The 57671-nt window shown below is 37.1% G+C and carries 56 protein-coding genes and 1 other annotated feature (1 of these 57 running past the window's edge); of the genes, 9 read left to right on the top strand and 47 right to left on the bottom strand.

Annotated elements, in window-relative coordinates; translation table 11 throughout:
• The first annotated feature begins 279 nt into the window (after positions 1-279).
• On the top strand, positions 280-456 hold the full coding sequence (locus CKK03_RS23980; protein ID WP_245864076.1) for a hypothetical protein: 177 nt from the start codon (positions 280-282) through the stop codon (positions 454-456).
• A 102-nt stretch (positions 457-558) separates the two neighbouring features.
• Here CKK03_RS23980 and pepF read toward each other — a convergent pair whose 3' ends face one another.
• The 5 genes from pepF to CKK03_RS09160 all read right to left on the bottom strand — a co-directional run bounded on the left by pepF (position 559) and on the right by CKK03_RS09160 (position 6074).
• The gene (pepF, locus tag CKK03_RS09140; protein ID WP_099362291.1) at positions 559-2382 is read right to left on the bottom strand and encodes an oligoendopeptidase F; all 1824 of its coding nucleotides are present in this window, start codon (positions 2380-2382) and stop codon (positions 559-561) included.
• Positions 2383-2446: 64 nt separating this feature from the next.
• Positions 2447-3712 (bottom strand): competence protein CoiA, encoded by a 1266-nt coding sequence (locus CKK03_RS09145; protein WP_099362292.1) that lies wholly within the window; start codon positions 3710-3712, stop codon positions 2447-2449.
• Between the two features lie 130 nt (positions 3713-3842).
• The gene (mecA, locus tag CKK03_RS09150) at positions 3843-4511 is read right to left on the bottom strand and encodes an adaptor protein MecA (protein ID WP_099362293.1); all 669 of its coding nucleotides are present in this window, start codon (positions 4509-4511) and stop codon (positions 3843-3845) included.
• 356 nt (positions 4512-4867) lie between these two features.
• Complete coding sequence (gene spxA / locus CKK03_RS09155; RefSeq protein ID WP_099362294.1) at positions 4868-5263, bottom strand: transcriptional regulator SpxA; 396 nt, start codon at positions 5261-5263, stop codon at positions 4868-4870.
• Between the two features lie 235 nt (positions 5264-5498).
• Entirely contained in the window at positions 5499-6074 is a 576-nt protein-coding gene (locus tag CKK03_RS09160; protein WP_099362295.1) for a GNAT family N-acetyltransferase, read from the bottom strand.
• 146 nt (positions 6075-6220) lie between these two features.
• On the opposite strand from CKK03_RS09160, the gene CKK03_RS09165 reads away from it, so the two are divergent.
• The gene (locus tag CKK03_RS09165) at positions 6221-6406 is read left to right on the top strand and encodes a hypothetical protein (RefSeq protein WP_099362296.1); all 186 of its coding nucleotides are present in this window, start codon (positions 6221-6223) and stop codon (positions 6404-6406) included.
• A 37-nt stretch (positions 6407-6443) separates the two neighbouring features.
• Here the strand turns inward: CKK03_RS09165 and CKK03_RS09170 are convergent, their stop codons facing one another.
• The 6 genes from CKK03_RS09170 to CKK03_RS09195 form a co-directional block, all read right to left on the bottom strand.
• Positions 6444-7649, bottom strand: a complete 1206-nt coding sequence (locus CKK03_RS09170; protein WP_099362297.1) for a putative glycoside hydrolase — start codon at positions 7647-7649, stop codon at positions 6444-6446.
• A gap of 204 nt (positions 7650-7853) precedes the next feature.
• Positions 7854-8792 (bottom strand): ABC transporter ATP-binding protein, encoded by a 939-nt coding sequence (locus CKK03_RS09175; protein ID WP_099362605.1) that lies wholly within the window; start codon positions 8790-8792, stop codon positions 7854-7856.
• Between the two features lie 8 nt (positions 8793-8800).
• Positions 8801-9850 (bottom strand): ABC transporter ATP-binding protein, encoded by a 1050-nt coding sequence (locus CKK03_RS09180; RefSeq protein ID WP_099362298.1) that lies wholly within the window; start codon positions 9848-9850, stop codon positions 8801-8803.
• Between the two features lie 12 nt (positions 9851-9862).
• Positions 9863-10780 (bottom strand): ABC transporter permease, encoded by a 918-nt coding sequence (locus tag CKK03_RS09185; RefSeq protein WP_099354202.1) that lies wholly within the window; start codon positions 10778-10780, stop codon positions 9863-9865.
• A gap of 3 nt (positions 10781-10783) precedes the next feature.
• On the bottom strand, positions 10784-11719 hold the full coding sequence (locus CKK03_RS09190) for an ABC transporter permease (RefSeq protein ID WP_099362299.1): 936 nt from the start codon (positions 11717-11719) through the stop codon (positions 10784-10786).
• 107 nt (positions 11720-11826) lie between these two features.
• On the bottom strand, positions 11827-13464 hold the full coding sequence (locus CKK03_RS09195; RefSeq protein ID WP_180271208.1) for a peptide ABC transporter substrate-binding protein: 1638 nt from the start codon (positions 13462-13464) through the stop codon (positions 11827-11829).
• A 161-nt stretch (positions 13465-13625) separates the two neighbouring features.
• Positions 13626-13864 (top strand) — a binding site (T-box leader).
• 84 nt (positions 13865-13948) lie between these two features.
• Between CKK03_RS09195 and trpS the strand changes: the two genes are divergently transcribed.
• Entirely contained in the window at positions 13949-14938 is a 990-nt protein-coding gene (gene trpS / locus CKK03_RS09200) for a tryptophan--tRNA ligase (protein WP_099362300.1), read from the top strand.
• 183 nt (positions 14939-15121) lie between these two features.
• Here the strand turns inward: trpS and CKK03_RS09205 are convergent, their stop codons facing one another.
• The 12 genes from CKK03_RS09205 to CKK03_RS09260 all read right to left on the bottom strand — a co-directional run bounded on the left by CKK03_RS09205 (position 15122) and on the right by CKK03_RS09260 (position 28418).
• Entirely contained in the window at positions 15122-15871 is a 750-nt protein-coding gene (locus CKK03_RS09205; protein WP_099362301.1) for a YjbA family protein, read from the bottom strand.
• A 100-nt stretch (positions 15872-15971) separates the two neighbouring features.
• A complete protein-coding gene (locus tag CKK03_RS09210) occupies positions 15972-16187 on the bottom strand; it encodes a YuzI family membrane protein (RefSeq protein WP_099362302.1) in 216 nt (71 codons plus the stop codon).
• A gap of 167 nt (positions 16188-16354) precedes the next feature.
• Complete coding sequence (gene opp4C, locus CKK03_RS09215; RefSeq protein WP_099362303.1) at positions 16355-17263, bottom strand: oligopeptide ABC transporter permease; 909 nt, start codon at positions 17261-17263, stop codon at positions 16355-16357.
• A gap of 15 nt (positions 17264-17278) precedes the next feature.
• Positions 17279-18229, bottom strand: a complete 951-nt coding sequence (locus tag CKK03_RS09220) for an ABC transporter permease (protein WP_099362304.1) — start codon at positions 18227-18229, stop codon at positions 17279-17281.
• A gap of 138 nt (positions 18230-18367) precedes the next feature.
• Positions 18368-20041, bottom strand: a complete 1674-nt coding sequence (locus tag CKK03_RS09225; protein WP_099362305.1) for a peptide-binding protein — start codon at positions 20039-20041, stop codon at positions 18368-18370.
• Positions 20042-20155: 114 nt separating this feature from the next.
• Positions 20156-21178: an ABC transporter ATP-binding protein gene (locus CKK03_RS09230; protein WP_099362306.1), complete on the bottom strand. Its 1023-nt coding sequence runs from the start codon at positions 21176-21178 to the stop codon at positions 20156-20158.
• Positions 21175-22158, bottom strand: a complete 984-nt coding sequence (locus CKK03_RS09235) for an ABC transporter ATP-binding protein (protein WP_099362307.1) — start codon at positions 22156-22158, stop codon at positions 21175-21177. The genes CKK03_RS09230 and CKK03_RS09235 overlap by 4 nt, the downstream gene beginning before the upstream one ends.
• 494 nt (positions 22159-22652) lie before the next feature.
• On the bottom strand, positions 22653-23561 hold the full coding sequence (gene opp4C, locus CKK03_RS09240) for an oligopeptide ABC transporter permease (RefSeq protein ID WP_099362308.1): 909 nt from the start codon (positions 23559-23561) through the stop codon (positions 22653-22655).
• A 13-nt stretch (positions 23562-23574) separates the two neighbouring features.
• Positions 23575-24540, bottom strand: coding sequence for an oligopeptide ABC transporter permease (opp4B, locus tag CKK03_RS09245; protein WP_099362309.1), 966 nt, complete (start codon positions 24538-24540; stop codon positions 23575-23577).
• Positions 24541-24617: 77 nt separating this feature from the next.
• Complete coding sequence (opp4A, locus tag CKK03_RS09250; protein ID WP_099362310.1) at positions 24618-26339, bottom strand: oligopeptide ABC transporter substrate-binding protein; 1722 nt, start codon at positions 26337-26339, stop codon at positions 24618-24620.
• Between the two features lie 66 nt (positions 26340-26405).
• Positions 26406-27401: an ABC transporter ATP-binding protein gene (locus CKK03_RS09255; RefSeq protein WP_099362311.1), complete on the bottom strand. Its 996-nt coding sequence runs from the start codon at positions 27399-27401 to the stop codon at positions 26406-26408.
• Positions 27402-27404: 3 nt separating this feature from the next.
• Entirely contained in the window at positions 27405-28418 is a 1014-nt protein-coding gene (locus tag CKK03_RS09260; protein ID WP_099362312.1) for an ABC transporter ATP-binding protein, read from the bottom strand.
• Between the two features lie 429 nt (positions 28419-28847).
• On the opposite strand from CKK03_RS09260, the gene CKK03_RS09265 reads away from it, so the two are divergent.
• Complete coding sequence (locus CKK03_RS09265) at positions 28848-29642, top strand: NERD domain-containing protein (RefSeq protein WP_099362313.1); 795 nt, start codon at positions 28848-28850, stop codon at positions 29640-29642.
• A gap of 389 nt (positions 29643-30031) precedes the next feature.
• Here the strand turns inward: CKK03_RS09265 and CKK03_RS09270 are convergent, their stop codons facing one another.
• The 3 genes from CKK03_RS09270 to CKK03_RS09280 form a co-directional block, all read right to left on the bottom strand.
• Positions 30032-30796: a DUF2268 domain-containing putative Zn-dependent protease gene (locus CKK03_RS09270; RefSeq protein ID WP_180271227.1), complete on the bottom strand. Its 765-nt coding sequence runs from the start codon at positions 30794-30796 to the stop codon at positions 30032-30034.
• Between the two features lie 98 nt (positions 30797-30894).
• Positions 30895-32133, bottom strand: a complete 1239-nt coding sequence (fabF, locus tag CKK03_RS09275; RefSeq protein ID WP_099362315.1) for a beta-ketoacyl-ACP synthase II — start codon at positions 32131-32133, stop codon at positions 30895-30897.
• 77 nt (positions 32134-32210) lie between these two features.
• Positions 32211-33143: a beta-ketoacyl-ACP synthase III gene (locus CKK03_RS09280; protein ID WP_099362316.1), complete on the bottom strand. Its 933-nt coding sequence runs from the start codon at positions 33141-33143 to the stop codon at positions 32211-32213.
• Positions 33144-33411: 268 nt separating this feature from the next.
• Here CKK03_RS09280 and CKK03_RS09285 point away from each other — a divergent pair, with 268 nt between their 5' ends.
• Positions 33412-33684: a hypothetical protein gene (locus CKK03_RS09285; protein WP_099362317.1), complete on the top strand. Its 273-nt coding sequence runs from the start codon at positions 33412-33414 to the stop codon at positions 33682-33684.
• Between the two features lie 29 nt (positions 33685-33713).
• Here CKK03_RS09285 and CKK03_RS09290 read toward each other — a convergent pair whose 3' ends face one another.
• The 3 genes from CKK03_RS09290 to CKK03_RS09300 all read right to left on the bottom strand — a co-directional run bounded on the left by CKK03_RS09290 (position 33714) and on the right by CKK03_RS09300 (position 36145).
• Entirely contained in the window at positions 33714-34670 is a 957-nt protein-coding gene (locus tag CKK03_RS09290) for a BMP family ABC transporter substrate-binding protein (protein ID WP_099362318.1), read from the bottom strand.
• 89 nt (positions 34671-34759) lie between these two features.
• Entirely contained in the window at positions 34760-35326 is a 567-nt protein-coding gene (locus CKK03_RS09295) for a Rossmann-fold NAD(P)-binding domain-containing protein (RefSeq protein ID WP_099362319.1), read from the bottom strand.
• A gap of 87 nt (positions 35327-35413) precedes the next feature.
• The gene (locus CKK03_RS09300) at positions 35414-36145 is read right to left on the bottom strand and encodes an alpha/beta hydrolase (protein WP_099362320.1); all 732 of its coding nucleotides are present in this window, start codon (positions 36143-36145) and stop codon (positions 35414-35416) included.
• A gap of 337 nt (positions 36146-36482) precedes the next feature.
• On the opposite strand from CKK03_RS09300, the gene CKK03_RS09305 reads away from it, so the two are divergent.
• The gene (locus tag CKK03_RS09305; RefSeq protein WP_099354226.1) at positions 36483-36671 is read left to right on the top strand and encodes a YjzD family protein; all 189 of its coding nucleotides are present in this window, start codon (positions 36483-36485) and stop codon (positions 36669-36671) included.
• Between the two features lie 161 nt (positions 36672-36832).
• On the opposite strand, the gene CKK03_RS09310 is transcribed toward CKK03_RS09305, so the two are convergent.
• The 12 genes from CKK03_RS09310 to CKK03_RS09365 all read right to left on the bottom strand — a co-directional run bounded on the left by CKK03_RS09310 (position 36833) and on the right by CKK03_RS09365 (position 49239).
• Entirely contained in the window at positions 36833-37012 is a 180-nt protein-coding gene (locus CKK03_RS09310) for a YjzC family protein (protein ID WP_077617287.1), read from the bottom strand.
• 110 nt (positions 37013-37122) lie between these two features.
• A complete protein-coding gene (argF, locus tag CKK03_RS09315; protein ID WP_099362321.1) occupies positions 37123-38082 on the bottom strand; it encodes an ornithine carbamoyltransferase in 960 nt (319 codons plus the stop codon).
• Entirely contained in the window at positions 38079-41204 is a 3126-nt protein-coding gene (gene carB, locus CKK03_RS09320) for a carbamoyl-phosphate synthase (glutamine-hydrolyzing) large subunit (RefSeq protein ID WP_099362322.1), read from the bottom strand. Before carB ends, argF begins: the two co-directional genes overlap by 4 nt.
• A complete protein-coding gene (locus tag CKK03_RS09325) occupies positions 41197-42273 on the bottom strand; it encodes a carbamoyl phosphate synthase small subunit (protein WP_099362323.1) in 1077 nt (358 codons plus the stop codon). Before CKK03_RS09325 ends, carB begins: the two co-directional genes overlap by 8 nt.
• Positions 42274-42385: 112 nt before the next feature.
• On the bottom strand, positions 42386-43537 hold the full coding sequence (argD, locus tag CKK03_RS09330) for an acetylornithine transaminase (RefSeq protein WP_099362324.1): 1152 nt from the start codon (positions 43535-43537) through the stop codon (positions 42386-42388).
• Positions 43537-44313 (bottom strand): acetylglutamate kinase, encoded by a 777-nt coding sequence (gene argB, locus CKK03_RS09335; RefSeq protein WP_099362325.1) that lies wholly within the window; start codon positions 44311-44313, stop codon positions 43537-43539. The genes argD and argB overlap by 1 nt, the downstream gene beginning before the upstream one ends.
• A gap of 11 nt (positions 44314-44324) precedes the next feature.
• Positions 44325-45554, bottom strand: a complete 1230-nt coding sequence (gene argJ, locus CKK03_RS09340; protein ID WP_099362326.1) for a bifunctional ornithine acetyltransferase/N-acetylglutamate synthase — start codon at positions 45552-45554, stop codon at positions 44325-44327.
• A 38-nt stretch (positions 45555-45592) separates the two neighbouring features.
• Entirely contained in the window at positions 45593-46633 is a 1041-nt protein-coding gene (gene argC, locus CKK03_RS09345) for an N-acetyl-gamma-glutamyl-phosphate reductase (RefSeq protein WP_099362327.1), read from the bottom strand.
• A gap of 146 nt (positions 46634-46779) precedes the next feature.
• Entirely contained in the window at positions 46780-47013 is a 234-nt protein-coding gene (gene moaD / locus CKK03_RS09350; protein ID WP_099362328.1) for a molybdopterin converting factor subunit 1, read from the bottom strand.
• Positions 47010-47480 carry a molybdenum cofactor biosynthesis protein MoaE gene (locus tag CKK03_RS09355; protein WP_099362329.1) on the bottom strand — a complete coding sequence of 157 codons (471 nt, stop codon included), beginning with the start codon at positions 47478-47480 and terminating at the stop codon, positions 47010-47012. Before CKK03_RS09355 ends, moaD begins: the two co-directional genes overlap by 4 nt.
• Positions 47477-47986: a molybdopterin-guanine dinucleotide biosynthesis protein B gene (mobB, locus tag CKK03_RS09360; protein WP_099362330.1), complete on the bottom strand. Its 510-nt coding sequence runs from the start codon at positions 47984-47986 to the stop codon at positions 47477-47479. The genes CKK03_RS09355 and mobB overlap by 4 nt, the downstream gene beginning before the upstream one ends.
• Positions 47971-49239 (bottom strand): molybdopterin molybdotransferase MoeA, encoded by a 1269-nt coding sequence (locus tag CKK03_RS09365; RefSeq protein ID WP_099362331.1) that lies wholly within the window; start codon positions 49237-49239, stop codon positions 47971-47973. The genes mobB and CKK03_RS09365 overlap by 16 nt, the downstream gene beginning before the upstream one ends.
• A 196-nt stretch (positions 49240-49435) precedes the next feature.
• Here CKK03_RS09365 and ric point away from each other — a divergent pair, with 196 nt between their 5' ends.
• Both ric and CKK03_RS09375 read left to right on the top strand, forming a co-directional pair.
• The gene (gene ric / locus CKK03_RS09370; RefSeq protein WP_099362332.1) at positions 49436-50143 is read left to right on the top strand and encodes an iron-sulfur cluster repair di-iron protein; all 708 of its coding nucleotides are present in this window, start codon (positions 49436-49438) and stop codon (positions 50141-50143) included.
• A 372-nt stretch (positions 50144-50515) separates the two neighbouring features.
• Positions 50516-51514, top strand: a complete 999-nt coding sequence (locus CKK03_RS09375) for a DUF2268 domain-containing putative Zn-dependent protease (protein WP_142354015.1) — start codon at positions 50516-50518, stop codon at positions 51512-51514.
• 434 nt (positions 51515-51948) lie between these two features.
• Here the strand turns inward: CKK03_RS09375 and CKK03_RS09380 are convergent, their stop codons facing one another.
• The 5 genes from CKK03_RS09380 to modB all read right to left on the bottom strand — a co-directional run bounded on the left by CKK03_RS09380 (position 51949) and on the right by modB (position 56015).
• Positions 51949-52590, bottom strand: coding sequence for a hypothetical protein (locus tag CKK03_RS09380; protein WP_099362334.1), 642 nt, complete (start codon positions 52588-52590; stop codon positions 51949-51951).
• A gap of 10 nt (positions 52591-52600) precedes the next feature.
• Positions 52601-53209, bottom strand: a complete 609-nt coding sequence (locus CKK03_RS09385) for an SCO family protein (protein WP_099362335.1) — start codon at positions 53207-53209, stop codon at positions 52601-52603.
• The gene (locus CKK03_RS09390; protein ID WP_099362336.1) at positions 53199-54686 is read right to left on the bottom strand and encodes a cbb3-type cytochrome c oxidase subunit I; all 1488 of its coding nucleotides are present in this window, start codon (positions 54684-54686) and stop codon (positions 53199-53201) included. The genes CKK03_RS09385 and CKK03_RS09390 overlap by 11 nt, the downstream gene beginning before the upstream one ends.
• 14 nt (positions 54687-54700) lie before the next feature.
• Positions 54701-55225, bottom strand: coding sequence for a cupredoxin domain-containing protein (locus CKK03_RS09395; RefSeq protein WP_099362337.1), 525 nt, complete (start codon positions 55223-55225; stop codon positions 54701-54703).
• A gap of 136 nt (positions 55226-55361) precedes the next feature.
• Complete coding sequence (gene modB, locus CKK03_RS09400; RefSeq protein WP_099362338.1) at positions 55362-56015, bottom strand: molybdate ABC transporter permease subunit; 654 nt, start codon at positions 56013-56015, stop codon at positions 55362-55364.
• Between the two features lie 172 nt (positions 56016-56187).
• On the opposite strand from modB, the gene CKK03_RS09405 reads away from it, so the two are divergent.
• Positions 56188-56892 carry a Crp/Fnr family transcriptional regulator gene (locus tag CKK03_RS09405; RefSeq protein ID WP_099362339.1) on the top strand — a complete coding sequence of 235 codons (705 nt, stop codon included), beginning with the start codon at positions 56188-56190 and terminating at the stop codon, positions 56890-56892.
• A gap of 42 nt (positions 56893-56934) precedes the next feature.
• Here CKK03_RS09405 and CKK03_RS09410 read toward each other — a convergent pair whose 3' ends face one another.
• Positions 56935-57671, bottom strand: the 3' portion of a protein-coding gene (locus tag CKK03_RS09410; RefSeq protein WP_099362340.1) for a TIGR04053 family radical SAM/SPASM domain-containing protein. It continues 388 nt past the right edge of the window; only the last 737 of its 1125 coding nucleotides appear in the window; its start codon lies off the right edge, out of view — the gene reads right to left on this strand; its stop codon occupies positions 56935-56937.

The following is a 57671-nucleotide window of genomic DNA, read 5'->3' on the forward strand; positions in this document are numbered from 1 at the left end:
TATAGACTGCACCCATGCCGGGCGCACACAAAAAAGACTTGGATCATTTGTCCAAGTCTTTTTTCTATTTCAATAAAGGGGATGGGAGAAATCTCACTTCAAACAAAGGGGTGTTGTTTGTGTGATTACTTCTTGAATACATAATAGCAAGATTGATAACCATTTTCAACTATTTGTACATTTTTTCACAAAGTTGTCAAATTCCCTATTCTTAAAACGCAAGCTTGGACATAGATATTAAAATAGATACTTACATTCACTTGTAAGGAGGACGTAATTATGAGGAAAATTGGACTGATAATCGGGGTGGTTATGATCATTCTCACCTTTGGACTAAACATATTAGGATTGATGAAATTAATTCCCCTTTACATTACGACCCCTCTTTTATTTCTTTCATTACTCGTGACACTTGTTATTTATAATCACCGAAATCGATTTAGGGGTTTTCACTAATAAGAGGGCATCCAAATAGATGCCCTCCTCTTTTTATTGTTCTAGGTCCAGGCTCCACCGGCTCTCTGGTCTAAGCCGTTAAGTGTGCACCTTGCGCATTTCTTATTGCTTCTCTAATAATTTTTCCATTTCAGTTAGTGTTGCTTCGAATACTTTACATGCTTCTTTAATCGGCTCTGCTGAATTCATGTCCACGCCTGCACTTTTAAGTACTTCGATTGGATAATTAGAGCTTCCCGCTTTAAGGAAGTTGTTAATATATCGTTCAACAGCAGGGTTGCCCTCTTCTAAAATTTGCTTACTTAAAGCAGTTGCAGCACTATAGCCTGTTGCATACTGGTATACGTAATAATTATAGTAGAAATGCGGAATTCGAGACCACTCTAAGCCGATTTCCTCATCTACCACAATATTTGTACCAAAGTATTTCTTATTTAACTCATAGTACATTTCAGTGAACAGATCTGGTGTTAATGCTACTCCCTCCTGGGCTTTCATATGAATCATATGTTCAAATTCTGCAAACATCGTCTGACGGAATACAGTTCCTCTAAAGCCTTCAAGCTGATGATTTAAAAGATATAATCGCTTTTGGTCATCATCAATCGTTTTTAATAAGTAATCTCCTAACAGTGCCTCATTACAAGTAGACGCAACCTCTGCTACAAAGATCGAATAATTTCCATATGTGTATGGTTGATTGTTTCTTGTGTAGTAACTGTGTACAGAGTGACCAAATTCATGAGCTAGCGTAAACAGATTGTTCACATTGTCTTGCCAGTTCATCAGGATATATGGATTTGTACCATATGCACCAGATGAATACGCTCCGCTTCGCTTGCCTTTGTTTTCTTGAACATCAACCCATCGATTATCAAAGCCTTCTTTTAGAACATTAATATAATCCTCACCAAGTGGAGCAAGCCCCTTAAGGATATAATCCTTTGCTTCCGCATAAGAAACTTCCATTTTCACGTCTTTCACTAATGGAGTGTAGAGGTCATACATATGCAACTCATCTACACCTAATGCTTTTTTACGTAAGTCCACGTAACGATGTAAAAGAGGCAGATTTTCATTAATTGTATTTACAAGATTATCATATACCGTTTCTGGAATATTATTGCTGCTTAGAGCTGCCTCGCGAGCTGATTTATAATTACGAATACGAGCATTAAAATTATCTTTCTTTACAGTACCACTTAATGTGCTACCAAAGGTATTTTTGAACTTTCCGTACGTGTCATAAACCGCTTTAAAAGCTTCTTCTCTTACACGTGGATCAGAGCTTTCAAGGAATCGAATATAACGACCATGTGTAATCTCTACCTCTTCACCGTTCTCATCTTTAATAGTCGGGAACGTTAGGTCAGCATTATTTAGCATTCCAAATGTGTTGCTTGAAGAGTCCATTACTTCATAAGCTTGTGCAAGCAAGGCTTCTTCTTTTGCGGATAAAACATGTGGTCGTTCACGATTAATATCGTTCAATGCATGCTCGTATACCTTCAACTCTTCTTTTTCAGCTAAAAAGGATTTAATTTTATCTTCGTCGACTGATAGAATTTCCGGCACGATAAAAGCGAGCGCACTTCCAACCTGTGTATACAAATTAGTTGCACGATCATATAAACCCTGATAAAACGAATTAGATGTATCTTGGTCATTACGCATATGTGCATATGTATAGAGTTTTCCTATTCGTAAGGAAATTGCATCTTGATAAGTTAACGCTTCATATAGCTGATCCGCAGATTCGCCGAGTTTTCCTTGGAATGCTTCAATTCCAGGGATCATCTCTTTTATTTCTTGAAATTCTTTTTCCCAATCTACATCTGATGCAAAAATATCTTCTAATCTCCAAGTATCCTGCTCAGCAATCTCATTACGATTCGGGAGCTTCTTTACAGTTGATTGTTCAGCCATTTTATAAACCTCCTATTTCCTATTCTTTAAAAAGTATTCGATATCCTATTGACTATCTCCTTTTTTAGAAGAAAAAGTTCAAGTTTTTTGAATTCAGTCCTCCACCAATATTAGGTTTTACCATTCCAACTTCTTCATTCTTTCCAACACTTTCCAAACTTTTCGAAAGGGCTTCATCCATGTTATAAGCATCCTCCAAATTAACCGGTATTTGAAATTCCCTTGTTTTTTGATACTTAGTCTGTGTAAGTTTTTTTAGTTTCCCAGCTTTCACGAGCAAATGCAGGTATTCCTCAACCGCAAGCGAATATTGGGTATGAAAAATCAACGGCAGATGTCTGACTGTTATATGTTTTGAAGCAATTCGCTTAGATATCACCTCCATGACCTTTGAAAAAAAGAAAGTATCCCCTACACGTAGTGGAAGCAATAAATCTAATACCATCCACATTTGCCAAATCATCGGTGGTGTATGGAACCAATAGGCTGAGCGGACAGGCAAACCAGCTTCAGCTGGCAAATGAGCTGGAGGTATTCGGTTTTGATAGAGGAAAGATAAAAATGATGCGATATGATTAGATGAGTATATGGAATAACTTGCTCTCCATTTATGTTTTTTTCTTACCCACAAACTTTGTAAGGTAATCGTAGTGTGGTTAGGTACGAGTAGCTTTGGAAAGGAATGCACATTTTCTTTATGGAATTGAATGGTACAAAAGGTTTCACTTGTTGTAAAAGGTTGAAGGTTGGATAGTTTTATAAATGTAGAGGTATCTGGGCAGTAGTAGAGAATGCTAGGCTGGAATGGTTGATTAAAAGAGGTTGCAAAAAGCCATTGAAAGGGTGAAAGTCGAACTGAGTAGGTGGACTGTCGTTTAAACCATTTTGCACCTAAAATCCAAATAGGTACGATACCTTTGTTCTTATAAGAGTCTGATCTTTTCTTAAACAAGGGGTAATCAATTTGGGAACATTGGTACTCGATTGCATACCGTTTGTCTTCTGTGGTCACTAATAGGTCAGGGCGTTGGGAAATTTCCGGTAAAAATGGTTCTAGCTGGACTTTATAGCCTTGTGCTTGAAACCAGCGATAGAGCTGCCGCTTGCCTTCTAGATGGTACTCAGACTCTGGCTCCGTTTTAACACTGCATTCTACTCCTTTTAAATGGGCGAAATGATGTGTTTTCTTCATCCCCGCTTTTAACTGAACTTTACTATGACATGCTGGACAAAGAAAGTTCTCATTGCTACGAAGTTTAAGTAAATCAGAGCGCTTCCAATTTTCTGCTAATGAAATATATTCTCCATTTTCACGTAATGCAACAAACACTCATGTCATCTCCTTACTTCTAATTTACTGCTCCTTAAAAATAGCATAGATACCCGTGCATGTACAATTACAAAATTTCGAATTTTTTACATAAAAAAAGCCGATTCCAAAAAATGAAATCGACTTTTACTTATAGTGAGAAGTATTTGACCATCTCAGTTAATGCATTCTCATTGATTATCTTTTTACCATACTCTTCAATTCTATGAATAGACAGTGCTGACTCATTCCCATACTCTAAGACTATGCTGAGCATATTCTCCAGTTCATCCTCAGTGTAGAGCTCCTCGTTAAATTCAATAAATAAGTAGTACTTATTTTCAAACGAGTACAAGGAATTGTTCAATCCATCTAGTTGAATCCGGTGTGCAAGAGAAATAACATCTTCAAAATCATTAAAGCGAATTAGAAATTGGAAGTTTTCTTCCTCAAATTCCTCAACAAAATCATTTTCTTCATACTTAGAATGAAATTGCTGATCCAGTAAAGATTCAATCTTTTCATCTACTGGAATCTTATCGTCACCAACAGGAAGTTCATATTTATTCCCATCTTTTGATAGCTGTGCGCGTGTTACAAGTACCTCTAACCCTTTTTCTAACGCCTGGACTTGGATCCATAGTGGACCATCAATCGTGAATTCTTCTTCTTGATGAATTTCATCCATCATTTCCCAGAAGAGCTCTTCGCTTCGTTCCCGGTTATACCATATTTCTTCACGTTCAAATCCGCGTTGCTCTATGTCATTATATGAAATATAGAATTTTACTGTATGTTCGTTGATTCTTTCGATTTCCATTACAGAACCTCTCCCTTCTTTGCTCAGATTTTGAAGGGACGTTATACCCCCGAGCCAGATGCTCTTTTATTCACTTTTCCCATATTGGTTGCAGAATAACCTATCCTAAAGAAAAAAGTCTATATCTTGTACTTCATTTTATGTTAAAAGATATGAGAATGGAAATAAAAAAGAGTAATTCGTAAAAAACAGTGATATTGCCCGGTTTTTATTGAAATTTATCATGAATGCGGTTAAGTTTTTTCGGGAAGTTACTGTTTTACGTATCATTATAATACGAAACACAAAAGAAAACGAGAAATATGTCCTAATAAATAAAAAAACTTCTACAGATGAACAGTAGAAGTTTCTTGTTGTTAGTTTACTAAGCGTTGTGCTTCTTTCAATTGGAAGGTACGAACTCTTCTTGGTAAAAACCTACGAATTTCGTCCTCATTGTATCCAACCTGAAGTCTCTTCTCATCGATGATAATTGGTCGGCGAAGAAGACCAGGGTTTTCTTGAATTAATTTGTATAAATCTTGAAGAGGCATTGTCTCAAGATTCACATTTAGTTTTTGGAATACTTTAGAACGAGTTGAGATGATCTCGTCTGTTCCATCTTCCGTCATACGTAAAATTTCTTTAATCTCTTCGATTGAAAGAGAATCAGAAATAATATTTCTTTCTTGATATGGAATTTGATTTTCCTCTAACCATGACTTCGCTTTACGGCATGAAGTACAGCTTGGAGAAGTATAAAGAGTAACCATTAACTTATCACTCCCTTAAAAAGTAGATTATTACTTAACAATCAGCATGATTGGTCATGGAAGTTTATGCTAAATTAAAATTAATTTAATTAAGTAATTTCTTTAATTATTATACCTTAAATTTTCTGAGAAAGATAGACAATTTTGAAGAAAACTTTAGATTGATTAACATGTTGATTCTCGTGCGGTTCTAAAAGAAAAGCAATAGGAAATACAGCTGCTATTGCTATTAAATTTACACATCTCTTAGGATATCACGATTATCATTCTTACTGTTAAATGATAATACTTCATTGACATCTTGGTAGGAATCCCCATAAAATTCTTTATCTTTGTACTTGTGAATCTCATCGTACGTTTTTCTCATCGCTTTGTAAATAAGTTCTTCGGACCCGTTCGTTGGAGACCAATATAGAATTTCCATTTGATTAAGCTCATTTGTTGCTAACGATTTACGTTCATAACCGATAGAAGTTGCGTGTTCAAAACCTTCTCTCTTATAGAACTTTAACCTTTTTTCAGTATCCGAGTCTTCATAATTGACGGGTTCCACTTCAAGAATAATCGGCTTTCCTTTTTTCTTTAATTTTTCAAGAAGTTTGTGGCCAAGCCCTTGCCCACGGGATTCTTTTGAAACGAAGAGATAGTCGATAAAAATAAAATGGTCAAGTTCAACATACATAAGGACATGATAGGGTCCTTCGTCTTTATGATAAATATCTCCTTTTTCTTTCAAGAGGGTTTCCATATGCTCTTTTGATTTCATTTCTTCAATTGGAAAATACTGATTTAGTTTCTCATACCAGTTCATACATCTGCTCCTTGTACTTTGATAGGACATCCTTAGTGTATGCAATGTTTTGGTTTTGTTTCTAAATTTAGATATTCCCTCTTTCTTTAAAACTAAACTTGGAATAGAATAGAAGTAAAGAAGCGTTTTCATTAAGGGGGATATTCATGGCAAGCTACATAATGGATTTAGGTCTAATTGCTATTTTAGTCATCGGTATTACTGCTTTGATGGGTGTTATCGCGAATGGCGTTGGGGAAAAAGTTTTTGGAGGTAAATCCGGTTCTGATATTGTAACCCGAGATTTAAATGTAAAAGCTGGTTGGAAAAACGTTGGTGGACGGAAAAAATAAATAAGATAAGCTGGCACAGTGAGTTGTGCCAGCTTTTTTATGGTGTATAGTCTACACCTTTTGTGTAGCTATTCCCAGCGTTCCAAAGTAGGAATTCATGAATGCCTTGGTCTTGCAATCCTTTTATTTGGGCTTCAATTTCATTTTTTCCATAAACCGTATAATTGCCTTTTCCAAGCCAGCTTGCTGTGAAGTCTTGAAGCCAAGGTCTTGAAACAGGTCTATTTTCAATTTGGTTTAGCTTATGATTTTCAACCTTTGCATATTCAGATACCAATCGATACGGTTCTAAGTCTGGACGGGGAATTCCAAAATAAGATGTCCAGTGACTCGGGTAAATCATAGATGAAATGACGTCAACATGCTCTGATATCTTCGTAAAATTTTGACCAATACCTGGTGCTTCAGGTAATGTTGCGGTATATCCGAAAATATCAACAGAAACCTTTACGTTATATGGCTCTAATTTTTCTTTTGCATATGCCACAAAATCCGTAACAGCGGCGACTCTCTTTTGGACGTTGTCAAGATCCACTTTTTCATACTCACCCATACTATAGGTTAATGAACTATCTCGTCTTTCAAACCCCTCTGGAAAGCGGACATAATCAAATTGAATCTCTTGGAACCCAAGTTTTGCTGCTTCAATTGCGATTCCTACATTATGGTCCCAAACTTCTTTTAAAAACGGATTAACAAAAGCTTCTCCACGCCCATTCTTCCATACTTTATCCCCATCTTTAAACGATAATTCTGGGCGTTGCTGCGCTAATACGGAATCCTTAAATACAACAACTCTCGCGATTGGATAAATCTGCTTTTCTTCAAGTTTTTTAAGCATTGCTGTTGGGTCTTTGATATAATCCTTACTAATTTTCTGATGGTTTGAGCCTTGTGGGGGTACGTAGGTTAGATATCCAAAGTCGTCCTTAACATCAATAACCATGGCATTAAGGTCCGTATTATCGATTAATTGGACAAGTTGTGAAAAACGGTCACCACCTGCTGAATGGGCAGTTACGTATACCCCTCTTATGGCATCAGGATATTCAAATTGAAAGCCAGAATTAAATTCGAAACGCGAAACCAACTCAGGTAATTCCTTTTTAGGCATAACCAATTTACTCGTTGGATGTGACTCCATTGCAAAATTTTCATTTTCTGCAGAGCTTGTTTGAGTAACAAAGAAAGTACCGAATACAACTATAATCATTACCCCAAATAAAGATATAAGCTTTTTCATAGCGTCCTCCTTCCTTTCCAATCTCTATAGTCATTTTAAATGAATCATCCAGAAAATAATACAAATATAGACAAAATTCTTAATAAATAAGGTATTTATTCAATTGTATGAGCAGTTTTGTCTATATATTTTAGTGTTCTTATAAACCTTACCGATATTAGTGGTAAATCTACTCAAAAAAAAAATGGCCCTTTAATAGGCCATTTAACTGTATTGCGATTTATATTCTTGATATTCTTTTTCCGAGCAAGCGACGAGATGTCCGGGTCGAATCTCACGTAGTTTGACTTCTTCGTTATCTGAATATCCATGTTCTTTCGGGTCATATTTGATTCTTTTTCGATTTCGTTCATAGTTTGGATCTGGCAATGGAATAGCAGACAACAAAGATTTTGTGTAGGGATGTATTGGGTTTGCATATAGATCACTGGCATCGGCAAGTTCAACAATTTTTCCGAAATACATTACACCAATTCTGTCACTAATATATTTTACCATCGACAAATCATGCGCAATAAATAAGTAAGTCAAGCCTTTATCTTCTTGGAGCTTTTTCATTAGGTTTACAACTTGAGCTTGAATGGAAACATCTAATGCAGAAATAGGTTCATCAGCAATAATAAAATCTGGTTTTACCGCAAGGGCACGCGCAATACCAATCCGTTGACGTTGTCCTCCAGAGAATTCATGTGGATACCGATTCGCATGCTCACGGTTAAGCCCTACTGTTTCAAGTAATGAATAAACCTGTTCCATACGCTCCGCATTATTTTTTGCGAGCCCGTGAATATCGATTCCTTCTGCGATTATATCAGCTACGGTCATTCTTGGGTTTAGTGAAGCATATGGATCTTGAAAAATCATTTGCATTTTCCGGTTAAACTTTTTCAATTCCTTACGCGATTTTCTTCCATGAACATTCTCTCCATTGAAAAAAACCTCTCCACCTGTGGCATTGTATAATCGTATAATGGTCCTTCCAGTGGTTGATTTACCACAACCAGACTCTCCAACCAGACCAAGTGTCTCACCTTTGTAAATATCAAAGGTAATTCCATCGACAGCTTTGACCATATTTGGTTTTCCAACATTAAAATATTGCTTTAAATTTTTAATTTCTACTAATTTTTGTTTTTCAGCCATTTCATTCATCATCCTTTCCTAAGCTTATCGGATGAGAAATTTTTCATACGTCGCTTTACAGCTTCAGGTGGTTCCACTTTAGGAGCATCAGGGTGAAGAAGCCAAGTCGCAGCATAATGTGTCTCAGAAACTTTAAACATGGGTGGTTCCTTTTCAAAGTCAATTTTCATTGCATACCGGTTTCTCGGCGCAAAAGCATCCCCTTTTGGAGGATTTGTCAGATCGGGTGGTGAACCGGGAATTGCCATAAGCTCTGTTTTTTCATCACTATCTAAACTTGGCATTGACGATAATAATCCCCAAGTATAAGGATGCTTAGGATTATAGAAAATTTCATCCACTGTACCCGTCTCAACGATTTTCCCAGCATACATGACCGCTACTCGATCTGCCACATTGGCAACCACACCTAAATCATGGGTGATAAAAATAATGGAGGTTTCCATTTTTTTTTGGAGGTCCTTCATTAATTCTAAAATTTGCGCTTGTATTGTAACATCCAATGCTGTGGTAGGTTCGTCTGCAATCAATAATTTCGGGTTAGAGGCTAACGCAATGGCAATCATCGCACGTTGTCTCATCCCCCCACTAAATTCATGTGGATATTGATTGACTCTCTTCTCTGGGCTAGGGATTCCAACAAGGCGAAGAAGCTCAATTGCACGGTCCTTTGCATTTCCCTTAGACATATTTTGATGCTTAATCAAAACCTCCATAATCTGCATACCAACCTTCATCGTTGGGTTGAGGGAGGTCATTGGGTCCTGAAAGATCATTCCGATATCCTTCCCACGAATCTTTTCCATTTCCTTATTGGTTTTTGGAACAAGATCTTCACCATCAAAAAGAATTTGACCATTGCTAATTTTTCCAGGTGGCATTGGAATAAGCTTCATGATTGTTTGTGAGGTTACACTTTTCCCTGACCCTGATTCGCCAACAATCGCAAGTGTTTCACCTTTATACAAATCAAAATTCACACCGCGAACTGCTTTGACTTCACCAGCATAGGTTTGAAAAGAGACTTCAAGGTCTTTAACTTCCAATAACTTTTCCATTTACTCACTCCCTTACTTGCGCAGCCTTGGGTCTAGTGCGTCACGCATTCCATCTCCAATTACGTTAAAAGCAAAAATTGTGATACAGATTAAGGTAGCAGGGAAAAACAAGCGCCATGGATAATATTCAAATGCAGGTAGTCCCTCAGAGGCCATTGTTCCCCAGCTGGCAAGTGGAACTTGAACACCTAATCCAAGATAACTTAGAAAAGATTCAGTGAAGATTGCATTCGGGATTGTTAACGTCATAGTTACCAAAATGGGTCCCATTGAATTAGGTATCAAATGTTTGAACATAATTCTTTTAACATCAGCTCCAAGGGTTTGTGCGGCAAGTACATATTCCTGATATTTTAATTGAAGAACTTGTCCCCTTACAATTCTTGCCATGTTGATCCATCCAGTAATCGTCATTGCAAGAATCATTGTCCCTAACCCTTGTTCGAGAATAACCATAAGTAAAATGACCAAAAGCAAATATGGGACGCCATATAAAATGTCAGCGACTCTCATCATGAATTCATCAACTCTACCGCCCATATAACCTGATATGCCACCCCATAATACACCAATCACAAGGTCAATAATTGCAGCTGCTAGTCCTATAAATAAAGAGATTCTCGCACCTTCCCACGTCCTTGTGAAAACATCTCTACCCAATTCATCTGTTCCAAACCAATGCACACTAGATGGTGCCTCATTCGCATGGGCAAGGTCTGTTGTCCGATAATCAAATTCCGTCATCATTGGTCCAAAAATCGCCATGAATAATAGGAGAACTAAAAGAACAATACCTACTATTGCCAGTTTATTTTTTTTAAATCTAGAGGTGACATCCTTCCAAAATGATAAACTAGGTTTGGAAATCTTTTCAGCTTCATTCTCGTTAATTGTTGCTGGTGCAAACATTTCCTTTGGAATATTCTGCATAAGTTACTCTCCTTTCTTCGCACCAGTTAGCTTAATGCGAGGATCAATAAATCCGTACAAAATATCAACAAGGAGAACAGAAATTAAGAGTAAGATACTATAAAAGACAGTAACTCCCATAATCACGGTGTAATCGCGATTGGTGATACTCGTTACAAATTCGTCCCCTAATCCAGGTATTCCAAAGATTTTTTCGATAACAAAACTACCTGTTAAGATCCCAGCCGTTAAAGGCCCCATATATGAAACAACAGGTAGCATTGCATTTCGAATCGTATGCTTCATGGTGATTGTACCTTTCGTTAATCCTTTTGCTCGAGCAGTTTTTATGTAATCGTTACTTAGTACCTCAAGCATACTTGAACGTGTTAATCGCGCTATAAAGGCCATTGGTGAGGATGATAATGCAATTGCAGGTAATATGGTATGCATAAATGATTCCCACCTCGCAACTGGAAATAGGTCAAGCTTAATGGCGAATATATATTGTAAAACCGTAGCTAAAATAAAGCTTGGAACAGATATACCAAAAACAGCAATAATCATAGCTGAATAGTCTTGCCATTTGTTATGATAAAGAGCAGCAATCACACCTAAAACAACACCAAAAGCAATCGCAATTAGAATAGCCTCAATCCCTAAAAAGAGAGAAATCGGAAATCCATTATTGATGATTTCATTAACGGTCATTGCTTTATATTTAAAGGATGGGCCAAAATCCCATCTTGCCACATCATATAAATAATCAAAATACTGCTTATACAATGGCTGATCTAAGCCGTAATGGGCATTTAGAGCTGCTTCAATCTCTGGAGGGACATCCTTCTCCTTTGTAAAGGGACCTCCCGGAGCTGCTTGCATTAAGAAAAATGTGGCGGTAACAATCAAGATAAGCGAAACGATCATATAGATTAATCTCTTAATTATATATTTTGCCACTTCGTACACCTCCCATTGCAATCACACATGGTTTTCAAAAAGCAAGGTATATAGGCCAACTATATACCTTACTTTTTTGTTCTTATTGGTGATTTCCTAGTTTGCGATTACTCAAAATAAGCCCACTTGTATTGAACATCTCCTAATGGAGAAATAACGACTCCTTTTAAGTTGTCATTTTGAACCCAGTTGTTTGTATAAAAATAGATTGGTGCAATTGGCATTTCATCGAGTACCAATTTTTCGGCATCTTTTAAAAGACCGAGTCGCTTTTCTTTATCAGTTTCTTTTGCGGCTTGTGCCAAAAGATTATTAAATGTTTCATTTGTCCAGCCTGTATCGTTATTTCCTTGTGGTACTGTAAAGATTTCAAGGAAGTTTACAGGATCGTTGAAATCAGCCAACCAGCCTGCACGACCAATTTGGAAATTTCCTTGGTCAATATTATCTAGATACACATTCCACTCAGCATTATTAAGAGTTACTTCAATCCCTAAAGCCTTTCTCCACATATCTTGAATGGCTTGGGCAACCTTTTGATGGCCTTCTGAGGTATTATAGGATAAAGCAATCTCTGGAAGTTCAGAAACGTCTGATAAGCCAAGTTCATCTAAAGCCTTTTGTAAATGTTCCTTTGCAGCATCCACATCATTATCCTTGAAATAGCCTTTCTCATTTTCCTTCAGGATGGCAGACGGAACGAGAGCCATCGCTGGAATTTGTCCACCCTGGGTAACATTTTCAACAATTGCTTTACGATTGATTGAATAACTTAGAGCTTTTCGAAGATTTTCATTTTGAAACGGCTCTTTATTAATATTAAATTTAAACCAATACGTACCCGCAATCGGGCTCTTTTGTAAAGTGCCTTCTTTTTCTAAAGTTGGAATAACATCTGTTGGCAATGATGATGTTGGTGCACCAGCCCAATCAAGTTCACCCTTTTTGAAGCTTTGGTATTCAGTATTCGGATCGTTAATCATGTCCATTGTAATTTTTTCGAGTTTCACTGAATCTGCATCCCAATAGTCTTTGTTCTTTTCAAGAGTAATGGTCGATGATTTATCCGCAATGACAAAAGGTCCATTTGAGACATATGATTCATCTACCCGATTCGCCCAGTCAGGATTATCCTTCGCAATTTTACTATTAACAGGGTAATAGGTATAAAAAGCTGTTAATTCTAAGAAATAAGCTGTCGGATTCGTTAGTTTTACTTCGAGAGTTTTATCATCAATCGCTTTTATTCCCACATTCTCCATTTTCTCAATCGAGATATCTGGGGTATCGTACGCGTCCTTTGCGCCTTCAATATAATTGTATATTTGTGACGCATAGTCTGATTGATTTGCAGGAACCAATACCCACTTCCAAGCATATTCAAAATCGTGAGCCGTAACAGGATCACCATTCGACCATTTGGCATCACGGATTGTAAAAGTATAGGTTTTTCCATCCTCTGAAACATCAATCTTTTCCGCCATAGCCTCTTCAGCTTCTCCATTTTTATTAATGCGAGTTAAACCTTCAAAAGCATGGTTGAGAACTACACCTGAAGTGGAGTCAGTTGCCAGACCAGGGTGTAAAGTTGGTGGTTCAGAACTTATATTGATTCGTAGTTCTTGCTTTGGACCTTTCCCCTCTGCTCCTCCTCCTTCCTCATTTCCATTATCAAATGTCCCACAGGCTGATAGAACAAGAATACTTGCAAAAAGTATGCTTAATAGCCTCGATATTTTTTTCAAATAGATGACCTCCCAATATGTAATTTCCTTTTTTTGTTTCAAAAGATATACGCTACTTATGTTGTTTCAAAACGTACTATCTTATGCGCATATGGGCCTTAAGATTTTAGCGAGAATACTTGCATTTCATGAGGAAAAGATTATAATAAAAATAATATTAATAACGGGCTATGAAGAAGAGTAGTACATATGTGGACATTAATTAAGAGGTCGTTACCTCTTTCAGAGAGTCTGTGGTTGGTGTGAACAGATAGTGGAGCATATGGAATGGACTCCTGAGCATCTTTGCTGAAAAATGAAGTAGGCTAAGACGCATTCCTTACGTTACAAGGAAACGAGAGATTTTACCTATATGGGTAAAATAACTAGGGTGGCAACGCGGAAACCATTCGTCCCTAACATTAATTTGTTAGGGATGGATGGTTTTTTATTTTGCCTTATACTACTCATACTTTATACCGGTTATTTAAAGGAGAGAAATAACATGCAAACTATTTTTTCAGGTATTCAACCAAGTGGTTCAGTAACATTAGGTAACTACATTGGGGCAATGAAACAATTTATTGAATTGCAAAATGAATATAATTGCTTCTATTGTATTGTTGACCAACATGCGATTACTGTTCCACAAGACGCTCAAGAATTACGAAAGAACATCAAGAGCTTAGCAGCACTTTATCTTGCAATTGGACTTGATCCGGAAAAAGCAACATTATTCATACAGTCAGAGGTTCCAGCACATGCTCAAGCAGGTTGGATGTTACAATGTGTTTCTTATATAGGTGAACTCGAAAGAATGACTCAATTTAAAGATAAGTCCCAAGGAAAAGAAGCTGTTGTGGCTGGTTTATTAACATATCCACCGCTAATGGCTGGAGACATTCTTCTTTATAATGCAGACCTTGTTCCAGTAGGTGAAGACCAAAAGCAACATATTGAACTCACACGAGACCTGGCAGAAAGATTCAACAAAAAGTATCGTGAAATCTTTACAATACCTGAAGCAAGAATTCCAAAAGAAGGCGCAAGAATTATGTCCTTACAGGATCCAACTAAGAAAATGAGTAAATCTGATCCAAATCCAAAAGCATATATTGCCCTACTTGATGACCCAAAACAAATTGAAAAGAAAATAAAAAGTGCTGTAACAGATTCAGAGGGTATTGTAAAATTTGATAAGGAAAATAAACCTGGTATTTCTAATTTGCTTACTATCTATTCAAATTTCAGCAATAAAACCATTGAGGAAATCGAAGCATTATATGAAGGAAAAGGTTATGGAGAATTCAAAGCAGACCTTGCAGATGTCGTATTAAGCGAGATTCGCCCAATACAAGAACGATACAATGAAATCTTCAACTCACCAAAATTGGACGAAATCCTTGATTCTGGTGCTGAAAAAGCCAATAGAGTTGCAAGTAAAACCGTAAAAAAGATGGAAAATGCCATGGGACTTGGAAGAAAGAGAAAATAACGAAGAAGCTTTTCAAATTTTGAGCTATCGGCCATTAAATCGAGTTATTGGCCATAAATACAGATTATCGGCAATAAAAGTTTTTTAATGGCCATAAAAATTAGTTATCGACAATAACTTCCAGTTTTTTGATATCTGAACCAAAAGAAAAAAGGATTTGTTAAAGAACAAATCCTTTTTCATTTACACTTTTGATTCATGTTCAATTTCCCAAAGTTTTTCAAAAAATGGTTGACCTTTAATCAAGTTTTCACATAGTTGTACATGTTTGCTTGTCCAACCGTTTCTCGTTTCTTCATAGAGGTTTTGCCAAACTTCTTCAAATTGCATTTCTTGAATTTCTTGGTATTTCGAAGGATTCCACTCCGTATACCAATACCTTATCTCTGCCACATTTTTCGTTGATGCTAACTGATCTAACGCCATAAATAATAGCTGCTTTAACTGTCTTTCCTTTCGGGTTAGACCCGCCATTTCAAATGGCGATGGAGATAAAATGTGATGTTCCTTATCCTTTATGATATCCTTACTATCAAAGGTATAAGGAATTGCTTCATGGCCATTCACCATCTCATAAACGAGTTGTTCCTGTCGAGGAATTAATCGACTTTTTCGAATTGGGATATTATAACCTATTGTGTCTACTGCGATAATCCCTTGACCATCTGTCACAACGAAGCAATAATCTTGCTGAATTCGTTCATGATTTTTACGAACATACGCTTTTTGGTAAACATCCATAAGTAGTTGTTGTGGTAGTTCCATTAAATCATTCTCAATGTAGTTAAACAAAGGTGACTCAATTTTTAGCAAAGGTACCTGGTCTAACAGTTCAACACTATCTTCCTTGCGCCATTCATGGAAGTGACAAACGTTGTAACCATTTTCTTCACCTTCAAACCAATTTACCCAAATATCATGAAGAAACAACATTTTTTACCCCTCACTTCAAAGCTGTTTGTCAACAGTATAGGCAGAAGGAGAAAGTTTTATTCCAAAATATTCATGTATTGTTAGAAAATACATGCAAAAATCAATCCTTTTTTGAGGATACAAAAGGAAAATAAATACTTATCCAAACCATTGCTAAACCGACTACGATTAAATAACACTCGATTCTCTTACTAATAAATAGTAGAAATTCAATAAAGGTGAATCCTGTCGTTGTTAAATTTAAATATGCAATTGTAGTAATTCCACCGCTAACAGCCAGTCCAAATCCAACTAAAAATAAAAATGCTCTACCCACCCGTATACCTAACGACTTCGATTGGGAAATAATGGGTTATCAAACCAATCACCTGCTTGTTCCAAGATTCTTATTACAATCTATGGTACAAGCTCTCAAAACATGACAATAACACTAGTACATAGTTTTAATTCAAAAAGAAAAAGCCAAGATGGCATCTTGGCTTTTTACTCATTAATTTTTGGATCAAGGGCATCACGTAAGCCGTCACCCACAAAGTTAAAACATAATACTGTAATTAAAATCATTAAGCCTGGAGCAGTTGGTACCCACCACTGATTAAGCATGATTGTAATACTTTGTGCACCTTGTAGCATATTCCCCCAACTTGGTGTTGGTGGCATAATACCTAATCCAAGGTAACTAAGTGCAGACTCAGCTAAAATAACTCCACCAACATTTAATGTTGCCGCAACAATGATTGGACCCATTGCGTTAGGTAGAATTTCCCTGAAGATAATCGTAAAGCTTCTAGTTCCAATTGTTTTCGATGCTAAAACAAATTCACGACCTCGTAATGATAAAAACTCACCTCGTACCAATCTGGCAGTGGTCGTCCACCCTGTAAGTGCAAAAATAAGAATTAACTTATCGACACCTGGGTTGAAAATTGTTACAAGTGTAATTAACAAGAAGATTTGTGGAATGGAGAGCATGATGTCTACAAATCTCATGATCATTGCATCCACAATACCACCAAAATATCCAGCAATTGCACCTAATGCTGTTCCAATCGTAATTGCCCCAGCAACTGAAGCAAAGCCAACTAGTAATGAGATTCTTCCACCATACAATAATCGAGTTAAGAGATCTCGTCCAAATGTATCTGTACCTAGTAGATGTTCCTTACTAGGGTTTACTAGTCTTTTTAACAAATCCTGTTTGTCTGGATCATGTGGCGTTAATAAAGGTGCAAATATTGCTGATAAGATAATAAGAATTAAAAGCACTGCACCTATAACTGCAAGTTTATTTTTAAAGAACTTACGAATCATTATTTTCGTTAAAGTGTCAGCCTTTGAATTTAAACCTTGGAGTTCTATTTCGTTTCCTGATGCTAAATTAGGTTGTGCCATCCTTCTTCCCCCCTTCTAGTATTCAATTCTCGGATCAAAGATAGCGTATAAGATATCGGCTATAAGATTTCCTACTACTACTAATACGGAGGAAATTACAGTTATTGCCATAACAATTGGATAGTCACGTTGGAAAGCTGAATCAACAAATAATTTACCAAGACCTGGCCAACCAAATACGGATTCAACAATAACGGAACCACCGATGAAACTTGGTATCATAATTCCAAAAATCGTTATTACCGGAATTAGACCATTTCGTAATCCATGTTTTGCAATAACTTTTCTTTCTTTAAAGCCTTTTGCTCTTGCAGTTCTCATATAGTCTTGGTTAACAACCTCAATCATACTTGAACGAGTATATCGAGTTAAACTCGCCATATCTGCAGTAGCTAAAACAAACGCTGGTAAGATCAAATGGTGAATACGATCCCAAATGCTAAACGGAGCATTTAGAGTTTGAGTACCAGAAGCAGGGAACCAGCCGAGATGAACAGAGAAAACCATAATTAAAATTAGTCCGAACCAGAAATTTGGTACAGCAAGTCCTAAAAATGAGGATACAGTAACCGTATAATCGATTTTAGAATATGGACGTACTGCAGAAATTACTCCAAATGGGACTGCAATAACAATTGCTAAAATCGTAGATACCCCCATCAACAAGAGGGTGTTCGGCAATCGATTCCAAATCAATTCGGAAACGTCTCTACCCTTATTAATAACAGAATCTCCAAAGTCGCCTTGAAGCATATTTCCTAACCACTTGAAATACTGTACATGGACCGGTTGATCAAATCCATATTTCTGCATAACTATTTCTCTATCTGCTTTACTAATATTAGGATCCATCAATAGTGCTGTTGGGTCACCAGGTGCCATATGCATAATTGCAAATGAAATGATGGTAATTCCTAATAATAGGGGAATAGCCATTAATGTTCGTCGGATGATATAAGATACCATAGCTATTTCTCCTTCATAATTTAATAAATTCGTCTATGTTTTTATCTAGATACGTATATCCAGGAGTTTTCGGTTTCAAAAGAAAGAAGGAAGGGAAACTACCCTTCCCTCTTCAACTATCAATTTAATTAACTCATATTAGTTTGAAGCTTGTAACCACCATTTATGAGCATTATAGAATGGGTTTCTTGAATGGAACTCATAACCTTGTAATTCTTCCGGCATAGCACGGAATTCTTCAGGGTAATACAAGAATGTGTAAGCTTGATCTTCTACAAGAATATTGTATAGATCTTTGTGAATCTCTTTGTATTTCTCAATGTCAGTAGTTTGTCTTGCTTCTTCCATTAACTTGTCTGCTTCTGGATTACTATACCATGTCATGTTTAAGCCTTCTGCAGCTTGTGAAGAGTGGAAGATATCATATTGGTCAGGGAATGTTGATAATGCCCAACCAAGAATCATAGCTTCGTACTCCCAGTTTGGAGCAGAGATTTGCTCGATGAATGCAGACCATTCAACGATTTCAGGTTTCGCTTCTACACCAATTTCTTTAAATTGTTGTTGTAATACTACAGCGATATCTTCACGGATTTTGTTACCTTGGTTCGTTTTGATAGAGAATGACATTTCTTTACCATCTTTATCTACGATACCGTTTCCGTTCGTATCTTCCCATCCAGCTTCTTTAAGTAATGCTTTTGCTTTTTCTAAATCATACTCAAATTGTGGTACATCGTCATTGTAAGTCCACATTAATGGGCTGTCAGGAGCAGTAGCTGGTTGACCAGCACCATTCATAATGCTTTCAACAATTGCTTCTTTATTTACAGCATGTGTAAATGCTTGACGAACTTTCTTATCTTTGAATCTTTCATCTTTTTGGTTGAAACCTAAGAATGTATAAGATAATGCTAAACCATTTTCAACTTTAGTACCTTCGATAGTTTTAACTGTGTCAACTTCAGTTCCAGGAACTGCGTTGTACATGTCGATTTCACCAGCTTGTAATGCAGCAACTAGTGCGTTAGCATCAGCCACATAACGTGTAGTGATTGAATCTAAGTGTGGACGACCATCGAAATAGTCATCAAATGCTTCAACTTTTACATACTCTCCATCTTTCCACTCAACAAATTTGAATGGACCAGTACCGATTGGGTTTTTAGTGTTGAACTCAGCTTCGTGTAATTCACCAGCTGGAATATCTTTTAAGATATGTTCAGGTAGTACAGAATAGCTCAAAGTTGTTGGGTAGAAAGTTACGTCTACTTTGTTTAAAGTAAATTTAACAGTGTAATCGTCGATTTTTTCTACTTTTTCCATGCTTTCAAAGTTTGATTTACGCTCAGAAACTACGTCTGGGTTTTTCATTAACATGTAAGAAAATACAACATCATCAGCTGTCATTTCTTCTCCATCATGGAATTTAACACCTTGTTTAAGTTTTACAGTGTACTCTAAACCATCTTCTGAAGGAGTGATTTCTTCAGCTAGGTCATTTGTTACTTCTAAATCTAAGTTAACTGTTACTAATCCATTGTAAATGAATCCTTCAATATCACTTGAAGCTGTATCAGTTGAGAAATATGGGTTGAATAATGTTGGGCTACCAGCAGATCCAACAACTAAATCTCCACCATCAACTGGCTCATTGCTTGGTTCTTCTTTTGCTGGTTCTTCTTTAGCTGGTTCTTCTTCTTTTGGCGTGTCAGTGCCAGCTTTTTCGCCGCCACCGCTACAAGCTGCCAAGAAAAGTGACATTACAAGTGTTAGGACTAAAAATAGCCATAAGCTTTTTCTTAACTTCACGTTTGTTTCCCCCTATCATTTTGTTAGAATTTTTAGTTTTTACTACTTAAATTGATCCCTTTAGGTGGCATCTCCTCCCTTCAAAGAATCTATATATATTCTGTGCCGTCACTTTTACTCGTAAAGGTGACATGCAACAAAATGCCCTTGTTTAACTTCTTTAAATTCTGGCACCAACTGGCGACAAATATCTGTTGCTGCTGGACACCTTGTGTGGAATACACAACCGCTTGGTGGATTTGAAGGGCTTGGAAGTTCCCCTTTTAATACAATACGTTCCCTTTTAATTGTTCCTGATTTTTTAGGAACAGGAACTGCAGATAATAATGCTTGTGTATATGGATGAAGTGGTTCAGCATATAAATCTTCTTTATTCGCTAATTCCATCATCTTACCAAGATACATAACTCCCACTCTATCACTTATATGTCTTACTACACTTAAATCATGCGAGATAAAGATATAAGTTAAACCAAATTCTTCTTGAAGGTCTTCCATTAAGTTAATTACTTGTGCTTGAATTGACACGTCAAGTGCTGATACAGGTTCATCTGCGATTATCAATTCAGGGTTCAAAGCGAGCGCTCTTGCAATCCCAATTCTTTGGCGTTGTCCTCCTGAGAACTCATGCGGATACCTGTTAATGAATGAAGAATTCAATCCAACAGTTTCCATTAATTCTTTTACTTTTTCTTCCCGCTCTTTTGCGGTATATAAATTATGAGTGATTAACGGTTCTTTGATAATAGAACGTAAAGTCTTTCTTGGATTAAGGGTAGCAAACGGATCTTGGAAAACCATTTGAATATCTCTTCGTACGGACTTTCTTAACTCACTTTCAGACATATGTGTAATGTCTTTCCCCTTAAAGATGATCTTCCCATCAGTTGGTTCATACAACCGGATAATTGTTCTACCAGTTGTCGATTTCCCACAACCTGACTCTCCAACTAGTCCAATTGTTTCACCTTTTTTAATCTGCAAGCTTATTCCATCGACCGCTTTGACATTTCCAACATTTCGTTGTAATAGTCCAGCTTTGATCGGAAAGTATTTTTTTACATCTTGAAGTTCAAGGATGATTTCACTATTTTCTTGTGAGGAATCAACCTTATTTTCTACGTTTGTTGAAATCATGCTTTGGCCCCCTCGTCGTCATATAAGAAACAGCGAACTGCTCGTTCTTTACCCATTTGTTTAAGCTGAGGCGCTTCGGCAAAACAGCGGTCAAATGCTTTAGAACAGCGTGGAGCAAATCTGCATCCTTTTGGCATATTTTCCGGTGACGGTACATTCCCTTCAATCGATTGAAGGCGTTCTATCTCCCCTTCGATAGCAGGAATAGAGTTCATAAGTCCAACAGTATAAGGGTGAAGCGGTTCATCAAACAGATCATCTACTGGTGATTGTTCAACAACTTGGCCCCCATACATAACAACGATCTTATCTGCTACTTCTGAGACAACACCCAAATCGTGAGTGATTAGTAGAATTGAAGTATCAAATTTGTGACTTAAGTCCTTCATTAAGTCAAGAATTTGCGCTTGTATTGTCACGTCAAGTGCTGTTGTAGGCTCATCCGCTATTAGAAGCTTCGGATTACAACTCATTGCAATCGCTATCATGACCCTTTGACGCATACCACCTGATAGGCGATGTGGATAATCATTTATTAATTCTGCTGCCCTTGAGAAACCAACTAATTCCAACATTTCAATTGCCTTTTTTGTACTTTCAGCTTTCGTCATTTTTTGGTGATACATTAGTACTTCTGTAATTTGTTCACCAACTGTTAGTACTGGGTTAAGAGATGTCATTGGTTCTTGGAATATCATTGAAATATCATTCCCACGAACCTTACACATTTCAGCTTCAGATAAATCAACCAGGTTCCTACCATCTAGAATGATTTCACCTTCGACAATTTTCCCAGCTGGGCTTGGAACTAACTTCATAATTGAAAGTGATGTAATACTTTTACCAGATCCAGATTCACCCACAATAGCTAGGGTTTCACCTTTATTTATTTTCAAATCAACGCCATCTACGGCAGGTATTACAGTTTTCTTTTTGTAGAAGTAGGTTTTTAGATTTTTCACTTCTAGTAACGTAGCCATAAAACAGTTCACCTTCCTTACCGGAACTAAAAAACAAGTTCACTCATTATTCAAAATATAATATCTTTAGTGAAATATCAACTAAAAAATTCTAGTAATCTCTTATTTTACCACACTAAAGCTTTGAAGTGTCAAATATATAAAAATTATCTGACAAAAGAATCAACTAAATTTTATTACAGAAAGATTACAAATACAAGTCAATTTTTAAAAATAAGTAAATATACATTTATAACTGAAAAGTGATTATTCTCTTAATCTACTTAAAATTCTATTAAAACTATGTCAAAATTGCAAGATAATTTTTATTATTTTTATTATTTTTTAGTGTAACTATTGATATTATTGGTTTTTTAAAAGTAATATCCAAAATACAGCTTTCAAGAAAATAGGAGATTTTGTTTTATTAATATAATTCTTTAGTGCTAAAAAGCGTTGCATTAGTGAAATATGAATATAAAAAAAAGATCCATCACATTTTGTGATAGATCTAGCTAACGATTTGATTTAGGATTTAACGCATCCTTCAAACCTTCACCTATAAAATTAATCGATAAAATTGTTAATGTTATTGCCAATGCAGGCGGAATCCATATCCATGTTTTATTTTGAAGTACATCTGGCTGGTTAGCTACTGAAAGCATATTCCCCCAACTCGGAACATCTTGCGGGATACCGAAACCTAAAAAGCTTAGTCCTGTTTCAGCAACAATCATACCAGCAAATAAAAGAGTTGCTTGAACAATAATAGTTGAAAAAACGTTCGGTAATAAATGCTTTACAATAATTTTCGCCGAAGAACAACCAATCGATTGCGCTGCTAAAATATATTCATTTTCTTTTTCAGCAAGAACCTTACTTCTAACGATACGAGCAACGCCACCCCAACTTAATAGACTAATTACACCAATAAGGACCCAAACCCCTGATACTTTTCCAATTAAAATGGTATTGATTACAATAACAAATACGATGAATGGGAAATTCAGAACAAAATCTGTAAAACGCATTAACATATTATCTATTTTCCCACCAAAATATCCTGCTACTGATCCAATAAATGTACCAAAGGAAACAATTAAAATCGTACAAGCAATCCCAACTGTTAAGGAAATTCGTCCACCGTATAAAAGACGTGTAAATACATCACGTCCTGCATTGTCCGTACCAAGCCAATGTTCGCTAGATGGAGATACGTTCATCTTTCCGATATCAACCTTTGTTACATCTGCCGTTGTTATATATGGAGCTAAAAAAGAAATAATTGCAACAAAGATTAAAAAGATTAAACTCACCATCGCAAGCTTGTTCTTTACAAATTTTTTCCGAGCAATGGCCCATGGAGATAGACTTTTACGAGGCTTTATGTTTGCTTGTAAGCTAGTATTTGTTGCTGTTTCCATAAAACCATTCCTCCTAATCTAAACGAATTCGCGGATCTACGATACCGTACAAGATATCTGCAATTAAATTCCCTACAAGTGTTAGAGTAGATAAAAGCATAGTTAAAGACATTAAAACTGTATAATCACGTTGACTTACAGAGTTTAAGAATAGACTTCCTATACCAGGATAGGTAAATATCGTTTCTGTAATAATCGCTCCACCAATTAACGCAGCTAAATCAAAGCCAAAAAAAGTTACAAGGGGAATGATTGAATTACGTAAAATGTGTTTGTTATAGATGGTAGATTCCTTTGTGCCTTTTGCACGTGCCGTTCTTACGAAGTCCTTACGGCTGTTTTCAATTACATCGTTCCGTAAAAATTGGGTGTAAGATGCTGTACTAAAAGCACCAAGCACAAGAGCAGGTAAAAGAACATGATGTAAACGACTCATATAAAATTCAAATGTTCCTTCCATTAATCCAACCTCTGAAGACCCACCTGATGGGAACCATCCCAATTGGAATGAGAATACATAGATTGCTACAATTGCCGCAACAAATGAAGGAATCGCTAATGCAAAATAATTCCCTCCGCTAATTACATGGTCACCTACCGTATATGGTTTTCTTCCGGAATACATACCCATGAAGAATGCTAAAATATACGTAATAATGAGTGCAGCCACACCTAAAAGAAGGGTATTTGGAAGACGTTCTGCAATTACGTCGATAACGGGCATTTTATAGCGTGAAGATGTACCAAATTCTCCTTGTACGAAATCTGATATCCAACGAAAATACTGAATATGAATAGGGTCGTTATAGCCAAGTTTTTCCCTCATTTCCTCAATATATTGAGGATCCGTGTTTGTTGGATCAATTTCTCCGCTTAGTGAGTCCCCTGGCATTAGTTTCGCCAAAGTAAACACAACGATGGAGATAAGGAGCAAAACTGGAATCATACCGAGTATTCTTCGAAGAGCAAACTTTAACATGGCCGATTCTCCTTATCTAGTATTACTTAAAAGATAGTATCAGTGGGCGAATCGCCCACTGATAGAATTATCACATATTATTTTCCGTCAGTTACATACCACTTATGGAAATCACTTAATCCAGCTGCAGAAACGTTAACACCTTGAACACGTTTGTTCATGCCCCATAGGTCATAGTATTCTACGATTGGAATAATAGGTAATTGTTCGTTCCATAATTGTTGCCATTCAACATAAAGCTCTTTGCGTTTTTCTTGATCAGAACCAACGATTGAAACATCAAGTGCATCTTCTAGCAATTGGTCGTTCTTATCATCTGTCCAACGAGTGAAGTTCCAAATTGCATCTCTTCCCCATAATCCAGATGGATCTGGGTCCGTACCAGTTCCCCAAGTACCGAAGTGAACTTCCATATCTTTATCGTCTTTTTCTAACATATCATAATAAAGAGTTCCATCGATTAAAGCACCTTTTGCAAATTCTGTTTTAATTCCAACTTCATTCCATGCTTGAACAATATACTTCGCACGTGGTTCAAATGTTGGATTGCTTCCTGCATAGTGAGCAAATTGAATAGAGAATTGTTCTCCATTAGGATCTTCTCTAAAGCCGTCACCGTCAACATCTTTGTAACCAGCTTCATCTAATAATGTTTTTGCTTTTTCTGGATCATACTCATAGTGAGTTAACTCTTCTTTGTCAGCTGCAATCCAGTGCGCACTTGGTACTGGAGTGTCCACTACTTCACCTAGGCCATTAAAGAACCCTTTAATCCATTCTTCACGGTTAAGTGCATGTACTAATGCTTGACGTAATTGTAAGTTTTGGAATTTTTCATTATCCATAACGTTTTCTTCTTTTTCTGCATCCCAGTGACCGAATTTAAATCCGATGTAAGAATAAGACAGTCCTAATACTTTTTCTAGATTAACATTGTCTAATGCCGCAACTTGCTCGTAGTTTGAAGCGTGAACTGACATTACATCTACTTCACCAGATTGCATTACACCTGAAGTTAATGCTGCGTCAATTACTTTTACAACTACAGTGTCAAGGTTTGGTTTGCCTTGGTAATAATCATCAAAGCGTTCCATTTCCACAGATTCACCTTGAACAATGTTCTTCACTTTGAAAGGTCCAAGTCCTACTGGATTTTGACGCACTTGTGGTGAAGACGCCATGTCTTTAACTGCTACACCTTCAAAATGCTTTTCAGGCATTGCATAAGTCCATAGATTTTCTAAGTTGTTAACACGTGCTTTGTCAAAAGTGATCTCAATATTGTAATCATCAATTACTTTAATACCAGAAATACTCTCTGCTTTTCCATCGTGGAATTCAGGAGCACCAACAATGTCCTTTACGTTTACATAACGAGGACCTGTATATTCAGGGTGTGCAATTGTTTCTAATGCAAATACCCAGTCATTAACAGTAAGTTCTTCACCGTTATGCCATTTTACACCTTCTTTGAAAGTGAAAGTATAGTGTTGGTTGTCTTCTGTTACCCAGCTTGCAATTCCTGGGATGTAGTTTAAGTTGTCGTCAGTTTGAATTAATGATTCATTGAAGAATTGAAGAATTTCTGAATCAGTTGCTTCTTCATAAAATGCCCATTCTAATAAACCTTGGAATTCTGAACCTAACGCATATGTTACTTTACCACCTTGTTGTGGTTCAGTTGTCTTTTCTGCAGATTCTTTTTCCTCACCGGATTTAGAATCATTACCTCCACATGCTGCTAAAAATAATGTCATTACTAGCAACAGGGAAATCACAGACAATAGTGATTTTTTCATTTTTGTTACCCCCGTTTTGTGTTTGTTTTTCATGTAAGTATGAACTAGAATTTTTCATTTATCACCCTACTCGTTGTATAGGTGACACGCTACTCTATGTCCTGGTTTCACCTCCTTTAAAGCTGGTTTTACTGCCCGACATTCATCCGTCGCAAAAGCACAACGCGGATGGAACGGACAACCAGTTGGAGGATTTGCTGGGCTCGGTACATCACCTTCTAAGATGATGCGCTCTTTCTTTCTTCTTGGGTCTGGATATGGAATCGCTGAAATAAGAGCTTTTGTATACGGATGCAAAGGTTCTGCATATAATCCATTTTTATCTGCAATTTCCACGATTCCGCCTAAGTACATAACTCCGATTCGATCACTCATATGTTTTACAACACTTAAATCATGTGCGATAAATAAGAATGTTAAATCAAATTCTTCTTGTAGTTCCTTCAACAAGTTTAGTACTTGTGATTGAACAGAAACGTCTAATGCTGACACTGGCTCATCCGCAATAATTAATTTTGGTCGTAAAGCTAGTGCTCGAGCAATTCCGATACGTTGTCTTTGGCCACCCGAGAACTCATGCGGATATTTATAATACGCATCTTCCGGAAGACCAACCTTTTTTAATAGTTCGATAATTTCCGGTTTTAATTCCTTAGAAGATTTCTTGTAATAGTTCTTTATTGGTTCTGCTACAACATCCCCTACCATTTGCTTTGGATTTAAAGAAGCATATGGATCTTGGAACACCATCTGAAAATCTTGGCGCATCTTTCTTAATGTTGTTCCAGATAGATTCGTTATATCTTTACCATCAAAAATGATTTTTCCATCTGTTGGTTTGGTTAAACGCAATATTGTACGACCTGTTGTCGATTTTCCACAACCTGATTCACCAACAAGCCCTAATGTTTCACCCTTAAGTATCTCAAAGGAAACGTCATCCACTGCTTTTACATTTCCAACAGTTCTCTTAAAAAAGCCACCTTTAATAGGGTAGTAGGTTTTGAGATTTTGAACCTCGAGTAAAACATCATCTTTTCTTTCTTTCGTTGCCTGGCTCATTTATTATTTCACCTCTTCAAGTGGATAACTTGTTTTGTAAAGAAGACAAGATACCTCATGGCCGCTCTCTACTTCTGCCAACTCAGGTGTAATTCGTTTGCATTCGTCTGTTGCCACCGGACAGCGTTCGGCAAAACGACAACCAACCTTTGGCATGTTCTTCAGTGAAGGAACGATTCCTTCAATTGATCCTAATGTTTCTTCCTCTTCTTCCATTTTAGGAATGGAATCTAATAGCATTTTTGTATACGGATGCTTCGGATTATAGAACAGCGTGTCGACATCCGTTCTTTCCACAATCTTCCCAGCGTACATTACGATTACCTCATCACACATTTCCGCAACAACACCTAAGTCATGTGTAATTAAAATAACGGACATATCATTTTTCTCTTGAATCGCTTTTAATAGATCCAGGATTTGTGCTTGGACCGTAACATCCAATGCTGTTGTCGGCTCATCCGCAATCAATAATTTGGGTTGACATGCAATCGCCATGGCAATCATAACCCGTTGACGCATTCCACCCGATAACTGGTGTGGGTACTCGTCCACAATTTTATCCGGCCTTGATATTCCGACACTTTGTAATAGACTGATGCATCTTTCACGTGCATCCTGCTTTGAAATATCAAAATGATTGAGCAAAACTTCTGATAATTGAAAGCCGATTGTAAAAACAGGATTTAACGCTGTCATTGGTTCCTGGAAAATCATCGAAACATCTTTCCCACGAATTTTATTCATTTCAGATTCTGATAGATTCTCAATATTATTTCCTTGGAAAACAACTTCTCCGTCTGTAATTTCTCCGACCCCTACAGGTAATAGTTTCATAACAGACATTGACATAACGCTTTTACCGCAGCCTGATTCTCCAACAATTCCGACAATTTGGCGCGATTTAACACTAAAAGAAACACCATCGACAGCATGATAGATTTCTCCATCTATGTTAAAGCCTGTTTTTAATCCCTTTACTTCTAGCAAAGGTGCTTCCGTTTTTGTCTGTTGCATAAAAACACCCCAGATTCTTCATGATTAGTCAAAATTATTATGTAAATAGAATTTTATTACTATAATATTATAATTGCAAGACAATTTTTTAAACTTAGAGTCAAAATCGTTTAAAATGTTGCAAAATAAGGTTTTATAATAAATATTCTATTAACTCAAATTATTTTAATATATTATAAAAATATATTATATTAGAATTTTCTAATTACATGTATATACAACTCGAGTAGAATTAGCAATTGAAACCATAGAAAATAAGATTTAAAATTAATTCGAATCTCATATTAAGGAAGTGTTGCTTTTGATTATTAAAAAACGATCTATTCCACCTGAGTTGCTGCTCCTAAAATCGATCCGAGCTCGAATGAATGTTTTCGAAAAAACCGAGAATCAATCATATCGCTCGAAAAAGGATATAATGGAGAAAAAATGTTTGACCAGAGACTAGAAAAACTCTCCCTAGATTGCCTCATCATCAATGACCTCCTACTTGAAACCGCCAATACCCATTACCAAATCGATTCATTCCTTATAACGCAACCTAAAATTCACATTTTTGAAGTTAAAAATTTTGAAGGAGATTACCTGATCGAAGGCAACCGCATGCGTCTAATCTCTGGTAAGGAGATAAAAAATCCCCTCATTCAACTATCTCGAAGTGAATCTCTCTTTCGGCAATTACTCCAACAACATGGCTTTAACCTTAAAGTAGAACCTCACCTCGTTTTTATAAACCCGGAATTTTACCTCTACGGAGCTTCTCCCGACCTACCGATTATTTTCCCGTCACAACTTGAACGGTTTATGAACCAATTAAATTCACAGTCTTCAAAATTAGGAGGGAAACATCATTCGCTTGCGAAAAAACTAATGGGCTTACATGTAAAAGATTCCCCATTTACACTGCTGCCAGAGTATAGTTTTGATGGTTTGGCGAAGGGGATATTGTGTGTGGGGTGTGGTGAATTGGAGATGTTTGATTCAGGTCAAACTACAACAATAACATGTAAAAAATGTGGTTTTGTAGAAGATAAAGAAAGTGCTATCTTGCGAAGTATAGAGGAGTTCAGTTTACTTTTTCCAGAAATGAAGATTACTTCGGGGATTATTTTCGAATGGTGTAAGATTATAAGATCGAAGGCTGTCATTCAAAGAGCACTAGCAAAATTCTATCAATCTTGTTCATCTAAAAAAGGGACATATTATATTAAAAAAGATGAATAGTGCAATATAAGAAAATAAAGATAAGAGCTTTCCCTGTTTTATTCAAAAAGGGGACTCTTATCTTTTTTATTTGGTGGGGATTATTATTTGTATGGTACGATTCCAGTTTAAATCAAGGGTATGCGTTGACTTTTTCCTGTATTATCCAAAAGAGCTGTCTTATACACTACTTATGCGTTGACCTTTTCCTGTTTTATCCAGAAGTCATGTCTTATACACTACTTATGCTATGACTTTTGCCTTTTTTATCCAAAAGTCATGTCTTATACAATACTTATGCTTTGACCTTTTCCTGTTTTATCCAAAAGTGAGACCATATCCACTACTTCCGCCAAGACTTTTTCCCTTTTTAAATATATGGAGAAACCCCAAGCCCCCCAACCCCACCATCAAAGATACTCCTTCACAAACTCCATCGAGTCCACACCCAAGATTGCGTTCGTTTGTAGTTTCCTATCTTCCAAATATTGCTTAACTACGTAATAGCCTGCACAATAGCCCGCCATCTTTGGGCTGAATCCTTTTCCGTATAAGAGATCGTTGTGTTTTCGTTCGTTTTTTTTAACAGATTGGTTCGGAATTATTAGTTGTTTCACTAGTTGTTCAAGCCGTTCATTGGAGTAGTATTTCGTCCATCCCGCTACATTCTCTGCCCCACAATGCTCCCGAACTGCATTTTCTGCAATTCCCTCTAAGATCACCGTATCCAAAAAAGTTAAGTCGGCTTCATTCTTTTTAAATTTTTTCAGACGACAAACATGATTGTATTCATGTGTGAGGACTGCCTTGATTTCGTCATGTGAATTATGAGGAGAGAAAAATAGAAATAATTTGTCCTTAAAGGCAAGCCCTGATTTCCCATTATAATCTCTTTTGATTCTGGAGTTTGTTTCGTCTGCCGGAAAAATGAAAATTGGAACCTGCGGACCGTTCCATTTTTTTTGCAAGACACTATATTCTTTTTCTACTTTTCCCCATACGTTTTTAGGAAGGCTATCAAGTATGTTTTCAGAAACTGATCTGTACATTCCGTGCATTTTTAAATACTGATAAATCTCACGTTCAGATGCCTTATTTGAAAAATACCTTGTTAGTTTTTTACATAGCTTAACTGGATTTTCATGTGAATCTTTCAGCCATTGGTCTGTGCGTATTACCCCACGTCACCACTTCCTTTCTTCACCTCTTTATCGTATTCGTTTTTCATAAAAAAAGAGCCAGACCATTTGGCCTGACTCCTTGGATTTACATGTTATTGATATTTCTTAAATAGAATGGTTGCGTTGTGTCCACCGAAACCAAGTGAGTTACTTAATGCAACATTTACTTCTTGTTGTCTTGCTTTGTTTGGTACATAGTCTAAGTCACAATCTGGGTCTGGTGTTTCATAGTTAATTGTTGGTGGAATGATTCCTTCTTTAATTGCAAGTACTGAGAAGATTGCTTCCACACCACCAGCTGCACCAAGCAAGTGACCTGTCATCGATTTTGTAGAGCTGATCGCAACTTTATAAGCATGTTCACCGAGTACTTCTTTAATTGCGGCAGTTTCAAACTTATCATTATAATCTGTGCTCGTTCCATGAGCGTTGATATAATCAACATCACTTGGATTTAGTCCTGCATCTGCAATGGCTTGACGCATTGCGCGAGCTCCACCTTCACCGCCTGGTGCTGGAGCTGTAATATGATATGCATCTCCTGTTGCACCGTAGCCAACAATTTCTGCATAAATATTGGCTCCGCGTGCTAATGCATGTTCAAGTTCTTCAAGGACTAGAACTCCAGCCCCCTCACCCATTACAAATCCGTCGCGGTTTTTATCAAATGGACGACTTGCTGTTTTTGGATCTGGGTTTAATGATACGGCTCTTGCTGAGACGAAACCGGCAAATGACATATTTGTTAGTGGTGCTTCTGTTCCACCAGTAACCATAACGTCGGCATCTCCACGTTGGATTACCTTAAACGCATCACCGATTGAGTTCGTACCAGTCGCACATGCCGTAACTGTACATGTGTTAATTCCTTTTGCTCCAATTGCGATGGAAACTTGGCCAGCCGCCATGTCCGGAATCATCATTGGTACATAGAATGGACTTACACGACGATAGCCTTTTTCTAAGAAAATTTTATGCTGTTCCTCATGAGTCTCCATTCCGCCAATACCTGAACCAAGCCATACCCCAACGCGCTCTGCATTATCTTCATTGATAGTTAAATTTGCATCTTTAACTGCCATGAATGAAGCAGCTATTGCATATTGTGTGAAGCGGTCCATACGACGTGCTTCTTTTTTATCCATATAATTTTCTGGATTAAAATCCTTTAATTCCGCTGCTACCTTTGCAGGTAAGCCTTCAATTTGAACTCTTGTTAATGGACCGATACCTGAGACACCGTTTTTCGCGTTTTCCCACGTCGTTTTCACATCGTTACCTAACGGCGAAACCGTGCCCAATCCTGTTACTACTACACGCTTCTTTTCCATAATCTTTCTCCTTCCAGCCTATTTAACATTTCTATCAATAATTACGACAAATGATGTTCTTTTATGTTAGTTCTTCTTTAGCGACCCCATCTTATACAGATGGCACCCCAAGTTAGTCCTCCACCAAATCCTACCATAACAATTACGTCATCATCCTTAATTTTTCCTGCTTCAATATCTTCAACAATTGAAATTGGTATGGATGCTGCTGATGTATTTCCGTATTTATTCACGGTTTTAGACATTTTTTCAACTGGTAGTTCAAGTCTTTCTCTTGAAGCTTCCATGATTCGAATGTTTGCTTGGTGTGGGATTAAATAATCAACATCTTCACGTGTTAATCCTGCTTTTTCTATTACATTTACACTAGATTCTCCCATTTGTCTTACTGCAAATTTGAAGACTTCGCGCCCATTCATAATGATGTGTTCATCCTGGTAAAGATGTTTTGCACCAGTTCCATCTGCTCCTAATTCGAAAGAGAGAATTCCTCTTCCTTCAGAAACTTCACCAAGAACAACTGAACCTGCTCCATCTCCAAATAGTACAGCTGTATTTCTGTCGCTCCAGTCCACGATTTTAGAAAGTTTTTCAACACCTACTACTAATACGTGCTTATAATCGCCATTTTCAATAAACTGTTTACCAGTAATGATACCGTACATAAATCCAGCGCAGGCTGCACTAATATCCATTGCCGCTGCATTTTTTGCACCAAGACGTTCTTGGATCATACATGCAACAGATGGAAACGGATTGTCAGGCGTTACTGTAGCTACAATAATTAGGTCTAAATCTTCTGCGCCAATACCTGAATCTTCTAGAGCTTTACGAGCAGCTTCATATGCCATATCAGAAGTATTTGTATCATCATCGGCAATTCTACGTTCTTCTATTCCTGTTCTTGTACGTATCCATTCATCTGATGTATCTAAGATTTTTTCGAGATCTTTGTTTGTTACCACCCTATCTGGTACAAATCGATTGATTCCAATTATTCCTACACCCATACAAACATCTCCCTTTTTATGAGAAAAACAAAATTTTATCAAAAAAGCTTTTTTTATTTCGCGCTTTTCTTATTATCAATTATTATGACTTGGTACTAATTTTAATCCATTTTTTAAATGTTATCAACTCTTTGGGTTTATTTTTTTGAAAGATTCCATGTTAGCCTAGGGTTTTGAGTGATACTAACCCATCTCATTTTTCGCGTTCTATCATATGAATATAATAAAAATGTTGTGAAGTAACTTCTAATGTGAGTTGGTGATAAAAATGAGTAATGAGAATGAAGATTTTGATTTAAATGAAAAGAGTGAGAGTGAGGATTCTCCAATGGATCCGTTTGATCGCCTTATGTTTGGTGCTCGTCCTGCTAAGAGAAATGAAAATAAAGAATCCGCCGAAAAGTCCAATCAAAACCACGCTGATGGAGTAGATATCAACCAACTAATGGGACAAATTAGTGATATTATGACCTCAATTGACAAAATCAAACCAGCTTTAAAAGATCTTTCGCCACTCCTTGATTATTTTCGAAAAAAATAAGAAGCTATCACCTGATGTGATAGCTTCTTCTATTTTGATGGAAGATCTCCCGTTTCTTTATATTGTTTAATATAATCTTTTAGTTCCGCGATAAAATTTTCCCCAACCTTCGGGCTAAAAATCCCCATTGAAATGACTTCATCCTGAAAGTCAAACGACAGGTTTCCTGAAGCCAGTTCACCTTTATTGAACTTTTCGGCAACTAATAAATAGAGTTGATCCACATGCTGAACCGTACTTGTATAGACGGTTTCTTTGCCCAGGTCTGATTGGTCTGAAACGTAACCTATCGCATAAAGGCCCTCTTCCTTAAGCCTTTCTATGACTGGTACATTGTAGCCATCTCCAGCAGGATAGATAATATCGACACCGTCTAAAATCATTTTCTCAGCTATCGAAATTGCCTTTTCGTCATCATCCCAGTTTTGAACATATCCAATATCTACGTCGACTTCATCATTTTGAAATAAAACACCTTCATAAAACCCATTGATTTCAGGTTGCCATTCAAAAGCAGCAATAATTCCTACTTTGTTAGTTTCCGTCATTTCACCCGCAACCATGCCACCGAAAAATCCCATTGCATGCCCTTCAAAGTTTAGGCTCGTCACATTCTCTTTTCTTGTATTCCCATTGAAAAAAACAAAATGCACATCAGGGTATTCATCCGCAATATCATTAAAAATTGTAGCATATTCACTACCATGACCAAATATTAAGTTGACACCTTTATCGACATATTCATCCACAGCAGATCTAGTTGCAGCTTCTGTCGTAATTCCTTCTTTGTAAAAGACATCAACCTCAAATTGAGATTTTATCTGTAATAAACCCTTATACCCCTTCGTTCCCCAAACTTGGTCATCGATTGTATCTGGTACAAGTAAACCCACTTTTTTGACCCCAGTATCTGCATCTGTTTGTCCACAGGATACAAGAAAACTTAATAGGAATAAGAGTGTCACCCACCTAAACAACTTTTGCATTACTACAACTCCTTCAAAAACAAAAACCAAATTCGTCCTCTATACATTATTTTATTGTACTTTGTGCTACTTGGAAAGCAAAAGAAGTGCTAGCTGTCTATGTTTTGGTGGATATATTCCTTATGGACACTCTTTATTTGAATACATTCAGCTAAACCTTTATTCGAAAAGTCGATAAACGTGAACAAAAACTCTATATTCTTCGTTCGTATCTTCCGATGTTCCCACAGACTATTTTCTAACTTAATTTTGGAATACCAACTTTCATCCAATTCATCCTCTAAAGAGTCCTTTGCAACTCTGTTTATATCATGTACCGATACGAGAATAAGTTTGGTTTTTGAATCATTGCAATAGTCGAATACGGATTGTAGTCTTTCCTCTTTTTCCTCATTTCGACTTGGTTGGGTAGAGCTAAACCATGGATATATGACTGCATCTGTTTTTTCGAACAAACTCTGGTTCAATAATGCCTTCGAATTCTCGATAAAATGAAAATAGGCATTACGCCCAACATAGAGCATTTTATTTTCTTCCAGACTATTTTCCATTGGTTCGGCATCTACTCCAATGACATTGATTTCCTCGTCCAGCATCCTGCTACAGAGCCCATATCCTACAAACGAGAAAGCATCGAATAGTATGACCTTCTTCACTTGTAACATCCCCCATATAATTTATTACAGTATCGTATGCGGGTCGGTAAATAAAAAGTCCCTATTCTTTCAAGAAACTGGGACTTTTTATAATTCCTTTTCATTTTCTTTATAGAAGCTACCAATCGAGCGACTGAAGGCATACGTATTTTCACTGATATGATAACTTAACCTGACCATCTCGTTTCCGCTTTGATATTTCTTACTGTGTATTTCAGGAGTGTATGTTCTTTCATTTGTGTTATGCCAAATTTTAATTGGGATACCTGGGATTACAAGATTATCTTTTGGTGCTAAATCTTTAATTTTGAATTCAACATCTCGTTCCTCAAGGTGATAAGCCTTTGCAACTTCTTTTAACAATTTTTTATAAAAAAATTTATTTTTTCTTTCATTCTCAATATGGGCGACTAAATCAATGCATGGATTTAGGAAGGCCATGGATCGTATTTCTCCCTGCATCCTTTTACTTAACTGCATGGCAGTCAGTGCTCCCATCCCTTCTGCAAGAATATGGATGCGTGTGTTTAGAATTTCACGTTTCATCACGATGTGATACAACTGTTTTGCCAATTTCACAGAGGCCGGATTTCCCCAGTTTGCACCGTAAAGGTTTGAATAGAATACGGTATATCCCTCATCCTTAAGGTATTCGAGAATTTGGGACCTTGCGTAATTTTGGATCCAAAAGCTAGAGCTTTCTTCTACAAAATTCGTTTTATCCCCAATGATTAAAACAGCAAAGCCATTTGGACGTTTTGGCAAATGAAGAGCAGACCACTCCGTATCGAGCTTAAAGAATTGTTTATTTTGTACCATTGCTCTCTTCTCCTACTCCTGATTTTCGTCCTTCATTATTAGTGTATGTTGTGGAATAAAAGATGAAAGGGGGAAATGCCTATAAATAGCTTTTCTTAAAGATGACAAATGTGGTAAACTATTTAAAGATATCGTTTAACTTTATTCAGCAGAAATACTGAATAAAGTTAAAGCCTCTGGCAGATGCCACGATTTTTCAGAGGTGGTTTTCGAGCAGTAAGACCAAAGACTAAGGACGCCACTTCCTGTGGCAACGTCTTTATGACCCACTTCCTGCGGGCCTAAAAATCGGCCGCAAATACGCCAGGGCGCATTTGATTTTAATGAGGTGAAAACATTGCGTTATTTTTGGACTTTCTTTTGGACATTCCTCTTAATCCAAATGGCTTCATATGTTATTGGATCAATGCAGGCAGCTACATATTCATTTCAAACAGCTTCAGTCGTTGCGGTAATTGTGACAGCCCTAATCATTATTTTAGGTTCTGTTATTCCGAACGAGCCTGTAGAGGAACCTCATCATTAATTAAGAAAAGTGTAAGGCGCTCAGCTTTAGGCGACAAGCATAAGACAAGCGCTGACAGAAGGTGCCTTTTACCTTCCGAAGCGATTGGCTTAGACCAGAGAGCCGATGGCGCCTGAACTAGACAATGCAAAAAAAGACCCGTTCGGGTCTTTTTTTGTTGTTTACGGCTTTCTTTTATATGACCATTTGCGGTTGTGGTTTGAGTTTTCCGGGAACGGGTCACCGGCACTTAATTTTACACTTTTAGGGTTCTTAACCATATCTCCTTGCTCGCCGATTTCTACATAAATCCCATTATTCGGTGCTTTTTGCCCTGCACGAAATTCATGACTTTGCCCCATCATAATCCTCCTTTTTGAATAGTATTACAAGATTACTATTCCCACTACCCTTTAAAATCATGAAAAAAAGCCCCAGTTCCTAAAAAGGACTGAAGCTTCTTGAAATTTGCTTATTCCATAATTGCTTTTAATACTGCTTTTTGAACGTGGAGACGATTTCCCGCTTGTTCGAATACAACTGAATGTGGTCCATCAATCACTTCCGCCGTAACTTCTTCACCACGATGTGCTGGTAAACAGTGCATGAACATATAGTCTTCATTAGCAGCACTTACAAGCTCTGAATTAACTTGATATGGCATAAACGCCTGAAGTCTTTCTTGCTGTTCCTTTTCTTGCCCCATGCTTGCCCATACATCTGTGTAGACATAATCGGCACCTTCTAGGCCACCGACAGGATGATGGCTAACCTCAATAACAGCATTTGTTTCTTTTGCAATTTCTTTTGCTTTCTCTACGATAAAAGTCTTCGGAGCATATTTCGGCGGACAAACGACCGTACAGTCCAATCCAACCTTTGCCGAAGCAATCATTAGTGAATGTGCAACATTATTGCCATCCCCAACATAGACAAGTTTGCTTCCTTTGAAGATTTTCTTTTTTTCATAAATTGTGAGTAAATCAGCTAAAGCTTGGCATGGGTGATAGTCTTCTGTTAGACCATTGATGACTGGAATACTTGCAAATTTAGCGAGCTCCTCAATTTTTTCATGCTCAAATGTACGAATCATGATTGCATCTACATATTCAGACAAAACCATTGCTGTATCTGCAATTGATTCTCCTCTACCTAGCTGCATATCATTGCTATTTAGGTAGATTGCATTTCCCCCAAGCTGAAGCATGCCTGCCTCAAACGACACTCTTGTACGGGTTGAATGCTTTTCAAAGATCATCGCTAAGGTTTTTCCTTTTAAATACGATGTGTCTTCCCCATTCTTATGCTTTTGCTTTAATTCAATAGCTGTATCCAACAAACTGATAATTTCTTCACCCGTTAAATCAAGGAGAGTGAGTAAATCCTTTCCTTTTAGAACGTTTTTAGCATTATGTTTAATAGCTGTTGTCATTTGCTAATCACTTCTTTCTTTTTATTGAATGTACCTCTTCGTTCTTGAATCGACATAACTGAAAAATGCGATACACGGAACGCTTTTAAGAATGCATGTAATGTTTCAATTTCAGTGAATACATGAATTCGTTTTTGACTTGCCTCTACCTTATTCTTTTTCGCACTTTTCTCGCCTGTAAGACTTACAAATGCTAAAGCCTTTTCGCTCTTACACCATTCTGAAATGTCGTTAGCGATATACGTTTTTAATCCCATTTCCTCTGCTAATTGCTTCACTTCTTCAGGAATACAATCCGCATCGAAGACAATTTCATCGGCGCCTTTTTTCGCAATGATATAGCTGTGGAAAACTTTTGCTAGTGCTTCATCAATCGTTGCAGCAATGCTAATTCCTTCACCAGTAGATTTCATTTCAGGCCCTACTGTCGGATCTCCGAGTAATTTATATGTTGAGAAAACGGGGTATTTCACTGTATAGTACGGTAAATCAGGTAATAATCCGTTTTCTGATGTTACCTCTTGAAGTGATTTACCAAGTACCAGTTTTGACGCAAGTTGAGCCATTGGAATCCCTGTAATTTTGCTAATAACTGGCACCGTACGGCTTGCTCTTGGGTTCACTTCGAGTACATAAATTTGATTGTCACTGATTACGAATTGAATGTTCATAATGCCTTTAAACTCTAATTCACGTACTATCTTAGTCGCATAGGTTTCAACCGTTTTCTTGTTATCTTCGGTTAAAGAAACTGCAGGCATAATCGCATGACTGTCACCAGAGTGAACTCCGGCTTTTTCAATATGTTCAACAATAGTTGGAATTAAAATCTCTTCCCCATCAGATAGTAAATCGACTTCGATTTCTAATCCAGGTACATACGCATCAATCAGAAGTGGATACGTATCTTCTGTTGTGTCTTTTAAAAATGAAACCAGCTCGTCCTCATCATTTATTACAAGCATGCCCTTGCCGCCGATAACATACGAAGGACGGATTAGGACAGGATAACCTATTGCCTTTGCCTTCTCCACTAATTCCTCCGCATGATCGGCAATTTCACCAGGGATATGTGGAATATTCGTTTTTTCTAAGAGCTTATAAAAACGGTCACGGTCCTCAAGCTGATCAATGATATCGTGTGTGATGCCGACAATTGAAATACCTGCCGCTTCTAAACCTTGGGCAAGATTAATCGCCGTTTGACCACCAAATTGAACCATTACTTGATCCACTTTTTCTGCTTCGATTACATTTAAGACATGTTCAAGGGTTAAAGGTTCAAAAAATAATTTATCAGCAATCTCATAATCGGTACTTACAGTTTCAGGATTATTATTCATTAAAATGGTTTCGTAACCCTCGTCTTGTAGCGCAAATATCCCATGAACCGAGCTATAGTCAAACTCAATGCCTTGACCGATTCGAATAGGTCCAGAGCCAAGAATTAATACCTTTTGCTTATCAGAAACGTCTAGCTCATTTTCACCAAAATAACTTGAATAATAATAAGCAGTTTGTGCAGCAAATTCTCCTGCACAGGTATCCACACATTTGTAACTAGGAATAATGCTAAGTTCTTTTCGTTTTGCACGAACCATTGATTCTTCCTCTTTACAAAGGAACGAAATATGTTGATCGGAGTACCCTTTTTCCTTTACGATTTGCATAAATTCTGCACTAAAATCATTAAGTGCAGTTTGTTGAATTTTTTCTTCAATGTCTACCAAGACCTTGAATGTCTCTAGGAAAAAAAGATCTATTTTTGAAATCGAATGAAGCTCCCCGACAGTTGTTCCTCTTCTTAACAATTCAAGAACAGCAAAGAAACGATTTTCACTTCCGTTTTCAACAAACTGGAGAAGTTCCTCATTTGAATTATTTACAATTGCAGGTAAGCGAAGGCTTTTATTATCACCTTCTAACGAATGTACAGCTTTTTGAATGGCACTTTCAAGATTTCGATCTATGGCCATTACCTCTCCCGTTGCTTTCATTTGAGTTCCAAGCGTAGTAGGAACACCTGTAAACTTATCAAATGGAAAGCGTGGGAATTTTACAACCACATAATCTAACGCTGGTTCAAAGCTAGCGAAAGTTTTTCCTGTAACCGGGTTTACTAATTCATCTAATGTATATCCTACCGCAAGCTTTGCGGCCATTTTTGCAATTGGATAGCCAGTTGCTTTTGAAGCTAGTGCTGAGGAACGACTAACCCGTGGATTTACTTCAATTAGATAATAATTTTTACTAAATGGATCTAAAGCAAATTGAATATTACAACCACCAATAATTCCTAAAGCAGAAATAATTTTAATAGATGCAGATCGTAGCATTTGATATTCTTCATCTGTTAGTGTTTGTGATGGTGCCACAACGATTGAATCACCAGTATGGACTCCAACAGGATCGATATTTTCCATGTTACAGATGGTAATGCAGGTTCCCTTTTTGTCCCTCATTACCTCATATTCAATCTCTTTAAATCCAGCAATACTTTTTTCAATCAAACATTGAGTAATTGGGCTTTCGGATAAGCCATTTTTCGTTAGTTCTTCTAATTGTTGCAATTCATGCGCAATGCCTCCTCCTGTTCCCCCCAATGTGTAAGCTGGACGAACAATGACAGGAAATCCAACCTTTTCCGCAAAAGTTTTTGCTTCTTCAACTGTTGTTACAATTTCACTATCCGGTACTGGCTCATTTAGTTCATTCATTAAGCTTCGAAAGGCCTCACGGTCCTCGCCTTTTTTAATGGATTCAATATGAGTACCAAGGACTTTCACATTATACTTATCTAAAATACCTGCTTCACTCAAACTAAAAGCTAGGTTGAGACCTGTCTGACCACCAAGTGTTGCGAGTAAACCGTCTGGACGTTCCTTCGCAATGATTTTTTCAAGGCTTTCAACAGTTAATGGCTCAAAATATACAATGTCTGCATTGACTTCATCTGTCATAATGGTTGCTGGATTATTATTTACTAAGATGACTTTATAGCCTTCTTCACGTAGTGCTCTGCACCCCTGTGTCCCAGAATAATCAAATTCTGCTGCTTGCCCGATTACAATGGGCCCAGAGCCAATTACTAATATTGAGTGTATTGAATGATCCTTAGGCATATATCTCTTCTCTCCTAACAGTACAGTTGTTTGCTATAAATTCATCAAAAACCCAACTGCTTTCAGATGGTCCTGGGTGTGCTTCCGGATGAAATTGAACCGTTAAAATAGGAAGCGTTGAATGTGTTAATCCTTCTACTGACTTGTCATTGCAATTTATAAACCGAGCTTTCAATTCTGTTTGACTCAAACTGTCTTCATCAACTACATAACTGTGGTTTTGTGATGTAATATACACTTTTTCATTAAGTAAATCTGTCACCGGTTGATTTGCGCCTCTATGGCCAAATTTCAACTTCTTTGTATCTCCACCTAGGCTTAAGGCAACAAGCTGATGACCTAAGCAAATGGCTAGTGTTGGAAAATATTCGATCATCTGCTTAATTGTCGGAAGATGTTCCGCTAGAGCCTTTGGATCTCCAGGGCCATTTGACAAGACAATACCATTCGGTTGAAGTTGTTTGACTTTTTCAAAAGAGGTAGTATAAGGAACTACAGTTACCTTACATCCCTTTGACAAAAGAGATTGTAAGATTGATTTTTTATACCCGAAATCGATCAATACAATGTGGTTATCTCCTGAACCAAAAGTTTGCCACTCCTTACTTGATACATCACCTACAGGATTAGCATTAACAGACATGGCTGGTACATCAGACGAAGGAGAATCACTAATTACAGCCTGCATGGTTCCTTCAGTTCTGATTCTCTTTACAATTGCACGTGTATCGACATGGGATAGCAATGGTATATTCCATTTTTCAAGATACTGTTTTAAGGAATACTTTGCATTATAGTGAGAATAAGCATCCTTTGTTTCATATACAATGACTCCAGCCACGTGGGGTTCTTTACTTTCAAAATCGAATTCATTAATTCCGTAATTTCCGATTAGTGGATATGTGAAAACAATGATTTGATTTTTATAAGAAGGATCCGTTAACACTTCTTGATACCCAGTCATCCCCGTATAGAATACGATTTCTCCGTTCGTTACAGCCTTTTCAGAGGCTTGCGATAACGTTCCTTCAAAGCTTTCACCATTTTCTAAATGTAGATATCCCTTCATTGTTTCACCTCGTATTTTTATTTAGGAAGACGTATTTTTATACAATTATATTCAAAAAAAATTAGCTCCTATGGCTGGTAGTTAGATAGATTCCTAACTACCAGCATCGAGCCTAGGCAATATGCTCTGCCACAAGTGTTTCTTTAATCAACTTAACTGCTTCATCGATTTCTTCGTAAGTAATAGTTAATGGTGGTAATAAGCGGATGACATTCGGGCTAGCTGGAAGAGTTAAAAGCCCATTTTCTCGAAGTGACGTAATTGAAGCTGCCACTTCTTCTTTACAAGCAATCCCTACCATTAATCCACTACCACGAATCTCTGAAACTAATTCGTGATCTGCTAGTGCAGCAGTAAGCTCATCTTGTAAATAAGCCCCTTTTTTCTCAACTTCCGCTAAAAACTCATCGTCAAAAATAATCGATAGTGTAGCTTTAGCAGCAGCTAATGAAATCGGGTTTCCACCGAAAGTTGACCCATGTGAACCAGGTCCAAATGCTTCTTTGAGCTTTTCCTTACCAAGCATAGCACCAACGGGAAGGCCGCTTCCTAAACCTTTTGCTAACGTAATAATATCTGGTGTAAGGTTAAAATGCTGGTGTGCAAAGGCCTTTCCAGTACGACCAATCCCTGTTTGCACTTCATCTATAATAAATAGTGAACCATGTTTTGCACAAAGTGCTTCAATTTTTTTAAGGAACTCTTCTGTTCCAGGGACAACTCCACCTTCACCCTGCACAACTTCTACCATAACCGCAGCAACTTGATCATCCATTTCGCGCTCTAACGCGTCACAGTCATTGTATGGAAGATAGACAAATTCTTGCAATAAAGGTCCATATCCTGAATGAATTTTTTCTTGGCCCGTTGCTGCCATTGTTCCAAATGTTCTTCCGTGAAAGGATTGTTTAAATGTAATGACTTTTGATTTTTGTGTGTATTTACGAGCGAGTTTTAAAGCTGCTTCATTTGCTTCAGCTCCACTATTACAATAGAAAACGGCATCTAGATCTGAGTTTGATACTAGCTTTTCAGCCACTTCTTGTTGAATATCGGACTTAAACAAATTTGATACATGCCAATATTTCTGCAACTGCTCTTCTACTGCTTTCATAACCTTAGGGTGGCGATGTCCTAGATTACAAACCGCGATTCCGGAAACGAAATCCAAGTATTTTTTTCCTTTATTGTCTACAATGATTGCACCTTCTGCAGATTCAACGGTTAAATCCCATCTCGCATAGGTTGGAAATAGTGCATCCATTATACCACCTCTAGTTCTTTTACAATTTTTGTTCCTTTTAATGTTCCATCTACTGATAATAACGAGCTTTTACCATTAATAATCGTTATTTCATTAAGTCCTCCCTCATTTAATGCTGAGAGAGCTGCTTTTACTTTTGGAATCATCCCCCCGTAGATAGTCCCTTCATCGATGAGGGATAAAACAGAATCTGTTGAAAGCGAAGGTAAGACTTCACCATCTTTTTTGATTCCATCTACATCGGTTACGAATAATAAATGTTTTGCCTTAAGGGCGATTGCAACACTTGCTGCTGCAGTGTCGGCATTGATGTTGAATTTTGTAAAATCTTCACCAATTCCAATAGGAGAGATAACAGGAACATAATCTTGAGAGATCAGATATTCCAAGAATGAAACATTTACGTCTACAATTTCGCCAACATATCCCAATTGTTCAAGGTCCACTGGCTTCACTTTGATCAGTTCTGCATCACAGCCAGATAGCCCAACTGATGGGATGCCAGCCTTCCCTAGCTCGACTACTACCTTTTTATTCACCGTTCCAGATAATACCATTTCCACAACATTAAGTACTTCTTTTGTGGTTTTTCTTAACCCGTTTACAAATTCGCTCTTTAAGTTAAGCGAGGAGAGGGTCTGAGCTATTTCAGGCCCGCCACCATGGACAACAACTACTTTATAACCACTGTCTTTTAATTCTTTAATACTATTAAAAAATGAGTCCGACAACTCACTAAGTATACTACCTCCACATTTGATAACAATTGTCTCCATTTCTAGTCTCCTTATGTTCGGTAGCTTGCATTTATCTTGACATAATCATAGGTTAAATCACAGCCCCATGCCGTACCAGTACCATTTCCTAAATGGAGGTTGACGTGAATAACAATATCAGTACCATCAAGATATTCTTTAGCAAGCTCTTCTGAGAAAGCCACCGGCTGGCTTCCTTTTAGCATTTGGATTCTTCCAATTGAAATATCCACATTATCCGGATTTACTGTAGCTGCACTGTGACCGATTGCTCCAATAATTCTTCCCCAGTTCGCATCTGCTCCATAAATTGCTGTTTTAACAAGATTTGAACCGACGATTTTTTTCGCAATAATACGTGCATCTACATCCGATACAGCACCTGTTACATTCACTTCGACTAGTTTTGTAGCCCCTTCTCCATCCTTTGCAATTTGCTTTGCAAGGTCTTCAAAAGTGGATTGAAGTGCTGAAACGAATGAATCCCATTCAGGATGTTCTTGTGTAAGTTGGTCATTTTCCGCTAGGCCACTTGCCATTACCAATACCATATCATTTGTTGAAGTCTCTCCATCAACTGTAATTTGATTAAAGGTCACATCTGTCACTGTTTTCATCGCAGCTTGTAGGGAGTTTGAATCAATATTAGCATCAGTTGTTACAAAGCCTAGCATAGTTGCCATGTTTGGATGAATCATTCCAGAGCCTTTTGCAGCTCCACCAATTGTAATTGTTTTTCCATCAATTGTTGTTTGATAACATGCTTTTTTCATTACTAAATCAGTTGTTAAGATTGCTGTTTGGAAGCTTTGAGCTGCTTCTACTGTATCAGTAGGATTAAGTTGTTTAATGCCCGCTTTTATTTTGTCCATCGGTAATAGTTCACCGATGACACCTGTTGAAGCAACAGCAACCAAATGATCGTCAATACCAAACTGAGCTGCTGATTCAGCTCTCATTTCGTATGCATCTAATAATCCTTGTTCACCTGTACATGCATTTGCACATGCACTATTGATCACGACAGCCTGTAATTTGTTCTCAACAGCAATACTCTCTTTCGTAACCTTTAAAGGAGGGGCTTGAAAATGACTTTGCGTATATACAGCGGCACAGGTAGCCGGAACATCACAAACAATCGCTCCTAGGTCTTTCTTTTTATAACGTAATCCGGCATGGACTCCTGCTGTTTTAAAACCTTTGGGGGTTACAACAGTTCCCTCTTCCAATTTTATTATTTGAATCTCCTTCATATCTATCATGCAAAGTCACTCCTTATCTATCAATCATCTTAACTTATTTATGGGAATAGAGGGACATAGTGTAATCCCGTATTTTCTTCTAAACCTAACATAATATTTGCATTTTGGATGGCCTGACCAGCAGCCCCTTTAACTAAATTATCGATGACTGACACAACGGTAATTCGGTTTGTTCGCTCATCCAATGCAAGGCCAATATCACAATAATTCGTTCCATAAACCTCTTTTGTGGCAGGAAATGTGCCTTTTTCTCGAATTCTCACAAATGGAGCATCTTGATAACTTTCCTTATATAGTTCATAAAGTTGGTCCATTGTAAGTGTATCGTCTGCACGATTTATATACATCGTAGACATAATTCCCCTTGTCATTGGAACCAAATGTGTACTAAACGTAACGTATGGGATTGAATCATCCCAATCTTGAATCACCTGTTCAATTTCCGGAATATGTTGATGTTGATTTACCTTATAAATTGAAAAGTTTTCATTAGTTTCAGAGAAATGCGTAGTTCTTGAAGGGCTCTTTCCAGCTCCGGATATTCCTGATTTAGCATCGATCACAATTGATTTTTCATCTATTAGTTTATGTTTTACTAACGGAGCTAAACCAAGGACTGTTGCAGTAGGATAGCACCCAGGATTGGAAATAAAACTACTACTCTTAATTTCTTCCTTATTCCATTCAGGAAGACCATATGTAGCTTTGTCTAGGTCTGCTTGTAATGCGCTTGGCTTTTTATACCATTGTTCATATACACTAGGATTTTTTAGACGATAATCCCCTGATAGATCAATAATCTTCACATTTTCTTTCAATAGTTCAGGTACGATTGTGGTTGATACCCCTGATGGTGTAGATAGAAAAACAACATCAACTTCATTTGCAATCTTAGGAATATCAATTTCTTCTAAAGAATGATTTACAAGATTAGTAACATGGGGGTAGACCTCTGAAAGCTTCATCCCTGTTTGAGACGAAGTGTGAACAGAATGAACGTCTATAGTTGGGTGGTTTGTCAATAATCTTAACAATTCAATTCCGCCATAACCAGTAACCCCTATAATTGCCGCTTTCAATATATCCACCTCATTGTTTTTATTAACTAATTAAATTTTGAAATATGTTTCATTATAAGTCCGTATAAAAATAAAATCAATTGTATTTTTATAAATAATTCAGTTTTTTTATACAAAAAAACCACCAGAAGTCGATGGTTTTAAAATTACCCTCCACTTACTGGTGGAATCAACGCAACTGTATCTCCTGCTTTTACAACGTCCTCATCTACTGCATACTCTTCGTTAATTGCAAACATAATTTGGTCAAGGTTTATTATACCATGTTCGTTCGAAAGCTTTTCTTTCAAATCTGTTACAGTTAGCTCATCCTCATATAAAGTTAATCTATCTGTTCCCGCCATTTCCTGTAAATGGGCAAAGAATAAAACAGTTATCATTTTAGATCCTCCTCTTCAGGTTGACCTGTCGGGTATTGTTTTGTCTCTAATTGATCGCCAATCCACATTTCTCCATTTTCCCAATGTTCCTTTTTCCAAATCGGAACAATTTGTTTTATCCGTTCGATTGCATATTCGTTTGCTGCATAGGCATCCTTACGATGTGGTGTGGAGACTGCGATTACAACAGCAGCTTCCGATATATCTAATCGACCTATTCGATGAATAATGGCCGTTTTGGCTTCTGGCCATCTTTCAGATATTTCCTCACCAATTTGAGCAAGCTTCTTTTCTGCCATTGGAACATATGCATCATATTCTAAATATAAGGTCCGTTTCCCCTTTGTGAATTCACGGACTGTGCCGATAAAAGTAGTAACAGCACCAGCCTCACGTCTAATAACCTTATTCGTAACCTCTTCAACATTTATTGGTTCTTTCGTAATTTTAAATAAAGCATTATTCATTGATTTACCTCACTAAATACCCATTCTAAATAAATTTCTTCCTCTTTTATATGAAAAAGAGGAAAATTAGATTCAATTGGAATCCAAGAAATGACTGCAACAATGTTTGTTAATGAAGTTAGCAATTCCTTGTCCGCCTCATTCCTAATCAGAACGATTTTGGGATAATCAGCTAATTTAAAACCTTCAATTATTATCATATCATTTTCAAAAAAAGCATACAGCTGAATGAGTTTTTCTAAAGTCCATCCGGAAGTCTTTGCTTCTAACTGAAGACTTCCACCACCTTCAACAATGGTTGCAGATGCACCAGCTTTAAAGTGCCTGGAAGAATCTTTTTCTTTATTAAGTCCCTTCAGATTGCTTGTATGTCCATGATGTTTAATTGTTGCAATACGAACCCCAAGTTCTGTGCCTCTTTTTACAATTTTTTCAACTAGCGTTGTTTTCCCGCTGTTTTGATATCCGACAATTTGTAGAAGCGGAAACCTTATTTCCAAGGCCACATACTTCCTTCCTGATCTTCCAGTAATAACACCTCAACTTCGTCGCCGTTTCCAAATCCGCGTGTTCCACCAGGTAAGACCATTAATGCATTCGCTCCGGCAAGCGAGGATACTACATTCGATTTATCAAGGCCACTTGGCGTCACCAAAATTTTTCCATCAGAAAAACTGATTCTACTCCGTACAAACCTTGTAAATGGGTTTGGTTTTGGAAAGTCAGCACTGAGTTCAGCTTTCATTTTTAATAGATGTGGTTGATTCGAATATAATCTTGTTCGCACAACTGGTCTAACTAACAATTCGAAACCTACATAACAGGCGGAAGGATTGCCAGATAAGCCAAACAATAGCTTGCCTTTTAGCTGAGCAACCGTTGTGACACTACCAGGTCTCATTGCAATTTTATTGAATAATACTTCCGCACCTAATTTTTCATAAATTGCCGGTAGATAATCATAATCCCCAACGGATACCCCACCCGTTGTTATGAGAATATCAACTTCATTCAATGCGTTTTTGATTGCCTCAAAACAAAGGTCAAAATCATCCGAGAGTTTACCGAAATATTTGGGCACTGCACCTACTCTTTCAATTTGTGCACTGACCATATAAGAATTGCTGTTACGAATTTTCCCAGGTACTAATTCTTCATGAACATCAAGCAACTCGGTTCCTGTAGCGTAAATGCCGATGACAGGCTTCTTAGCCACTTCTACTTGGTGATAGCCAAAGGTTGCTAAAAGTGCTTTTACTCCAGGGTTAATGAATATTCCTTTTTCAACTAGGACAGAATCTTTTTTTGTATCTTCACCCTGAAATGAAACATTATCTCCGGACTTAAAAGGTCTTTTAATCGACATATATTTTTTGCCATTACGTTCGTATTCATTTGTCAACTCAAGCATCACAACCGCATCGCATTCAGCCGGCATTTGCGCCCCTGTCATGATTCGAACTGCCTGAAAAGCGCCTACCTTCTTTACAGCAACTGACCCTGCTCCAATTTCTTCTATTACTTCAAATTCAATTGGGTGGTCCTGTCCGGCATCTGTTGTATCCGATGCCCTTACCGCAAAGCCATCATATGGGGAACGATCAAAATGAGGGACATCGTGATCAGCAATTAAATTCTCTGCTAAAAATCGTCCATAACTGGCCTCTATCGGTACTAATTCTTTTGTACCTGTACCCGCAAATTCCATTACACGAGATACCGCTTCTGAAACCGGTATCGGTGTTCGTCTTTCAACCATGTTATCCACTCGCTTTTTTTATCTACTTTTTTCCTATTGTAGTATATTTAAACAAAAACCACTACTTTCTTGCAGTGATTCACGTCACTCCATCCTAGTTTTTGATGATTTTTAAGCATATGTGTGATTCGCATCACCTCATTTAACTGTGTTACAAGCTATGCTGTAAGTAGCTTACTAAATAGGAGGTAGAATCATGGAAGAAACTTTTACTGAACAACATATTATCGGAGAAATTGTAACTGAGTTTCCGAAGGCTGGAGACCTTTTCAAAAAACTTCGAATTGATTTTTGCTGTGGCGGTAACCGACCACTTATAGATGCAATTGAGGAAAGAAATCTTTCAAAGGATGAAGTTTTAACTAAATTAAATGATCTTTACCAGGACATGAAAGAATTAAATGAAAAAACGGTGGATTGGAAGGCTGCGAGCTATTCCGAATTAATTGATCATATCGTTAATAAACACCATCGTTATTTGAATGAAGAACTTCCACAGCTTAGTCCATATGTAACAAAGGTATTACGTGTTCACGGTGGAAATCATCCACACCTAGCAAGGGTACATTCACTTTTTAACCAATTGAAGGTTGAATTAGAACAACATACGATCAAAGAAGAAGCAAATTCTTTTCCTCTAATCGTAAAATTCGAAAAAGAACCAACTACTGAAAATCATGAATTAGTGAAAAAGCATGTAATAGAACTAGAAGATGATCATGATGAGGCCGGAAAACTTATTAAAGAAATTCGTGACATCACAAATGACTTCCAACCACCAATCGGTGCATGTGGAACCTATCGTCTTGTCTACCAACGTCTTGAGGCACTTGAAGCAGATTTATTCCAGCATATTCATTTAGAAAATAATATACTCTTTCCAAGAGCTGCTGCTGGCAACTAAATAAAAAAATTGAGCTAATTTCATAACCCGTTCGGTTGACAGGGAGAAAAATAGTATTTGTAATTAATTTTGTATATCAAAAGTCCTGACTTTTGCGTATCATTTTGCAGTCCAAAATGTAAAGGGCATTTGAAACAATAAAAAGGCATTGCAACTCGCAATGCCTTTTTTTGTTAGAGTTATTTAATTATTCTTCGACTAAAGCACACGTTACTACACAAACTTTAACATGTTTTCCTAAATTGCATTTCAAATGGGTTAAAGTAACAGGCATGCAATTAATGGCGATAGAATTATATCAACCCACTTGTACAATAATTAGAATAAAAGGAAAATTTAGAGTATACTAAAAATAGTTTTTAAAATTGGTTGGTGATTAATATTAAAAGACTAATTCTTTTTTTCATATTTTCCGTTATTGCTGTATTACTTATCGGTTGTACTAATAAAACAATTGAAGTTGAATCACCTAAAGATTTAAATATTAAGAACCCTCCCATTGTGAAGAATGGCAATCAGGAATTTAGAATTATACCCTTTTATAGTCAAATATTAGATTACATAGAAAGCGTTTCAGAAATTGAACAACACGAGAAGATGGAAGAACATTACTATCAAAAAGTTGTCGAACCATTTCAATTAGATACTTTAGGTAAAGGAGAGGGGCATTGGATAAAGGACCATTTTGCTTTTGCAACTCCTAAAGACATTAAAACTTTGGAGGAATTTGTATATTCTCTAATTGATAATCAAGATGAAATAAATAAAACAATAGAACAAGCCTTGATTAAATCATCTAATACCCTTCCAGGCGTGAATAAGAGAGTGTATTTATTTCCTCCTAATCCGGATAACATGGATGGTATCAATTTAATGGGTGGCGTATCTGGGGTAGGAGTTAGTAAGGATGTATTCATAATACGGATTGATCCATCTTCATTTAAAGAGGATTTGTTGGAGTATATTGTTGCACATGAATATAATCATACTATTTATATGGAGGGAGGAAATGTAAACTGGAAAAACACTTTATTAGATTCAATTATTCTCGAAGGAAAAGCTGACACTTTTGCCAAAAGTCTTTACCCCGATATTAATATACCGTGGATAGAACCACTTTCAGCCCAAACAGAAAAAGAAGTATGGAAAAATTTGGAATACGATTTATGGTCAATCGACTCATTAATAAATGACGATTATTTTGGAAATCCAAACAAAGGAATCCCCCATTGGACCAACTACAAGATTGGATACCAAATAGTGAATTCCTTTTTAGAAAAGAATCCCACCACCCCGGTCAGAGACTGGACACTATTATCTGCGGAGGAGATTTTATCAAATAGTAAATATGGAGATAGGATTTCAGAATAAAAGTTTATTCAGGTTCTTGAAAAGGAAGAGATATTCTGCCTTTGCTTTTTTGTTTGCATTTTCTTTCTACTTTATTATAAAGCCGTGTTTTTCGTCTTCAACTAACCCATCGATAGTTTCTAACCCTCTAAGAGATACCAGTCCACCGCTTCAGCGTTTTTATTTAGTGGTTCGATGAATTTCAACGATTTCACATCCTATATTCAATTACATTTATTAACATGCCAAATTGCACCATAAAATGCACACCTATTTGCAAGGCCACATAAATTTATGCGATACTACAAATTGCTATGCAAAATAGCTTGCAAATTGAACCATAAATAATCAATAAAGGTTGTTATTTCAATAAAAAATGAGGTACAAATTGCTATGCAAATTTATGTTTTCTCCCTCTGAACGGAACGGGTTACTGATTTCATATCAGCTCTTTTTTATGGCATCCGTTCATCCAGCTCTTTTGTACTTATATTCAGGTTTATATATTTCTGTTTTTCTTTGATTAGATTCTTACTGATTTCAGGCTTCCCTAAAAAAACTCGCCCAATAAATAAAATACAGATCGCTAATCCTAATACAAACATCGCTTTTCCAAGCTGTTGTTGGGCTGTCACTAAGTAATTATTACAAAGACGGGCTGGTGATACTGAATAAAGCCAGCTCATCACAAAAATCATAGAAATCAGATTAGCCCAAATAAAAGCTTTACTAATAGGACCAAGCCGTTGCCAGCTATAAAACAATAGTACACCTGTAAGGAGTGATAGACTCATATATTTCGCAATCTCCATGATTGGCTCATTCAGTGCGGCATCCACTGACCTAGGCAGTACCCAAAACCCTACAACACATATTGTAATTAATATACCCGCGATTCCATTTTCATTGTAATACACGAAGAAGCCTCGCCATTTTTTCGGAAACCCCTTTGCCAGAATATAACCACTTCCTACTAATAGTGGGTATTGAATAAGCATCGTCCCAACCATGCTCTCTTCTAACATTGACCTTATATACGGAAGTGAAACGAATAGAAGTAAAAGTAGCCCTATCATTACATATCGAAAACGGTACATATTTTCACCTCTAAAATAGGATAGAATCCATGTATTCCACAACAACTTGTGGTGTTTGGTAATCAAAGATATTAGTTAATTTTCCTTCTGGATTAATCACATAAAATGCAGAATTATGCTCATAGCCCCCGTATTCATTCGGGATAACAACTACTTCAAGAGCGTCAAGGACATTCTGTAACTCCTTCTCATCTTGAATGGTAGCCATTTTCCAATGCTCCCCATCCGCACCAAAATGATTAGAATACGATTTTAATACCGTTGGAGAATCATTCTCAGGGTCAAAGCTTATACTTACAAGTACAACTTCTTTCCCTAGAACATCATTAGGAATATTTTCATAGATTTCTGCAAAATTTCTTTCTAAAACCGGACATACGTCCCCACACGATGTATACATAAAGGTTAAAAGCGTATATTTCCCCTCTAACTCTTGTAATTGAAAGTTTTTCGAATTTGAATCAATTAATGTAGCAGAAGGGAGCTTTGGTTGCTCCCTTTCTAATTGGATTATTCTTGCTTTCTCAGCAGTAAAAGCCCGTAATCCATCTGTACCTATCCATAGCAATGAAAGACCCGCTACAAGTGCAAATAGAATACCAACACTTTTACGCAACATGACGATCTGATCCTATTTTTTCTTGAAACTTATAATCAATTGATCTTGAGAAATTCCAAAAACGTATTATAAATATCAAAACAGCAAGGACTATAAAGATACCGAAGATAGCTCCCATACGGTCATATGGAATCCACTCTGGAAAGTGCTCAGCCCATCTTCTTGGAGCTCCGACTTTTCCGGAGAATAGAAACGATCCACATAGTCCAATGAAAAACATGATGTATACCCAAAAGCTGATTCCATCGATTGCTGTTTCCTTCTCTTTTCTATTCACTTTTGCTAAGTAATACATAAATCCAAATAACATTGCAGTTGCACCTAATCCCATATACATATGGAAATGCCCAGGTACCCATTTTGTGTTATGCATGACATGGTTTACAACAATTGTTGCATCAATAATTGCTGGTACGACACCGATTACCCAACCAAACATGGATAAAAACATGAATGATGAGGCAATGTCCCATTTAATTCCTGAACGATAGACAATCATTAGCGCACCATATGCTGTGATAACTAATACTGGTAATCCGTTTGCATATGAGAGCACTTGACCTAAAATGATCATCCACTTGGGTAATGCAAAGTCCATTAACAAATGGTGAGTATAGATTGTAATCGTAAATAAGGTTGAACAGTTCCATGCAATTAAGAATGGGCGGTTTGCCTTCCATGGACGATTTGTATAAACTGCTAATATCTCATAAACCGCAATAACTCCCATGTAAATAATGGAGTTTGCGAAGATATGACCAAATGCATATGTTAGATTTTTTGCAAGCATTGGATCAATTGCGATAGTTGGAATATATAGATTAATAAGGTTCATAACAAGTGCTGTTGCACCTGCAATTAAGGCAGTGGTGTTTACAATTGAAACCATTGTACTAGCCACGACAGCCGCAGGAGGACCATAGCCTTTTTCCTTACCGAAGACGATAGACCAACCTAATCCTCCACCTAAGCTTCCATATTGTTTAATAATCGCTCTAGCAACATCCAAATTTAATAATAGGAATCCTACACCGAGTATGAGCATACCACCTAAATATAGTGTTGCTCCCGTCATCGCCCATCCACCAGCGGAGATAGCTGGTAGCGGATATAAGAACGTCCAGGCGCCTGCAAAGTCAAATACAAATATTCCTACCAATACCATTACAACACCGATAATGAAGGTAATAAAATTTGTGATTAGAATTGCTTTGCTTAATTTTACATATTTGCTTAAGAAGTACCACATGACTGCAGCTGCGGCCAATGCAGCAGCCCCTATCATTCCCGTTCCATGGACAGTCATAATTTCATAAAAGAATGCAGGGTCCACATCAATCATTTTTCCTTGTGCAAGAAGCATTAAGACTCCAAATACCATCATTGATAAAATGATGAGGCTACCTGTTAGTAGATAAATAGCGATTGTTTTGTTTCGGGAGTTATTTGTCCCCCCCATTACCATATTAGTAGACATTGTTAACTCCCTCCTTAATTTGTTACGACAATTTCACCAACCATGAGATGGTGAGCAAGCCCACAGTATTCCATACATAAAATTTGATATGTCCCAGGCTCCGAGAATGTGTAGTAAACCGTGTTTGTATAATCTGGCATTGCCTGAGTTTGTGCTAATAAATTCATGTCTTTGTCATAGATACCAAAGCCATGGTTAACATCTGAGCTTGTGATATCAAATTCAATTGGCTCCCCCACTTTGAATTCAGTTTGGCTCATGTTCCATCCAAATTGAACAGCTTCAACATCGACAATGACCGGATTTTCTTCTTGTCCATATACCGGTCTTTCAAATGGAAGATCTTGTAGTGTTAAATACGTTAAAGTTCCAAATATAACGAGTAGAACTAAGAAATAAATCGTTCTAAAACGGTACCATTTTTTCTGAATTGGTTCATACTCTCTTCTTTTATTGGTTTTTAATACGACGGTAATAAAAATAACGGTAATTAAAGCCATTAAAATAATGGAAAGATACCAAGCTGCTGTTTGGTACAAAGAAACCCCCTCCTAATTTCTCTTTTCAGCAAGATTGTCACATATTGCTCGACCATAAATCTGTTAAGTTTGTCACAAAATGGGACTGAAACAAAAAAAGACACATTCTTGTCAAGAATGCATCTTTTTATGACGACTATTTAATTAAATAGGTTGACGCCAGCATCAGGAATGAGATGAAGACTGTTGTTAATACCCATAGCCAAGCCAATTCCATATTTCCGCTATCAATAGCAACATAGATTGCTGTTGGCAGTGTTTGTGTTTTTCCAGGTATATTACCAGCAAACATCAAGGTTGCACCAAATTCCCCAAGTGCTCGAGTAAAACTTAAGATAAAACCCGTTACAATTGCTTTAATCGATAAAGGAATAGAAATGTACAGAAATATATTAAATTCATTTGCTCCATCCGTTCTAGCCGCATCCTCAATTTCCTTATTTACTGTAAGAAAGCCTGTCTTAACAGATTGGTACATTAGCGGAAATGCAACAACAGTAGAAGCAATAACAGCAGCCCACCATGTAAACATAATCGGTTGTCCTGTTAATTTCTCAAGAAACGTTCCTACAAAACTATTTCGTCCAAAAATCACAATTAACAAAAAACCAACAACCGATGGGGGCAGAACCAGTGGCAGCATTAACAATGTTTCCAGAAAGAGCTTGCCTTTAAATTGCTTATGTGCCATCCATTTACCTATGATTAGGCCAAGGAGTAAGACAATACAACCTGCCGTTATGGCGATGGTGATCGATAGTTTAATAGGTGACCAAAAAGTAAGTTCCATTATACAAACCTCAATTGTTAAAAATTGTTCAAAATGTCAGGAATCCTTATTTTCCAAGGTATTATGCTTCAAAAATGAAGTAAGTGTGATTTATTATACACCTACCATATGCCTAACATTATATGATTTTCTTAGAAACAAGTATAGCATTCCTATATGGAAGGTGGTACCTATGAGTCAATTAGCATTACATCAATCAACCATTTCAGATGAATTAACCGAGTTTCTTAAATCAGCTAATCAAGTCATTAATATGAAAAAAGGAACCTATTTATTTCGCGAAGGAATGAAAGCTTCCGAGCTCTATCTGATTCTATCAGGGCGTGTAAAGGTAAGTAAAGGGACATCGGATGGCAATGAATTATCGCTTCGAATCTGTAGTCAAAACGAAATCGTCGGAGAGTTGACATTATTTACAGATCAACCTAAATATTTATTTGATTGCAGGATTTTGGAGGATTGTGAAATTGCTGTCATTCAAAAGGATGAATTAGAAAAAAAACTTTTTGAAAATACAACTCTTGCATTTGAATTTATGAAGTGGATGAGTGATCATTTTCGAAAAACACAAACAAAGTTTAGAGACCTTGTTTTATTAGGTAAAAAAGGAGCATTATATTCCACCTTAATTCGGATGACCAACAGCTATGGAGTTGAAAAGGAAAACGGCACTTTAATAGACCTACGTCTGACAAATCAAGAACTAGCTAATTTTTGTGCAACCACAAGAGAAAGTGTAAACCGGATGCTGCATGATTTACGAGTGAAAGATATCATTTCTGTTCAAAAGGGCTATATCACTATTCACGATTTAGGATATATCAAAAAAGCAATACAGTGCGAGGAATGTCCAGCTAAATATTGTAGTATTGAATAACCAAAAGAAAAGACCCATGGGCTCCCATGGGTCTTTGATCTTTTATTGTACTGTTTTTTCTTTCCTACGAAGCGCTTCCGGAATATATACACAGAATGGTTCGCTCTCCATGTAGTCGCCTGTCATGGCATATGCACGAGAACGTGATCCACCACATACATGTCTAAATTCACATACTCCACATTTTCCTTTATATTTGTCAGGATTACGCAAATCTTTGAAGATTGGGGATTCACGATAAATTTCAGCAAGTGGGGTCTCACGAACATTACCTGCTTTTACAGGTAATAATCCACTTGGATACACATCTCCAGAATGAGAAATAAAGACAAATCCATTCCCATCGTTTACACCTTGTGGCGCTCTTCCAAGTCCATCAATCTGCCCCGTTTTCCCTTGCATAAGAGCATCCTCATAGCGGATTTGTTGTTCCGCATCCTTTGTTTCACGCATTTTTGATTGAATAACTACACGGCGATAGTGTTGCGCAGCAGTCGTTTTTATATCAAATTTTACTCGTTTACTTAGGTCATACAACCAACGGAATACTTTTTCATGTTCAACTGGGGAGATCATATCCGTTTCCTTTCCACGACCAGTAGGTACAAGGAAAAAGACGCTCCATAATACACAATCGAGGTCCTCAACTAATTTTGCCATTTCATCTAATGCATGGACATTATATCTTGATATGACCGTGTTGATCTGAATAGGAATTTCTAGTTCATGTAAATATTTAATGGCTCTCATTGTTAAATCGAATGAGCCATTTGTTCCGC

The sequence above is a fragment of the Fredinandcohnia onubensis genome, from assembly GCF_002734215.1.
GTDB lineage: Bacteria > Bacillota > Bacilli > Bacillales > Bacillaceae_L > Ferdinandcohnia > Ferdinandcohnia onubensis.

Bases quoted from the DNA above. Each gene is read 5' to 3' on its own strand.
- opp4C (WP_099362303.1), bottom strand. From the start codon at position 17,263: ATGGCACAACCTAATTTAGCATCAGGAAACGAAATAGAACTCCAAGGT.
- CKK03_RS09165 (WP_099362296.1), top strand. From the start codon at position 6,221: ATGGCAAGCTACATAATGGATTTAGGTCTAATTGCTATTTTAGTCATC.
- carB (WP_099362322.1), bottom strand. From the start codon at position 41,204: ATGCCTAAGGATCATTCAATACACTCAATATTAGTAATTGGCTCTGGG.
- CKK03_RS09220 (WP_099362304.1), bottom strand. From the start codon at position 18,229: ATGGTATCTTATATCATCCGACGAACATTAATGGCTATTCCCCTATTA.
- CKK03_RS09185 (WP_099354202.1), bottom strand. From the start codon at position 10,780: ATGCAGAATATTCCAAAGGAAATGTTTGCACCAGCAACAATTAACGAG.
- CKK03_RS09170 (WP_099362297.1), bottom strand. From the start codon at position 7,649: ATGAAAAAGCTTATATCTTTATTTGGGGTAATGATTATAGTTGTATTC.
- CKK03_RS09385 (WP_099362335.1), bottom strand. From the start codon at position 53,209: ATGTTGCGTAAAAGTGTTGGTATTCTATTTGCACTTGTAGCGGGTCTT.
- opp4A (WP_099362310.1), bottom strand. From the start codon at position 26,339: ATGAAAAAATCACTATTGTCTGTGATTTCCCTGTTGCTAGTAATGACA.
- mecA (WP_099362293.1), bottom strand. From the start codon at position 4,511: ATGGAAATCGAAAGAATCAACGAACATACAGTAAAATTCTATATTTCA.
- CKK03_RS09390 (WP_099362336.1), bottom strand. From the start codon at position 54,686: ATGTCTACTAATATGGTAATGGGGGGGACAAATAACTCCCGAAACAAA.
- argD (WP_099362324.1), bottom strand. From the start codon at position 43,537: ATGGATGCACTATTTCCAACCTATGCGAGATGGGATTTAACCGTTGAA.
- moaD (WP_099362328.1), bottom strand. From the start codon at position 47,013: ATGATAACTGTTTTATTCTTTGCCCATTTACAGGAAATGGCGGGAACA.
- CKK03_RS09310 (WP_077617287.1), bottom strand. From the start codon at position 37,012: ATGGGGCAAAGTCATGAATTTCGTGCAGGGCAAAAAGCACCGAATAAT.
- CKK03_RS23980 (WP_245864076.1), top strand. From the start codon at position 280: ATGAGGAAAATTGGACTGATAATCGGGGTGGTTATGATCATTCTCACC.
- CKK03_RS09255 (WP_099362311.1), bottom strand. From the start codon at position 27,401: ATGAGCCAGGCAACGAAAGAAAGAAAAGATGATGTTTTACTCGAGGTT.
- spxA (WP_099362294.1), bottom strand. From the start codon at position 5,263: ATGGTTACTCTTTATACTTCTCCAAGCTGTACTTCATGCCGTAAAGCG.
- modB (WP_099362338.1), bottom strand. From the start codon at position 56,015: ATGGAACTTACTTTTTGGTCACCTATTAAACTATCGATCACCATCGCC.
- opp4C (WP_099362308.1), bottom strand. From the start codon at position 23,561: ATGGAAACAGCAACAAATACTAGCTTACAAGCAAACATAAAGCCTCGT.
- CKK03_RS09235 (WP_099362307.1), bottom strand. From the start codon at position 22,158: ATGGCTACGTTACTAGAAGTGAAAAATCTAAAAACCTACTTCTACAAA.
- CKK03_RS09260 (WP_099362312.1), bottom strand. From the start codon at position 28,418: ATGCAACAGACAAAAACGGAAGCACCTTTGCTAGAAGTAAAGGGATTA.
- argF (WP_099362321.1), bottom strand. From the start codon at position 38,082: ATGACAACAGCTATTAAACATAATGCTAAAAACGTTCTAAAAGGAAAG.
- CKK03_RS09175 (WP_099362605.1), bottom strand. From the start codon at position 8,792: ATGGCTGAAAAACAAAAATTAGTAGAAATTAAAAATTTAAAGCAATAT.
- CKK03_RS09180 (WP_099362298.1), bottom strand. From the start codon at position 9,850: ATGGAAAAGTTATTGGAAGTTAAAGACCTTGAAGTCTCTTTTCAAACC.
- argB (WP_099362325.1), bottom strand. From the start codon at position 44,313: ATGGAGACAATTGTTATCAAATGTGGAGGTAGTATACTTAGTGAGTTG.
- CKK03_RS09205 (WP_099362301.1), bottom strand. From the start codon at position 15,871: ATGTTGTTTCTTCATGATATTTGGGTAAATTGGTTTGAAGGTGAAGAA.
- CKK03_RS09365 (WP_099362331.1), bottom strand. From the start codon at position 49,239: ATGGTTGAAAGACGAACACCGATACCGGTTTCAGAAGCGGTATCTCGT.
- ric (WP_099362332.1), top strand. From the start codon at position 49,436: ATGGAAGAAACTTTTACTGAACAACATATTATCGGAGAAATTGTAACT.
- CKK03_RS09280 (WP_099362316.1), bottom strand. From the start codon at position 33,143: ATGGGTGTAGGAATAATTGGAATCAATCGATTTGTACCAGATAGGGTG.
- opp4B (WP_099362309.1), bottom strand. From the start codon at position 24,540: ATGTTAAAGTTTGCTCTTCGAAGAATACTCGGTATGATTCCAGTTTTG.
- trpS (WP_099362300.1), top strand. From the start codon at position 13,949: ATGCAAACTATTTTTTCAGGTATTCAACCAAGTGGTTCAGTAACATTA.
- CKK03_RS09380 (WP_099362334.1), bottom strand. From the start codon at position 52,590: ATGTACCGTTTTCGATATGTAATGATAGGGCTACTTTTACTTCTATTC.
- CKK03_RS09325 (WP_099362323.1), bottom strand. From the start codon at position 42,273: ATGAAGGGATATCTACATTTAGAAAATGGTGAAAGCTTTGAAGGAACG.
- CKK03_RS09300 (WP_099362320.1), bottom strand. From the start codon at position 36,145: ATGGTACAAAATAAACAATTCTTTAAGCTCGATACGGAGTGGTCTGCT.
- pepF (WP_099362291.1), bottom strand. From the start codon at position 2,382: ATGGCTGAACAATCAACTGTAAAGAAGCTCCCGAATCGTAATGAGATT.
- argJ (WP_099362326.1), bottom strand. From the start codon at position 45,554: ATGATAGATATGAAGGAGATTCAAATAATAAAATTGGAAGAGGGAACT.
- CKK03_RS09160 (WP_099362295.1), bottom strand. From the start codon at position 6,074: ATGAACTGGTATGAGAAACTAAATCAGTATTTTCCAATTGAAGAAATG.
- CKK03_RS09355 (WP_099362329.1), bottom strand. From the start codon at position 47,480: ATGAATAATGCTTTATTTAAAATTACGAAAGAACCAATAAATGTTGAA.
- CKK03_RS09230 (WP_099362306.1), bottom strand. From the start codon at position 21,178: ATGATTTCAACAAACGTAGAAAATAAGGTTGATTCCTCACAAGAAAAT.
- CKK03_RS09290 (WP_099362318.1), bottom strand. From the start codon at position 34,670: ATGCAAAAGTTGTTTAGGTGGGTGACACTCTTATTCCTATTAAGTTTT.
- CKK03_RS09265 (WP_099362313.1), top strand. From the start codon at position 28,848: ATGTTTGACCAGAGACTAGAAAAACTCTCCCTAGATTGCCTCATCATC.
- CKK03_RS09285 (WP_099362317.1), top strand. From the start codon at position 33,412: ATGAGTAATGAGAATGAAGATTTTGATTTAAATGAAAAGAGTGAGAGT.
- CKK03_RS09405 (WP_099362339.1), top strand. From the start codon at position 56,188: ATGAGTCAATTAGCATTACATCAATCAACCATTTCAGATGAATTAACC.
- fabF (WP_099362315.1), bottom strand. From the start codon at position 32,133: ATGGAAAAGAAGCGTGTAGTAGTAACAGGATTGGGCACGGTTTCGCCG.